This window comes from Aquimarina algicola (genome assembly GCF_006443095.1).
GTDB classification, from domain to species: domain Bacteria; phylum Bacteroidota; class Bacteroidia; order Flavobacteriales; family Flavobacteriaceae; genus Aquimarina; species Aquimarina algicola.
In genome coordinates, this window is the sequence record NZ_VFWZ01000001.1 from 749,727 (window position 1) to 803,872 (window position 54,146).

Here is a 54,146-nt window from a genome sequence, read left to right on the forward strand (position 1 = left end):
CTTGAAATGCAAAAATAACTTTTTTAGATTAATTTTTAAATCCTTGAGTATTAAGTTTTACATTTTTAATTTGAAAAGTATAAAAACAAACGGATTAAAAGTATAATATTACGCTATTCTTCTACAAAAAAGTCTTTCTTAAAACCTATTAGATACAATCTTTTTTTTGCTCTGGTAACGGCTGTATACAACCACCGTAAGTAGTCTTTATTAGGCCCTTCGGGAAGATAAGGTTGTTCTACAAAAACATGATCCCATTGCCCACCTTGAGATTTATGACAAGTGATTGCATAGGAGAATTTAACTTGTAAGCTATTAAAAAACTTATTATTCTTAACCCCTAGGAATTTTTTATATTTTGATGTTTCATGTTCGTAATCTTTTTGAACTTCTTGATATAACCTATTAGAATCTTCATAAGTTAAAGAAGGTGATTCTGAGGTAAGTGTATCTAATAAAAGTACAGTTTCGAAGGGTTTTTGGTCGGCATAATCAACCATATCAATTTTTACCTCTGCAAATTTAAACCCATACAGTTCTTTGATTGCATATATTTCCAAGACCCTGATAATATCACCATTAGCTATAAAACCTGCATCACTTTTGCTATCCAACCAAAAATAATTATTCTTAACTACCATTAGATAGTCTCCTGTAGATAATTCGTCTTCTTGAAATAGTATTCTTGATCTAATTTGTTGATTAAAAATGTTAGCTCTTTTATTGGATCTAAGTATAATCACTGATTCTTCGTGACCAGAACTAGAATATGCTTCATTAAGAGCATCTATAATCTCGTGACCATCAAAAAAACGAACCACATCAGGGTAATCCTGTATTTCGAACTGAAAAGATGAATAAAACCCATCATTGATAGTTTCTCTCAGGTTTGTTGCATTCATCAAAATACCACTATCTGCTGCTTGTCTGACAACTTCATCCAATTCTACCTGAATGACTTCTTTATTAAAACCTAATTCTAAGTTATTAATATCTAATGCGGGGCTCAATTCAAGCTTTACAGGAGGTAACTGTGCTGTATCTCCTATAAGTAGAAGCTTACAATTATGCCCAGAATACACAAACATCATCAGATCATCTAGTAAAGAACCATTTTCAAATGATTTGCTATCACTAGGCGTATCAGAAATCATAGATGCCTCATCTACAATAAAAACAGTATTCCTATTTTTATTTTGCTTAAGCTGAAAAGTCAATCCCCCACTATTATTTTTTTTGGGATAATAAATATACCTATGAATCGTCTGTGCTTGCCTTCCTGAATAATTACTTATTACTTTTGCTGCTCTACCAGTAGGAGCTAATAGAACAGGTTTTAATTTTAATTGCCAGAGATTTTTTACCAAAGCTCCTGTGAGAGTAGTTTTTCCGGTTCCTGCATAACCTTTTAAAAGAAAAACAACATCAGAAGATTTTGAAAATAAAAAATTTGAAAGTTTTTGTAAAGTAACATCCTGTTTTAACGTAGGACTAAAAGGAAAATCTTTTTTTAATAATTCATAAAATTCTTTTTCTTTCATCAAAATTTTGTACTTATAAGTGCCTACAGTTAAAATAACAAGCCAAAGATAAGGAGGATTTTTTGGCAATAAACTTTTACGATTAAAAAAAAATTGTAGATTTGCGTAATACACTAATGTTTAAAGCTAAATCATAAAATGAAAATTGTTATTCAATTAGTTCTTTGGGTTGTTATAGGATTTTTAGGATACCTTGTATTCAATTCTGTTAACGGTCCTGTACAATTCAATAAATTAAAAAAAGCAAGATATGCTAAAGCCGTAGAAAATTTAAGAGATATTCGTACAGCTCAATTAGCACACAGAACTATTACCGGTAAATTTCAAAAAGATCCAAGCAAGCTTATCACTTTTATAGATACTGCAAAATTTACTTTAACCCAAAGAAGAGATTCTAGTTTTATAAGATTTAATAAAATCCTTAAAATTGATGAGCCTAGAGATACAATAGTTATCGATACATTAGGCTATGCTTCTGTTAAAGACTCTTTATTCAAAAAAGGAAGTCATAAAACAATGATGAATGTTCCTATTGAAGGTGTTGATGCTAATTTTGAATTGGATGCCGGATATATTAACAAAAATGACTTAAGAATCCCTGTTTTTGAAGTAAAGGTATCTAAAGATGTTTTACTTCATGATCAAGATGAAGACTTAGTTGCACAAGAGAAAGAAGTTGTATCCGTAGATGGAGTTAATGGTGCTTTTCTTTCAGTTGGATCTATGACAGAGGTAATGACTTCTGGTAATTGGCCAAGAACTTATGGGGCAAACGACCAATAATAACATAGAAAACAATACTTTAAAAATATTGTCCATTCAGATCAGCCTGAATGGACTTTCTTTTTGTGTTAAAGAAAACAACCAAGTAATTGTCATAAAACAAGATAACTTTGGTATTTCTTTAAACCCAGAACAGGTTTTAAACAAAATAAAGTATACTTTTCAGCATGATGAAACATTAAAAGGAGATTTTTCGTCTATAGAAGTTATCTATCAAAATGATTTATACACTATAGTTCCAAAATCTTTATTCAACGAAAATAGTGTTAAAGAGTATCTTAAATACAATATTAAAATACTAGAAAATGATTTTGTAGCATACGATGAGATACATCAACATGACATTGTTTCTGTCTATATTCCATACGCAAATATCAATAATTTCTTTTTTGAAAACTTTGGTTCTTTTACCTACAAACATTCAAGTACGATTTTAATCAATAACCTCGCCACAAGAGAGAAGAACAACAATACACCTATCGTTTTTGCCAATATTAATCAAAAATACTTTGACTTAATTATTATTAAAAAAGGAAAATTGGTGCTTTTGAATACCTACAAATATGAAACAAAAGAAGATTTTTTATATTATGTAATGTTTGCTACTGAACAATTAAAATTAAACCCTGAAAAATTTACACTTAAATTTATAGGCGATCTTACTAAAGACAGTGATTTATATACTATAGCATATAAATATATACGCAATATTGAATTTGAAAAAGCATCAGATTCTGTGCACATATCACCTAATTTATCTAATTTTGAGCCTCATCAACATTTTGTTTTACTCAGTCATTTTTAAAATTTATAATGCGTATTATTTCAGGAAAATATAAAGGAAAAAGATTAATTGCCCCAAAAAAACTCCCTGTTAGACCAACAACCGACATGGCAAAAGAAGGGTTATTTAATATTTTAAGAAATAAATATATCTTTTCAAACATATCTGTTTTAGATCTTTTTGCTGGTACTGGTAATATTAGTTTTGAATTTGCATCAAGAGGAGTAGATAATTTAACTGCTGTAGACTCTCATTATGCCTGTTTAGGATACATAAAGAGTGTGGCCAAAGAGCTTGATTTTGAAATAGAAACTATAAAAAGTGACGTGTACTCTTATTTAGAAAAAGTTAAGAAAAAGTCTGATATTATTTTTGCAGACCCCCCTTATAATTTTGAGATTGAACAATTCAGTAAAATTGTAACTCTGGTCATCGATAATCAATTACTAAATAACGATGGTTTGCTGATTATAGAACATTCGAAGCATACCAATCTAGAACAAGTTCCTTTTTTCGACAATTCAAGAAAATATGGAGGATCAGTATTTAGCTTTTTCAAGTATTAGTATTATTATACTCTATTAAAACTATTGCTGCAAAACCGATGATTTTATAGAGTTTTCGTCTATCGTAGTCAAAGTACTTAACGCACGTATTTGGTGTGAAGCATTATCAATAATATCTTGATAAAAAGATAATACTTTTGCATCAAAACCAGGAGTATCCTCTGCTGTAATCTTAAAAATATCCATTTGATAAATAAAATTATTTAAGATATGATGACTTGAAGAAAGCATGGCTTTATAAATATTTAGCTTTGTTTTCTCTATACGTAATTTCGTATTTCTTCTAAAAGAATCAGTAACAAAAAACACAAAGAAAATAAGTAAAGGAATAATAATTTTATCAAATTTAAATTGTTCTAAATTTTCTAGAAACGCTACAAATTTTTCAAATAAATCTAAATTTAAAATTACAGAGCTCAAATAGACACTTATAGCTGTTATTAATCCGATTAGGGTGAGGTTGTATTGATTATTCATCAGTTCTAGGGGTAAAATGTGGTTGTTTTTGGTTATAGATTGAAAATAAATATAAACAAAAAAGATAAAACAATATAATTTACATGTAATTTAACAGTAAAAGACCTCGGAGCAAGCTCACGAGGCATTCGAAGGGAACCTACTTTTGATTTTGAAGCAAGCCTCGGAGTATTTAAATTTCGATTATCGAGTAAATAAACGATAATTATGGCACTTGATTTCCTGTAGAAGCTTCCCAAATCTTAAACCATTCTTCATCTGTCATTGTAACATCCAAAGAAGATACAGCTGATTGAATTCGATTAATCTTTGTAGATCCAATAATTGGTAATATCCCTGATGGGTGTTTAAGAACCCATGATATTAATATTTGATCTAGTGTTACATGGTATTTATCGGCAAGCTCTAAAGCCACTTTTGTTATCCTTTTAACTCGATCATCTTTATCTTTTGCAAAAAAGTCACCTCCCGCTAAGGTAGAATATGCCATCGGTTTAATTTTTTTTGTAATACATTGATCTAACGTACCATCCAAAAAAGGATGTAGATGTAATGGAGATATCTCAATTTGATTCGTGATCAATGGCACAAAACTATCCAACATCATAAATTGATCCTTTGTAAAATTAGACACTCCAAAATGCAAAACTTTATCACTGTCTTTTAACTTTGTAAAAGCCTCAGCTATTTCATAAGGGTTCATCAAAGGACTTGGTCTATGAATTAAAAAAAGATCTATAAACTCTGTACCTAAGTTTTTAAGCGATCTTTCTACAGAATTTATAATGTACTCTTTACTGGTATTGTATGATTTAATTTGATAATCAGGTCGATTAGGTGTAACTAATTTTATACCACACTTAGTTACTATTTGCAATTTGTCTCGTAACGAACTTTCTTTTTTTATAACATCCCCAAAAAGTGCTTCTGTTGTATAATGTCCATAAATATCAGCATAATCAAAGGTAGTAACCCCTATAGCTAAACAATCTTCGATTAATTGTTGTACTTGATTAACCTCTAGATTTGCTCCCCAAGTACCCCAATTCATACATCCGGCTACAATTCTTGAAAATATTGGTCCTTGATTAGATAGTTCAATTTTCATATTACCTTTTAAAAAATTATAAGATTCATTGTATTAATACTCAATAGCTTCATAAATCAATCTCTGTATATCTGATCGGATATTATTCGAGATTAATTTTCGATTTGCTGCATTAGGAAAGGTACGATTACTTAAAAACACATAAATAATTTCTTCTTCAGGATCAGCCCAAGTAAAAGTACCTGTAAAACCACTATGTCCAAAACTTTTTCTTGATAAACATCCACAAGTGGGACCTACTTTTCCCAATTGAGGCTTATCAAACCCTATTCCTCTTCTGACATTTTTATAACAATAGTGACATTTATTAAATTCATCTAGAGTTGCCTTCTCAAAATATTGTTTCCCGCCATAACTACCACCATTTAAGTACATTTGCATGATTTTGGTGATATCATTAGCATTTGCAAAAAGCCCTGCATGTCCTGCAATTCCTCCCATCATAGCAGCTCCCTGATCATGCACATAACCATGAATAATTTCTCCTCTAAAAATTTGATCATTCTCTGTGGGGACAATTCTTTTTTTCTTAAATCTACTTAAGGGTAAAAATGATGTATTATTTGCGCCTAAAGAACTATAAAAATGCTGTTGTGTAAGCCTATCTAAATTATCATCATAGTAATCCTCAATATATTTTTTCAAAAGATAATAAGGTAAATCGCTGTATTTATAGCTTAATCGTGTTCTCAAATCACTATCCCTTATTTTAAGCAATAAGGAATCTTTCATATCCTTTCTAAAATATAGATTATTAGTAACTTGAATATTAAAATCATCAGTTTTATAATTTCGATAATATTTCTTATCTGGTCTACGGGTTACAGTATCCAAAGTATGTACATAGAAAGGAATCCATGCTTTTAATTTTGCATAATGAGACAACATTGACCTAACCGTAATATGTTCTTTATTCGATCCCTTAAAAGAAGGAAGCATCTCACCTACTTTAGTGTTCAAAGAAACAATGCCTTTGTCTTTCATTTCAATGATCATAGGGAGCGTAGCTAATATCTTGGTGAGTGATGCTAAATCATAAATATCGGTTCCTTTTACTTTTTTAAATTTATTATAAGTATGATACCCATAATTTTTATTAAAAATTACTTTCCCTTTTCGTGCAACAATCAATTGTAAGCCAGGAGCCATTTTTTCTGTTAATGCAAAATCAACTATAGAATCTATTCTTTGTAACTTATAAGAATTCATACCAACGCTCTCCGGTAATCCATAAGATAATCTGTTCAAAGATCTAGTTTCTACATATGTTCCTTCTGGATAATCTTCCCCTAAGCTAACAGGCAATACACCTTTACTTTTTAATGCTCCAAAAAGTAACTGAGCTGATTTTTCTTGCGCTTCATTACTATTCTGATAAGATATTAATATACTTTCTAAATTAGTTGTGGTTATCATATCCAACATCGCATAAGGCTTTGCAAAAACACTCAACACCGTAGTATTTAACCTTGCTATCTCATACAACCAGACTAATTCTTTATCTTTAAACTTATAGTTCTCCCAAGGTGACCGATTTGATTTATGAAACCCAACAATTACATAATTATAGTTTTTCAACTTTTCAATCATATCACTCAATAAACCTGCTTTTACCCAATCTACCTTTGTATATTTATTTAATTCATTATAAAAAGTGTCTCCAGAACTGTCTCCAAGAGAGACATAAGCAATTTTTTTGAGGTTCAAGTTTTTTATTGGGAGTGTAGCTTTATTATTTTTAATTACGGTTAAGGAGCTCTCTACCAACTTATTATTAAGCACTTTACCTTTAACACTATTCAATTCCTGATACAAAAATGTGGTATCAATGGGTTTGTATCTATTGAGACCAACTTTATATTTTGAGTATAATATTTTTTTTACAGATTTTGATAATCTCTCTTCAGTTATGGCTCCAGAATAATATGCTGATACTATTTTTTGAGAAGCAAGAGGAACGTCTTGTGACATCAAAAGAATATCATTTCCTGCTAGAAAAGCTGCTAAATCTAAATCTCCTGGACTTTTATAATCAGAAACTCCTTTCATGTTAAGTCCATCTGATATGACTAAACCATTAAACCCTAATTCATTTTTAAGAATTCCTGTTACAATCTTTTCTGATATTGATGATGGGTAATCTTGTCGGTATTCTATACTTGGAATACTTAAATGTGCTGTCATAACACTTGTAAGTCCATCATTAATAAGAGTTTTAAAAGGGTGTAATTCTACACTATCAATCCTTTTTGAATCAAAATTTATTATAGGTAATGTGTTATGAGAATCCGTTTCAGTATCTCCATGACCGGGAAAATGTTTTGCACTTGTTAAGATACCTTCTTTTTGCATTCCTCTCATGAGCGATAATGCTTTTTTAGCTACCTTATTCTTATTTTCTCCAAAAGAACGGTTTCCAATAATAGGGTTTTGGGGATTCGTATTGATATCGACTACAGGAGCAAAATTAATATGAATCCCAAGTCTTTTGCAATTTCTAGCAATTTGTCTCCCGGTTTCTTCAATAAGAGTATCATTTTGTATTGCTCCCAAGGCCATATTGTATGGAAAAACCTGCGTTGAATCTAATCGCATGCCCAAACCCCATTCTGCATCCATACCAACCAGCAAAGGTATTTTAGACACTGATTGAAAACTATTAGTTAGTTTGGCCTGTTGCAGAGGACCACCTTTAGTAAATATAATACCACCAACAAAAAACTCTGTTACAAGCCTTTTGATTTCATCAACTTCTTTTTTTGAAGTAGAAACGGGTATATCTATCATGAAGAGTTGACCTACTTTTTCTTTTAAGGTCATTTTATTATAGACACTGTCTACCCAAAATCTCTGTGCTTCCTGATTTTGTACTAATAGAGGGTTTTCTGATTGCGCATAAACATTAAAGGTCGTACCAATTAATATGAAAAATACAAGGTTTCTTATTGTATACCACACAAAGATTTTAGTTTAAAAAACGATTGTGCCAACTTTCTTTGGCCGGCACTTCCCAATTTGTTCGATACTCTGCTATATTGGTCACCAAATTATTAAAAACAATAGTATTTGGTGACACTGACCTGTTTTTTGCCATTTTTCTGAAATCTGCCAAAGGCTTGTAAGCAACATATTCTCCTTGCTTAAAAGATACATTCATTTTATCAAGCAGATCAACATTGTATAGTTGTTCTAATTGTTGAATAAAATGTACAGAAGCATCTATAGAGCAACCTGTAGCAGCATTTTTTCCTTGATCTAATCCTATTGTGATAAATCTTTTATATTTTATATCATATCCGGCACGTAAATCAGCACCATGTGCTGTCCATTGTTTTAAAAACTCGTCTAATGCCGTTTTTATGTTTTCTAGTTCTTCTTCTGTAAAAGACCTGCTTGCCTGGTAAATCCAAACACGAGAGTCTTCCGGAAGGTTATCAAAATCTACTAACATCCACTGTTTTTTTTTACTAAATAACAAAAACTATCTTGATTTTACATAAAAAAAAGAGTTAATATGAAAACAACATATTAACTCTTTTCTAATTTATATATAACTAAGAAAAATCTACAAATCTTGTGCATTGGCTATAAGTTCTGCCACATCAAGAACTTGTATTGTTTCTTCTTTTTCTTTATTCTTAATTCCGTCAGTCATCATAGTATTACAAAATGGGCATCCTGCTGCAATAATATCAGGTTTTGTTTCTAAAGCATCTTCTGTTCTTTCTATGTTAACATCTTTATTTCCTGGTTCTGGCTCTTTAAACATTTGTGCTCCGCCAGCACCACAGCATAGACCATTACGCTTACAGCGTTTCATTTCGATGAGCTCTACTTCTAGTTTTCTAAGTAAATCTCTTGGTGCTTCATATACATTGTTTGCTCTACCCAGATAACATGGATCATGAAATGTAATTCGTTTCCCTTTAAATTTTCCTCCTTCAACTTTTAAACGTCCTTCTTCTAAAAGTGATTTTAAAAATTGTGTATGGTGCATTACTTCATATTCACCTCCTAAGGATGGATACTCATTCTTAAGCGTATTAAAACAATGAGGACAAGCAGTAACTACTTTTTTAATTTCATAGGCATTCATCACTTCAATATTAGTAACAGCTTGCATTTGAAACAAGAATTCATTACCTGCTCTCTTAGCAGGATCTCCTGTACAACTTTCTTCGGTTCCTAAGACAGCAAAATCTACATTAGCATTATGGAGAAGTTTTACAAAAGCTTTTGTTATCTTTTTTGCCCTATCATCAAAACTACCTGCACAACCTACCCAAAATAAAACTTCCGGCTTTTTTCCTTCGGCCATATATTCTGCCATTGTCGGTACTTTTACTGTTTCAGCCATAATAAATTCGTTTTTTATCTATTTTTTCTCTGTAATTAGAGTTAAATTATAATTAAATTAATCGTGTTTTCCATCATCAAAAACCTCTATAGTCACCACTCTCTCTACTAATTCTGTAAATTTTCCGGTATATCGAGTTGCTTTTACTAAGTGATTATCGATCCAATGATAGTTTCCTCCTCTGGGTTTGCCCATCAAAAGGCTGTGGTATTTAAAACCATGTTTTTTGAGCCATGCTTCTGTAACCTCCCTATGTTCTTCTGTTCTAGAAGTAAAAAAACAAATCATATGCCCATCGTCATACCATTTATTTAATGTTTCTAGAGCATCAGGAAAGGGTTGACAAGTAACCATTCGCTCTGGTTCTTCATTTGGCACATCTTCTGTTATTGTTCCATCGATATCAATAAGATAGTTCTTGATACCTTCTGGTAAGACAGGACTTACATGCTCTCCTGCTTCTACTTTGTCATGCAATAATTTTTCTACTTCTTCCTTCTTCATAATTTCTAATTTGACTAATTTATGGTTTTTTAATTGGTTAAAAATAATTACTAGGCTACTATGTTATGCTTCGTCGCTCCAGTTTAATCTATCCATTTGGTTAAATGGCCAAGGTGCTCCGTTGTTTTCTATATTTGACATCATATTGTTCAAATCTGAAGGAGCTGCACTTTGCTCCATTACCAAATATCTTCTCATTTCTAAAATGATAGATAATGGGTTAATATTAACCGGACAAGCTTCTACACAAGCATTACAAGTTGTACATGCCCATAATTCTTCAGTTGTAATATAGTCGTTCAATAATTGTTTACCATCGTCTACAAAGCTTCCATTTTTATCGATATTATCTCCTACTTCTTTAAGTCGATCTCTAGTATCCATCATAATTTTACGAGGAGATAATTTTTTTCCTGTTTGATTAGCAGGACATTCACTAGTACAGCGACCACATTCTGTACAGGTGTAGGCATTTAATAATTGTACCCAGTTCAAATCCATCACATCTGAAGCTCCAAATTTTGAAGGTTCTTCATTTTCATCTAGAGCATCATCTGCCGGTGCTGCAAAAGGATCTGCGTTAGGATCCATCATAAGCATCACTTCGTCTGTAACTGCTTTAAGGTTATTAACTTTTCCCTGAGCATTAAGATCTGCATAATAAGTATTAGGAAATGCTAAAAGGATATGTAAATGTTTTGAGAAATATAAATAATTTAAAAACGTCAATATCCCTATGATATGCAACCACCATGCACCTCTCTCGATGATAACTAAAGAAGTAATTGACATCCCATCAAACAATGGCGAAATAAATTGACTTATAGGATACGCACCTGCTCTTACATAATGGTCTGCTCCCAAATTTTGAAGTTGTAAATCTGTAGCATTCATGGTAAGAAAAAGTGTCATCAAAACTACTTCAAAATACAAAATGATATTTCCGTCATTTTTTGGCCAACCTTTAAGGGTCTTAAATCTTTTGATATTAATTACATTTCTTCGAATCCAGAATATGAATACACTTACCAACACCAAAAATGCCAAAATCTCAAAAGAACCTATCAAAAAGTCATAGACTCCACCTAATGGAGCAAATATGCGGTGAGTTCCAAAAATACCATCTATGATAATCTCCAGAACTTCTATATTGATAATAATGAATCCTATATAAACGATCACGTGTAAGATCCCGGCAATAGGTCTTCGCACCATTTTGGTTTGACCTAATGCAATCATTGCCATGTTCTTAAAGCGTGCATTTTTGTTATCTGATCTATCTACATCCTTACCAAGCTTGATATTACGGATTATTTTACGAACATTTTTGGCAAAATATCCAATACCAACCACTAAGGTTACTATAAATATAATATTAGGTAAAAATTTAATCATTTTTTATTGAATTGAGTCTGTTGGTTTTTCGTAAGGGGTGTTTTTCTTTCCAAAAACAGATATATGAACATATCGTTTTGGATTTAATCGTAAATCTTGTAATAAAAGCTCTAATTGCTTACTTGTCTTTTCTAAATTATCATACAGCTTTTCATCTTTAAGTAGTTTACCCGCCGTACCTTTTCCAGAATTTAAATCAGAAGATATTTTATCAAAATTTGCAAGTACTGTTTCTAATTCTTTTCCTAATCTCGCAACATTTATTTGCGCTAAAGAATCCGAAACTTTATTCAAATTTGTAGACATTTGATCCAGATTAGTAATTGTATTGTTCAACTTATCTTGATTACCTGACAGTAATGTATTAAGTGACCCTGACGCCTGTCTAAAGTTTCCTACTGATACTTTTAGGTCTTTAAAAATTGAATTTAGATTATTTTGATTATCAACAGATAGTATTCCATTTACAGAAGTTAACAAGGTGTCTGCATCTGTAATTGCAGATTCTAATTTTGCTTGTAGAGGAGCAAGTTTATCATTTACTAATTCAAGTAATCCTGCTTCTACTTTCCCTTTTAAAGTATCTCTGTTTTTAGCTTCTAACCCTTGCTCATATTTTGGAACAATAGCTATTGATTTTCCTCCTATTAATCCTCCGCCATATACTTTTGCTAAACTGTTTTTTGAAAAAGAAAAATCCCGATCTACAGTAAATTCAACAACTAAGTTACCGGTTCTATCAGCAAAGTCAATAGATACAACCTGACCAACGACCAGACCATTGATCGTAACAGGCGAAGAAGGAATTAATCCCTCTACATTGTCGTATACTGCATAAAAAGTGCGGTCATTTTCCAAAAGATTTTTACCTTTTAAAAAACTATAGCCAAAAATTAAAAGTGCTATAGCGCAAACTGCTAAAATCCCTGTCTTGACCTCTTTAGTAAATTTCAAAATATTTTAGATTTAGGACACAAATTTAGAATAAAAAATATACTTCTAACGATAATTCTTTAAGGAATTATCAGTATTTATTTAGATTAATTCGAAGATGTGTTAGCTTTTAAGGCTTCTGTTAAAGGAATTAATTGATTATTACGAAAAGCTACTATAAAACAAGAATCAAATCCTTTGTCTACTGCTATTCCTTTTAATTCTTGTATTTGATTATAATCTGATGTGTTACCATAATAATACTTATACAAATTATCTATTTTTATTTTTGACAACTCGTCTAAGCCATTAAAATTAAAAGGCTTAAGCTCAATATCCGTAGATCCGGCGGCTATTTGAATTTTAAAAACAACACCATCATCAGCTACCTTATCATCATTTGCCAAAGGAACGTCTGATGTAGAAGGTGTATTTGTTTCAGTAGTTTTTGATTCAGTAGTTTTCGGTTCAGAAAATGTATACAATGCATCAAGACTTTCTTTATAATCAATAATAGATGATGTTATTGATTTTGACATTTCTGCCTGTCCTTTTTTAGAATTAAGGTACTTGCCTTCGCTATTATTTGTTAAAAAACCTAATTCTATCAGCACACTAGGCATATAGGTCTGGTGAAGTACAATAAAACCAGCCTGTTTAACTCCTCTGCTTTTTCTATTCAAAGATTTCTTGAATTTGTTTTGTACAACACTTGCTAATGTAAGGCTTTGATCTAAATATTCTTCTTGCATTAATGTCAATCCAATTATAGATTCTGGAGAATTTGGGTCAAACCCATCATAATTGGCCTGATAGTTATCTTCTAATAAAATTACAGAGTTTTCATTTTTTGCTACACTAAAATTTTCAGCATTAGCATGTAACCCTAAAACAAATGTTTCTGTTCCAAAGGCTTGCGATCGATGTGAATTACAGTGAATCGAAACAAATAAATCAGCTCCTGCTTTATTCGCAATTTTTCCTCTTTCATATAATTCTATAAACTCATCCGTTTTTCGGGTATACACTACTTTGAATCTCCCATCTTTTTCTAGAGCCTCTCCTACAGACAATACAACTTTGAGTGCTATTTCTTTTTCCTTATATCCATTTCCTCTATTACCAGGATCATGCCCACCATGCCCTGCATCGAGGACTACGACAAATTTTTCTTTTTCCTGAGAAAAAATTGGTGTTTCAGAAACTAAAAACCCACAAATAAAAGTTATAAAAAAAATACTTTTTATACTGCTATTCCTCATGTATTCTCTTTTATTTTAAAGAAATAGTAATTGATTTTATTCATTTGATATTATCCTATTACTATTTATATTACAAATTATTTTATTATTAACTTTGAAACATTCCCTTTTTGTTTCAGTTTTTATAAAACGAGTTAAAGATTGTAATTTGTATAATAAACCAAAATCTTATATGTTTCATAGCTTAAAAAGGCATGCTTTTGACATATTTTTTTATTTTTTTGCGAATTACAATTCAAGGATAAAAAATATATGTAATTTTGGCACTTCAAAAATTAAGCCATAGTCTTACAAAAATAAGATTTAAACCATTGCAAACAACGGTACGTCATATACTTTATTCACTAAGTTTTTCACTGCTTTGCATCTGGCAAATAACTGCGCAGGAAACTAATAAGGGCAAAGAAGTCCAAATTCCTGCAGAAAAAGATACTGTAAAAAGTAAACAGGTTACGCCAGAAGAAATACTTAACGAAAAAGCCCAAGATACAACGAAACAGGATTCAATTGTTGAAGAACCTCAATTTTTGACTGATAAGGTTGTCTATAAATCAAAAGATTATATGCGATTAAGTCGTAAAGAGAACAAAATGTATCTTTATGATGAGGCAGAAATTGTTTATGGTGACATGCAAATTAATGCCGGGTTTATTATTGTTGATAATGCAAAAAGTGAAGTATATGCTTATGGTATTAAAGATTCGCTAGGAGAATACATACAGCCTCCTGTTTTTAAACAAGGACAAAATATTGTAGAGCCAGATTCTATTCGATTTAATTTTGATACCGAAAAAGCGTTAATATACAATTCTCGTACGGAGCAAAATGGTTTTAAAATTAAAAATGAAGTTTCTAAAAGAGAGAACGACTCTGTGATTTACATGAGAAATGTAAAGTTTACAACTTCAGAAAACATTGAAGACCCCGAATATTATTTCTATGCGCGTAGAATTAAATTTGTACCCAAAAAGAAGATTGTTACAGGTTTGGTCAATATGTATATTGCAGATGTTCCGACTCCTTTAGGACTTCCATTTGGATATTTTCCCTTATCAGAAGACAGAACATCAGGATTTATCATTCCTAATCCCGGTGAAGAAAATGTTCGTGGATATTTCTTACAGAATGGTGGATATTACTTTGCAATCAGTGATTATGCAGACTTAACCTTATTAGGGGATTACTATACTAATGGTAGTTATACTTTTGCTGTAGAGTCTGCTTATGCACTACGATACCGATTTAGAGGAAATCTTAGATTTAGGTATGAAAATAACTTACAGAGTGAACGGGGATTTCCTGATTTTGCTCAAACGACTACCTATAATATACAATGGACTCATAGTCAAGATGCAAAAGCAAACCCTAATTCTAGATTCTCGGCTTCTGTAAACTTTGGTAGTAGTGACTTTTTTCAACAATCTACCAACCAACTTAATACCGGTAATTTCTTGAATAACCAAATAAGTTCCTCTATATCTTATGCAAAAACTTTTCCGGGTGATCCACAAGTAAATGTTAATGTTGCTGCTACTCACGATTCTAATGTAAATACAGGGGTTGTCAATATGACACTTCCTAATGTTACTGCCAATGTATCAAGAGTTTTTCCTTTTGCTCCAAAAGTTGGAGTAAAAAAAGGGATTATCCACAATATTAATACACAATATAACTTCTCTGGGCGTAATAGCATTCAGACAACAGATGATGATTTATTTTCGGCTCAGATGTTTAGCGATGCAGATTTAGGCATGCAACATACAATTCCTATTAGTACTAACTTTAAACTTTTTAGGTATTTGAGTGCTTCTGCAGGAACTAATTTTCAAGAAAACTGGGTTTTTGAAACCATAGAACAAAGTTTTGATCCAGAAGCTAATGAAGGACAAGGAGCAGTTGTGAGAGACACAATAAAAGGGTTTGATTCTTTTAGAACTTATAATTTTTCTGCAAGCGTAGGAACAACCATATATGGTACATTCAATTTTAAGAAAGGTAAAAAAATAGAGGCTATTAGACATACTATGAGACCTTCTGTAAGTTATAGTATTAATCCTGCTTTTAGTCAGTTTTATGATACTTATGAAGCTGTAAATGATGAAGGCGAGACAGAAATCGTAGAATATTCAAGATTTGAAGGTGGTTTCTTTGGTGCACCCAGTAATGTATTTTCTAGTAGTATAGGATTTTCTTTGAGTAATAACCTGGAAATGAAAGTCAAAAGTAAAGACTCTACAGAAACAGAATCAAAAAAAATCACAATTCTTAATAACTTAAATTTTAGTACCTCTTACAATATTGCCGGTGATTCACTCAAACTAAGTCCAATATCTGTAACCGGTAATGTTCCGATTATTCAGAATAAATTAGATATCAACTTTAATGCTACGCTAGACCCCTATGCACTTGATAACAACAATAGAAAGATTGATGTTTGGAATATTGACAATGGAGGAAGTCTCTTTAGACTCACTCGTGCAAGTGCTAATTTTGGTTATTCTTTTACTAGCAAAGACTTTGAAAAAGGAGGTGTCAACGATGATCCTTTAGAAAATCAAAATTTTAGAAACGGTGGTAGGCCGGATGATTTATTTGGTGGTGTTACAGATTTTAGCGAAGGGAGATCGTATGATAACACCAAGGATAAAGAGGTTGACAAAGACACAAAAGATTACAATTTTAAAATTCCCTGGACGTTACGGCTATCTTATAATGTAAATTATAATAATAACGCTCGCCAAAATGAAATATCTTCTCACTCTTTAATGTTCTCCGGTGATGTCGAAATTGCACCAAGATGGTCTGTTGGTGCTTCTTCTGGTTATGATTTTAAAAACCCCGGCTTTACATTTACTAACTTAAGATTTCAAAGGGATTTAGAAAGTTGGGTAATGAATTTTAACTGGATTCCATTTGGAGACAGAACATCCTGGAATTTCTTTATCGGGATCAAATCTTCAGTTCTTAGTGATATTAAATGGGATAAGAGACGAGAACCTGATAGACAATTATAACGGATCATATCTCTAGAACATATAAAACATAAAACTTTACACAATGAAAAAAATAGTAACCACTACAAAAGCCCCTGCACCGATAGGACCTTATAATCAAGCTATTTTAAATGGAAATATGCTATATACATCTGGTCAAATTGCTATTAATCCAGAAAATGGAGAATTAGTTTTAGACGATATCAAAACTGAAGCAGAACAAGTAATGCAAAACTTAAAGGCTATCTTAGAAGAAGCTGAGATGTCTTTTGAAAATGTAATTAAAACCACTATCTTCTTAAGTGACATGAATAATTTTGCTTTGGTAAATGAAGTATATGGTAGCTATTTTAATGAAGATACAGCTCCGGCAAGAGAAACTGTTGCTGTTGCTGCTCTGCCAAAGTTTGTTAATGTAGAAATATCTGTGATTGCGGTAAAATAAATAGTAGATTCTTTTTAATCTATTGAATAATAATCTTTCTACTTATTTTGGTTGTATTCGTTTCTATAGTAATAATATAATTACCTTTTGGAATTGAATCCCCCTTAAACGATAGGTTGTATACTCCTTTTTCTACTTTTTTATTTTGTAAAGTAGTAATCATTTTTCCTGTCATATCATACAGACGAATCATTACCTTAGTAGCATTGTTTATTAAATAATGAATATTACCTTCGTCTTGCATTGGATTAGGATACACCCCTATTACAATTATATCTTCTTTTGAAGAAGTATTGTTTATTTCTTTTGTATCAGCAGAGAGGATTCCAGATGACCTATTGATTCCTTTTGCTTCACTTCTTGCTTTTATCATTCTACAATTGTTAGCATTTACATACCAACCTCTACTTCTAGTTTCTCCAACCTGTGGCTTAGAGAGCTCTTCGATATCATACCAATCTGCCTGCACTCTATCCTCTTTAACATCCAGAACAAAATATCCGTGATTATCAAGATCAACATCCTTTATATGTCGATTTAATAACTTGATATAAAACTCTCCTATACCCGAAGCAATACCTCCTGCTACATCGAGATTTTGAGATGTTACACTGGGCACTACAAATTCACACATCTCACAATCACCATTATATCTTACTTCTCCTGCAAAAGTACTATGTATATCTCCTGTAAGTACAACTACATTATCTATTGAATTTACTCGAATGTAATTCAATAGCTTATCTCTTTCAGTCTTATATCCATCCCATGCATCGTTAGAAGGCACACCATTCCAAGGCATAAGCATTACTTGATTACCAATCACTATCCATTTTGCTGTAGATGATGATAATTGATTTGTAAGCCAATCAAATTGTTCTAAACCAAGTATAGAATTATATGTAGCTTTATTTTCTTTGCTATTGTACATATCATTATATACTAGTCCTTTTTGTAAAAGAGTTTCTAATTTTGATTGTTGTAGATTGTTTTTGGACTTTAATGATTCTTTGTTCATCACCAAATCTGTAAAACTCTTGATTACTTCAGTAAATTCTTCTTGTGACAATCCTTGTGCCTTAGTTTTTGTAGTATTTGAAACCGTTAAAACCATAGGTAATATTGTTTCTAAAATTTGCTCTATATTTTCTCTTTTACTAAGATCTTTTTTAGCAATTACATCTTGAACATAATTTTTAAATTTTTCATTGGATGCTGCTGCACTTATTAAATTTTTTGATGAGTTAATTTGAGTATCTCTACCTTCAATTCTAGTATCAAGCATGATAAGATCCATAAGCTTACCATATGATATTGTGCGATACAGCCTGTATTGTTCTATAGTGTTTGCTCGAACAGGCATCCATTCAAAATAAGCTTTATACGCATTATTCTTTCTTACCTCCCAGTTTCCTTCTGTAGCAGTTGTATGATTTTCTGCTCCAAACTTGTTGGCATCATTTGCAAATTCATGATCGTCCCAAATAGCGATAAAGGGGTGTTTTTGGTGTATATTGCGTAGCATTGGATCTAATCTATAAAAAGAATATCGTACACGATAATCGTCTAATGTTATGATTTCATTTTCTGGCAGATGCCCTCTTCCTATATCATCACTATATCCATAACCCCCGGATTCATATTCATAAATATAGTCTCCCAAATGAACAACTGCATCAATATCATCTCTATTTGCTATTTGATTATATGCATTAAAATATCCATTTTGATAATTAGAACATGACACTACGGCAAGCCTAACATTATCAACCATATCATCTACAGCTGGAGTCGTTCGGGTTTTTCCTATTATTGATTTTTTTCCTTCTGCCTCAAATTGATAATAATATGTGGTAAAAGGATTCAAGCCTGTTGCATCTATTTTTACCGTATAATCTTTACTTTGATTTGTGATGACTTCTCCTTGATTCGCAATTTGAGACATATTTGCATCTGTTGCTATTTTCCAGCTTACTTTTATTGTAGGTTGATTAACAGTAACTCTAGTCCAGATAATTACTGCATTTTCCAGAGGATCACCAGAGGCTACCCCATGATAAAAAGGGGCTAAATTCCTATCAAAATAATTATCTATTTGACTTTTATTATTAGTCCTTTCAACTTTAGTCAAATGTGTTTGAATGTGTTGAGCAAAAGTAAAAGATGTTACCAATAACATCATTGCAATACTGCGTAAATGAAATTTCATGCGAATTGTATTTAAGTTAGTTAACAAAATCAAAATTATGTTAATAGAAATACAAAAACAGGACTCGGATTTCATTTAATGATATATTAAATCAAGTAACAATACCTTAACCAAAATATTCTAAAATGGTATTGTATTTTTAAAACTAAAACATATATTTTTCCTAGGGAATAAATATGATTTTAAACACGATTATAGAACTTTAAAAGTTAAAAAAGAGCTGAAAAATAATAGCTGGTCAAAAACAACTATTTTTACATCAGAAACATAGAATATTACCTTTTATATTTAACGATCATACATTGCAAAAATCAAACATGAAAATTTTTATTAGTACTTCTTACTTGCTTCTTTTCCTTACAATATACTCTTATGGTCAGAAAAAAGACACTAATGTATTAACAGAAGCTGAACTTTTGGAAGAAGTTGAATTTATAGAAAAGCTATCCTATGATCTCACTTCTGAAATATTTGAAAAAAAATCAGATGATTCGACAATAGATAAAGAATATAAATTACCTTGGAATAATTTACTTTATACTGAAGCACAACTTAAAACTGCTTTAGACACACTAGCAAAAAATGCAGTGATTAAAATCAAGGAAGGATTTTTTTCGAATCATGTTTTAGAATTTAAGTCTTCTTTTCCAGAATTTATTGACGAGGGTCTTATTGATATTTTTGAATTATCTGTTACAGCAAGCACAATTCAGGATGGTAAGGCTACTTTACAAATTAGTAAGGACGGAAGTAGCGGATTTGGATCTCTATCTACCTCTGGAACTAAAGATGGAAAATCATATTCGCATCTTTGGAGAACCATAAACAAATCTTTTGATATTAAAACTGAAATTAAGACCAATAATCAAAAGGGAACGGTTGTATTTGAAAGTGGTTTTATAAATGGTTATGATTATCTGAATATCACATCATCCGATATAGGCAAAGAAATAAAAATTGGTGAGTATACCTTTACTATTATAGATATTTTAGAGAATGCTATAGTCATAGATTTCAACACCAATATTGAAGGTATAGACTTTTCTGTGATCAATATAGATAAAGAAGGATATAGAATCACTTGGCCAGATATCTCATATAGTTCTCAAACACTTTCTAAAGATATCTATTTGATGTTTAAAGAAAAACCAAACTTATCATTTGAAGACTATAAAAAAGCTGTTCATCATAAGTTTTTAAAAATTGCCAAAAGCGATCAAAAAGTTAAAGAAACAGAGAATGTTTTTGGAAAAAAGTATCATATTTTCTCTTTCCCAGGCAAACTCACGAATCTATTTTTATATACGCCAAAATATATTTCAAAATCATTTGAGATAAAATATCCTGACAATGATAATCAGTCTGTCACTAATTAGTGACCTATTACGAATATGAGCTCGTTTAAACTTTTTCAATTTGCTAAAAATTGCTCTTTTTAGCCCTGTTTTTGTTTTTCTATCCTTCCGTAGCCCTGCTATGCAAATCAAAAAGTCTGCAACAAAACTAAACATTTCTAATTTTCGCTTAAATCCGAAAAGTTTAAATGAATTCTATTAAAACACTGGTGGTCAAGGTTATTTTACTGAAGAATCTTAACACATGTATTTCCATCAAAAATCAATACTCCTTCTTCATCTTTTCCCATTTGTTCGATCAAGACACCTTCTTTATTCCAAACAGAACTTTTGCCCACACCGTCAAAATCACCACAGTTACCAATGCAATTTGATAATAAAACAGGGATAGAAAATTCTTGGGCGATATTTGCATAATGATTTATTGCTTTATTCATATTATCCTCTGACTTTGCTACACTGGCTATATACATATTAGCGCCTTCTTTTACTGCATTTATCGTATGATGTAACTGTAAACTCTCGTAACAAATAGCCGGCGCAATAGTTTGATCTTTAATCTTGATAAATACTTGTTGTTTCCCTTCTCTAAAATAAGGGAATTCATCTTCATGCAAGATCTGTTTGGCATATACTTGTCTGTCATGATAAGGTTCAAAAATCAACATTCCTATCTTGATTCCTTCATTGTCCTTTATAGGTACTCCTATCGCTATAGTAACCTTGTGCGCATCACTTATATTTTGAAACTCATTAAATATAGTATCATTGATATCAAAATGGAGTGTATCTACCAATTCAGGTTGGTATCCCGTTATAGAAAGTTCTGGAAAGAAAATAGTATCAATATTGTATGATAAAGTATTGTATATTAATTCTAAATGTTTAGAAATATTTTTTTTTACATCACCTTTATATGATTTTACTTGTGCTACACAGATTTTCATATGAATATCCTCAATTTAATAAATGATTGAATTTTATTTTTTTGGGAATAAAGCCTATATACCTTTTAATAAAAGTTCTGCTGTTGCAGGGTTTGTGGCAAGAGGTACATTGTAGACATCACACAACCTCATCAACATAAAAATATCGGGTTCATGAGGGTGTTTTGCCAAAGGGTCTCTAAAAAAGATAACTATGTCTATCTTATTTTCTGCTACATCTGATGCTATTTGAGCATCTCCACCCAATGGTCCCGATAAATACGGAGAAACATCAAACCCTGCTCTTTTAGCTTTTTCTCCTGTTGTTCCGGTAGATACTAATTTGATATTTTTTGAGTGAAGTAATTCTTTATTTTCATTAAGAAATTGAACCATTTCTGGTTTTTTACCGTCATGAGCAATAATTGCAATAGTCATACAACGTATTTTGAGTTTATTACATTTTTTGTATTGTAAAGTCTTTCTTTTTTTAGGTAGAAAGAATATCAGAAATGCGTAACAATTCTTTATTAATCCCATGTTCTTCTTTGAGACCTTCTTCGAAGCTTGTAGCTTTAATTTCATTGTTCAATATCCCTACCATTACATTTTTTTCACCATCCAGTAATAATTCTACAGCTTTTACACAAAGTCTGCTCGCTAAGGTTCTATCAAAGCATGATGGAGAACCTCCTCTTTGCATATGGCCTAATACTGTAACCCTTACATCATAGTTAGGTAGGTTTTCTGTTACATAATCTGCTAATTCATATACATTTTTACCAATTTTATCTCCTTCACTAACCACTACTATACTTGATGACTTTCCTGAACGTTTGCTTCGGCGTAAAGATTCTAATAACCTGTCTAGTCCAAGATCTTCTTCCGGAATCAGAATCTCCTCTGCTCCTGCTCCTACTCCACTATTTAATGCTATAAATCCAGCGTCTCGCCCCATTACTTCTATAAAAAACAGTCGATTATGAGAACTTGCCGTGTCTCTAATTTTATCTATTGCACTAATTACAGTATTAAGAGCAGTATCGTACCCTATTGTAAAATTAGTACCTGCAATGTCATTATCAATAGTACCGGGAACACCAATAACAGGAATATTAAATTCTTCGCTAAACGTTTGCCCTCCTCTAAATGTTCCATCCCCGCCTATTAGTACCAAAGCATCTACTCCTATTTCTGAAAGCTTATCGGCTGCTTTTTTCCTACCTTCATACGTCATAAACTCTTTTGATCGCGCCGATTTTAAGATCGTACCTCCTGTACTAATAATATTACGCACGCTTCTGGCATTCAAAACACAATGATCTCCTTCTATCATACCTTGATATCCCCTATAAAATCCTACACATTTGATATTATAATATGCAGAGGCTCGTGCAACCGCACGAATTGCGGCATTCATTCCAGGAGCATCTCCTCCGGACGTTAAAACACCAATAGTTCTAATTTCTCTTGCCATTTTAGTTTTGATATTAGTTGGTTCTTAGACTATCCAAAATACGAATGTAAATCAAAATATTAATTCTCATCTGTAAAATTAATGAAATCCGGGGGGTCTATTTTTATAGTATCTTTTGGTTTGGCTATAGAGTCTTGTGCTTTAGCCTTTTTACCTTTGAATATTTTAGTCCATAATTCATTAAAATTATCAAAATCTACAGAATAGGATAATCCTGCTCCTTGTTCATATACTTGATTTCCTGCGCCTACAAACTGTATATCATTTTCTCTATTAAATACTTTTCCTCTTAAGGAGCCATCTTCATTAAACAAATATTCTATTTCTACATCTCCAACTACAGAAGATTCGTTCACTCCTCCTATAGGCACTCCTACTCTTCCATTTAATAAAATCCTATTATTGATTTGAGTAGAAAGCGTTAGTCCAAATCGGTCCGCATTCTCTTGGTCTAGTGTACGAGCTCCTTGTGTATAATTAAGGCCTACTTGAAATTTATCATCTTCATCAGAAAAAATACCATTAAAAATACTAGATGCGCGTTCTGCTACTAATCCACCAGTAATTGCATTAGCATCAAAAGTACCACTATAAAACTGCCCGGAAGATACTAAAGAAAGGGCTTGTAATTCTTTGTTGGCTCGATCACTCAATTTATAATCCAATTCACTCTTTACTACAGAGCTTAAATTCGGAAATTCTATATTAAAATTAACGTTTGGTTGCACAAGCTCTCCTTGTAGATCAACCACAACTTCTACAGGTATTTTGCGATTAATAGAAGCATTTTCTAATAAAATTGCCGGATTTGCCTCTGTACGATATACTGCACTAAGGTCTAAGAGTGCACGCGTTGGGCTACCATCCCAGTTTATTGTTCCTCCTTCTCTTACAGTAAATAATTTTTCTACAAAAGCTCCATATCTAAAATTATATGTTCCTTCATACGCTACAAAGTCACCCCACATATTGAATTTACCATTGGTATTGATTTCTATAAGAAGTGTACCTGCCCCTCTACCTTTTAGAGAGCTTCCTGTACTTTTATCTACTACAATTTCTACTTCTGCATCATCATTAACATCAAGTTCAAAATTGAGTTCTAGCCCTTTGATATCATCCAATACTATTTCTTTACCCTCAAGGCGTGCTCTCTTTTCTTCGGGGCTTAAAAAGTGAATATATGAGTTATCTCCGATAGATTCTGTTTCATTGAGAGGTATTTTGAAAACCGTTCCTTTTTCTGTTGTTGCATTTACATCAATTACTAATTCATCTGTTGGTCCATTTATAAAAGCTTCTCCCTTAATAAACCCTGTTCCATAATATAATGATTCTTCATCTTCCTCAGTATCTAGAACCAAAAGCCTATCGTTTGCATATAATTCTAGTGCTAATTCCCACTTAGAAAAACGTCTGTGCGCAATATATCCTGCGAGAACTCCTTTTGTATTATATTTGGTATCCCTTATATTGATATTATCAAAATTAAAACGTTTTTTATCTAGTAATACCTTGGCATTATTTTCTAAGTCGAGATCTACATTGAGATAAGGAATTTTTAAGCCTACGTCATTCAATTTTAATGTACCATCTATGTCAGGATTTTTGTAATTACCTGATACTTTTGCCTTACCAGATACATATCCTCTCATATCAGAAAGCACAATACCGCCTAAGGCACTAAACTCAGAAATATTAAACTTATTAAAATCAACATTCAAATCTATTAGAGGATTGGTTTTAGAAACATTGATATCTCCTAGTGCAGAAAATGTTTTTTCGTTATTCTCATTAATCAGCTTAGAATTGATATTATATTCTGTAAGATCTTCACTTCCTGCTACGTTTAGTTTTAACTCTCCCAGAAGTGTCTGATTAATATTAAGATCTCTAATTGTTATGGTTGATGTAGGAAAATAATTTCCACTCTCTTGTAGTAAAGAGAGTTCCCCGTCTACCCTACCTGCAAACCCTAGACTGTCAATACGTGGCGTAATTTTATTTAGGTCTACATTTTCGAATGTAGCTTTTAGGTTTTTATAATATTCTCCTTGAGCATTACCATCTACTTTAATTTTTTCATCTTCATAACTCAGGATGATAGATTTTATATCTATACTCTTATTTTCGTTATCAAAAATAATTTTATTGTTGCTCCTGCTCTTTTGTTTATTAGCATACCACGTATATCCTTTATAAGTAAAGTCTGATTTCTTTAATCCTACTACAGATTTGTTATTTTCATTAATGGTATGATAAAATTCTAAATTAAAATTGTCTGCATTATTTTTTCCTCCTTTGAATTCTGAATGCATAAATAAAGTATCATTTAGCTTCACATTAATCAAACTAAATTCTGAAGCATTATAATATCCGGAATCGATACTATCTATAGCTATATAGGTATTAAAAAGAGGGTTTTTGTTATCTACCTGTATGTTTACTTCTTCCATATAGTTACCAAATGCAGTAATAGAAGGTGATTTGAATGTAAGCTTAAACTCTGATTCGTTACTTTCTACCTTTCCTTTGATAAATGTATTTGGAGCGAATTGAATTTCAGGAAAAAATACGTCTACTATTTTATTATATATATTAAAATTAAAAATAATAAACTCGTCATCAGTAACTTCTTCCGGTTCAAAGTTTGTGTATAAACTACCAATAGAATTTCTAAATAGATCATATACATTTTCAAATCTGAAAACTCCTTTCACATTACCTTCAACAATATCTGGGCTATTAATTGTTATTGTTCTTACATTCTCTTCATCAAAATCAGATCTGATATCAAAGTCTTCAAAATAATAACTTGCATTTTGATTGGTATATAATGTTTTTTCAAAAGAGATAGATCCAGAAGCATCATTAATACCTTGTCCTTTCATTTTCATATAGACATCCCCGTTAAAAACTGAAATACTATCTCTAGTAAAAAGATTTAATTTATGAAGATCCATATGATCTACATACGCTACAAAGTCATAATTGCGAATTTCTTCAGATAAATCTGCAACCCCATTAAAACTAAACCTTGCATTTTGATCTCTAGAATTAAGGTTACCATCAAAGACACGATCCCTAAGGTTACCTCTGGCTTTCATATCAGTATAAACATACTCATTGAGCTCTAGTTTACTAATATCCCCTTCTATTTTGGTATCCAGACTTTCTAAAGTAAAACCACTACCATCTACATGAATATTAAAAGCCGAAATCCCAATTGTTTCAGATTCAATTAAACGACCTATATTAAAATTATTAGAAATAATATTTCCATTGTAACTAGCTTTTTTGAGATCACTCAAATTCTCTAACAAAACGAAGGCATTTATTTTTCCTAATTGTGAGAAAAGGTCCATATCAATATCTACGGCATCTGTAGTTACAATAGCATTTCCTTTTGCAGTTACACTACCAAATTGATATAATTGGCGTGGTAGAGATTTGCCTAATATCTTTGGCAAAAGGTTGACCAAATCATAATAATTAGTCGTCAAATTCTCAAAATCTCCTTCTAATGAAAATTCTGAAGGATTAGAGACCGCATTTTTAATATTAATATTTCCTTTTACCATGGATCGATCTAAACCTCTGATATTAGCATTAACAATATCAAAATTATTAAGATACCCTGATACCAAGGTGTTTTTAAGTCTCAGTTTTTGACCACTACCGAATTTACTATAAAAAGGGATTAAATCATTTGTAGATACAGTTGCTTTCGAAAAATTAGCCTTGATATGCACTTTGTTTTCAAAATCGACCAATCCTCCTCTTTCAAAAGAAAAAAGTACCTCTCCAAAAATTTCAGAATCTTTAGTTTGTATAATCAAATCTTGAAAATTCATTTCTGTAGGAGTGAGTAAAAAACAAGTTTGGAGGTCTGTTACATTAAGTCCTCTAAAATCATGAAATGAAAGTGAATTGATATTCAAAACAATATCTTCATCATCGACCACAAGATTTTCTGCTTCAAGATGTATCGAGTCGTACTCAACTACCTTTTGCGTATTTAGATTTTCATTTATAAATCTATACTTTCCGTTTTTTAAAAATATCTCTTTTGTCGTAAGAAGAAATGTATCTGTTGTAGTACTTTTTTGTTTACTATTAAATTTTCTGATAAAGGTCATAAGATTATCACTACCCTCATCTTTGTATATTTTCATAAAAAAATTAAGGTCTTCTATATATACCCTCCCCAATTTTGGGCGACCTTTTGAAATTTCTTTTATGTTGAGAATCGAAGTTCTTATCGTATTGACCTGTAAAAGTGTGTCATTATGATGGTCTTTCACTAAAACTTCTTGAAGGTTTATGTTTCCTGCATAAGTAAGTCCAATACGATTAATTTGAATGTTAACATCATATGTTTCATGAAGATACCCTGTTATTTTCTTTCCCAAATACGTTTGTACTGCGGGTATAGAAAACAAAATCACCAGAAATGCAAATAGTGACAAAAGAACAAGAAATGTTCTTAATAGTATTTTCCTAAGTTTTTTGATACGTTATAATGTTTTAACTTTGTCGACAATATTAACAATTTCTATGCCTTTTTCCTCATAATGAATGAACAAAAAACATATATTTTAGGTATTGAATCTTCTTGTGATGATACATCTGCGGCTGTATTATGCAACGACAAAGTATTATCAAATGTTGTGGCCTCTCAAAAAATACATGAACTTTATGGTGGAGTTGTTCCTGAATTGGCTTCTAGAGCGCATCAACAAAACATTGTACCTGTTGTAGATCAAGCTATTAGACAGGCGGGTATTACAAAAGAAGACCTTAATGCTATTGCATTTACTCAAGGCCCGGGATTGATGGGATCATTACTTGTAGGGACTTCTTTTGCAAAGTCTCTTTCATTAGCACTAGACATTCCATTAATTGATGTAAATCATATGCAAGCTCATATCTTAGCTCATTTTATAAGTGAAGAGGGATTCGATACACCTGAGTTTCCTTTTCTGGCGATGACTATAAGCGGAGGACATACTCAAATTGTAAAAGTAAACGACTATTTTGATATGCAGGTTATTGGCGAAACAATTGATGATGCCGTAGGAGAAGCTTTTGACAAAAGTGCTAAGTTATTTGGTTTACCCTATCCCGGTGGACCGCTTATTGACAAATACGCCAAACTTGGAAACCCAAAAGCATTTGAATTTCCTAAGCCAAAAGTTGGTGATCTTAACTTTAGTTTCAGTGGTCTTAAAACTTCTGTCTTATATTTCGTTCAAAAAAAGGTGAGAGAAAATCCAGATTTTGTAGAAGAAAACCTTAATGATATATGTGCCTCTCTTCAATATACGATTATTGGTATTTTAATCGATAAGTTAAAGAAAGCTTCTAAACAAACAGGAATAAAAAGTATTGCAATTGGCGGAGGGGTTTCTGCTAATTCAGGCATTAGAAAAGCTTTAAAAGACGGTGAGCAAAAGTTTGGCTGGAAGACATTTGTACCAAAATTTGAATATACAACAGATAATGCGGCGATGATTGGGATTGTAGGGTATCTAAAATATATCAAGCAAGAGTTTACAGATATGAGTGTTATTGCCAAAGCAAGAGCCAAATTTTAATATCAACTTTAGTTTCTTTTTAATCATACAATTAGGATGCAACTCTTTTTCAATAGCACATTAACCAAAACTAGTACTGAGATAAAGTTTTCTAGAGAAGAAAGTAAACATATTACGAAGGTCTTACGCAAAAAAGAAGGAGACGCCCTCTATATTACGAATGGAACTGGGTATCTATTTACTGCCAATATCATTCACGCAGAACTATCTCAATGTATTGCAGTAATCGAGTCTTGTGACCAAAAACCAGCAAAACCCTATCAATTACATCTTGTTGTTGCTCCTACCAAAATGAATGATCGATACGAATGGTTTCTTGAAAAAGCTACTGAAATTGGGATTGATCAAATTACTCCCATTATTTGTGATCGAAGTGAAAGAAAAGTTATTAAGCATGAGCGATTTGAACGGATTTTACAAAGTGCCACAAAACAATCCTTACAATGCTATTTACCAAAGCTGAATCCTGCAATATCTTTCTCTGATTTTATACATCAAACAGATCATTTTGGTCAACTTTTAATTGCTCATTGCGAAGAAGGCAAAAAAAAGACAATCAAAGATAGTGTAACACCAAAAACCAATACCACAATATTGATAGGTCCCGAAGGAGATTTTACACCACAGGAGATTACTCTGGCAATATCAAAAGGATATTTACCAATTACACTGGGAGATAATCGACTACGCACAGAAACTGCTGCAATATCTGCCGTACACAGTGTAGCTTTTGTGAACCTCTAATTAGTCCTTATTTTCTTTGTTTATTTAACCACCAGTCTAGTCGTTTTTCGACTTTATAATTACTGATCTTGGGTTTGGTTTCTGCTCTTTCTATCGTTAATGCTTTTATATCTGCAACAACAGACCAGATCGTACCAAATTTTTGTTTTTTCAAGTCTAAACATACACAACTATCCGATAGTATTTTTTTTGCATCTTGAATATCCATATGTTTAGTAGTCATCAAAACCTCTTTTAGTCTACTATATCGTTCTGTACTTTTACTCCATTCGACTTTTCCCTGATCATAGGATTTCATCTCCTTGGTTTCAAATTGATTCGTGATATGAATAAAGTTTTCATTGGGTTTTGGATATCGAACCATACTTTTTTCTACGGCAGATTCTACGACAGCCATATTTCCAAAACGATCTGCTATCAAAAAGTTATTGGCAGAAGATACTTTAGCACTTTTGATCATCATTATGGCTCCATCTATAGTGGCACACTCTTCTAAAACCTTCCTTACTATAAAATAAAAATTGATTCCGGGTCGAATTTGAGTACCATTTACAAATGACATGGCAATAAATATCCCTTTTTCGTTTACCCCATCTACTCTACCGATAAAAACATCTGATTGACTAATATACGCATATTTACCTTTAGGGGCGATTAAACTACTTTCTGTAAACTTTTTCAGAGAAAACAAGAAATCATAATTTCTACCAATGATTGTTGAATTTTTATTTTTAAAAGCAAAAACACTACAATATCCCCTAACATCCGGAATAACACTCAATAAAAAAGCACCTAATTGCTCCGGTTTCTCATGTATTCCCTTCGCAAAACCATTAATTTCTTCAATTACTTCAGGATAAAACTTTTTTAATTCTTCATAAGATTTAAGACCAAAATCTTTTTTTTCTTTACTAATATTGGGTAATATAAAACCATTTTTATGTAACAATGAACCATATTTAAGCCCCATTTCATAAAAATCTCCATATAATCTTGGATGATACATACACTATTTTTTTCTAGTACAAACATCTACGTTTATCAATACAAAAAAGTTGATCTATGATAATTAATGGCTTTTTAATATTTTTTTACGAATTCTCGAAAAACTCTCAGGTGTAATGCCCAAAAAAGAAGCTATATATTTTGATTGTGTTCGTTGCAAAACCTTTGGTTGAATTTCTAATAATTTGAGATACCGCTCTTCTGCAGAAAGAGTTTGCAAATCGATCAATTGCTGATTTTTGAGAATATACAACTGTTCTGCAGCTATCCTTCCTATTTTTTCGCTTACAATAGGACTTTCATATGCCTCTACTAATTTTGTAAATGGGATTGATATATACGTAATTGTTTCTAGAGACTGAATTTCTAAAGGACTTATCTTTCCTGTTAATAAAGAAGAATAATCACCAAAAAATGAGTTTTCGTAACACAAATCAACACATATCCTTTTATCTTTTTTGTAAACAAAATTACCTGTCGAACCTTCTATAATGTATCCTAAATTCATTTCTTTTTTGAAGGCATCTCTGAGAATGGTATTTTTAGGATATTGAAAATATGTTGAAACTTCTGAAAGCTTCCTGTAATCTACATCTATAATTCCAAAAGATTTTTTAAATACGGAACTTAGTATTTGTTCAATTTCAGTTTTACTCATGCTACAAAGCTAATTGAAACCATAAGAAAAACCATCATTAGTATTCCTATAAAGGATAAGAAGGAAAAAATCACAAAACACATCATACTGCACTTGATATAACATCTCACTTTTGAGTGTTTGAAGCAAAAAAGTAACAGGTTAGAAATACTAAGTAACAAGCACTGAACATGATTCTTCACACTCAAAGACTCAAAGCAAAACGCACAATACCAAATTACAGACTACTTTTCACTTTTACATTTTACATTTTACATTTAAAGTTTTAAATTGTTGACTACTGAAGTACAAGTAAGTACATATCTTTAGTTTGCTCGTATATACGTAACGCAAACACCCACAAAACGATACTGTTCTGTGGGTGTTGTTATAACTTCTATATTGATATTTATTTATCGTTTGGCGCTGTTTACAATCCTGTCGATAATTACATTAAGCTCTTCTATGGTAGTATCGATACCTGGTACTTGCTCGTTAATATAAAAAGCATTGACCAAAGTATAAAAGTTAACCATTTCCGGTTTAAGCACTCGTATCGCTTCTTTGTCTGTAATAGCTGTACTTTCTGCCTTCTCTGTATTACGTTTTGCAAAAACAATATCAAAATCCTGTTGATCCTGGTCAAGGTCTGTAACAAATCCTCTTAGCCCTGTAATCAAGATATCAGTTTGCGCTGTTTGAGTATCAAGTTCTTGAAGCAACGCTTTTACAGCTGTGCTTTGTTCTGCATATGGTAATTTATTGATTCCTCGGCCATGCTTGTTGAGTAACTGCTGTAATCGGGTGCTCGCTTCTTGATATTGTATGTTACGATGTCTTTTTGTACCGGCCTCTACATGTAATCTTATAGCATTGTAAGAGGTATCACGGTTCATATCTGCTGTAAATACCTGATCCGTTAGGTTTTCTTTGGTAGAGGTACCTACCGCTTGTCGTGCCAATGTAATGGCTGCCTCTGCTTTTTGAATGCTCTTATCAAATACCGTTTCTGCTTCGTGATTTTTTTGAATAACGCCTATTGATTGTTCTGCCAGGCTAATCAAATTCTCTGGGTTTAAATACGAAAAATGTACTTCTTTGATCATTATAAAATAGTTTTAAAAATAATTAGGGCGCAAATATATCAAAGCATTTCAAAAACGTTAATTAAAAGTTAACAAATATTATATTTAGTTAATAAATTTAACATTATTACTCCTGCCGGCAGCGGGAAGAAAAAAAATCATCAGAATTGCTCCTGCTGACAGCGGGAAGAAAAAAAATCGTCAAAATTGCTCCTGCCGACGGCAGGAAGGAAAAAAATCATCAGAATTGCTCCTGCAGATTACAGCAAGAAAAAAAACCATCAAAATTGCTCCTGCTGACAGCGGGAAGAAAAAAAATCGTCAAAATTGCTCCTGCCGACGGCAGGAAGGAAAAAAATCATCAGAATTGCTCCTGCAGAACTGTAAAGAATTATATCTTAAAATTGTAGAACAAAAACTATAATCCCCCTGAAAACAGTGATTGTTTTGTCTCCATAGAAATTTAATTTTGAAGAAAAAACATTTAACTAGAAATAGTATCAGATATCGGGTGCAAACTATACTATAGATCATCACCATATAGGTATTGTACCAGAATAACCTTTAACCAATACTACAATGAATAATATAACAAGAATAGTATTAGCATCTCTATTATGTTTTGTGAGTTTTACATTTGGTTTTCAGAAACCCCAAAAAAAACCACTTGTACGCGGAGAAGATCCGGTAGCGCATACGGTTTTTGATAATGTTCACTCTTATAGGGCTTCAATAAACAGTAATTTAGAAACCGTTACCAATGCATATCAATCATATATAAATCAAATAGATACGATCAGTGGTCTCCCAAAGGTCAAAAAAAGAATACGTTTATCAGCTTTACTTTCTGCATATGATGATATTCCAAATGTTAAAGAAGTTTTTACTAAAGAACCAAATGTTTATGTACCTGTAAAAGAGGCTAGTATCCAGTATATACAATGTTTAACCGAACTAAAGATTTTATATTCTTCAACCCTACGCTACTATTTCCGTGAAAGCTATAAAAATGATGACTATAAAGAAGCAAAGAAAATGAATCCCCAACTTATGAGTGCTTTTTATGGTTTTTTTCAAGCTCAATACGATCTTAAAAAAGAAATTATTGCTATTGGTAAGGAAAAAGGGTATTACTTAAAAGACCATAAAGTAACTAAAATGTCATCAATCCCTTCAGTTGCCTATCAAATAAAATTAGAAGGGTGTGATAAGGGAAAAGAAATGGCTGAACACTCTTTTAAGCAAAAAGAATATAAAATAATCAGTTATGGTTTACCTAGTTTTGACGCCGATGATTCTTATGAAACATATAAAACAAAAATGAAACAAAAGTACGGTATCAGATTCGTAGAAATTGGTTGTATAGTCTCAGGTTACCACTTGTGCTATAATGAAAGAATGAGGGAACTACTTAATCAAAAATTCAAAAAAGATATTTTTGACACTGATAAATAGGTGAATTCTATTAGACTACAACAAGAAATTAAAAAATAAAAGCAAAACCTAACCCGTTAAAGGTAATCATTCAACGAATTGCAGGTTGTTAGATGCTATAACTCAACTTTACAGAAACTATTTTACAATTTGATTGCTGTTGCTCCTGTAGTTTTCAAGTTTTCATTTTGTGTATAAGCAATAATAGAAAGTTGGTCTCGTTTTGTTATCCAATCTGGTACAATTATAGATATTTCTCCACTATTTTCTTGTTTGATCACACGGCTTGCTACAATATTGGTATTTTTTAATGTACGATTGCTATTTTCTCCTCTTTTTACAGGAGTATTACGAGCAGCAACTGTAAGCGCCAAAGTGATTTTATAAAAATCCTTACCTTCTACATGATAAGACAATTGTAATCTCTCTTTTTCTTTTTTTATATTATCTAAAGTGATATTAGTCGTGGTTTCGGCAGTTTTATACTTCTTCAATGCATTGTTTACCTTATAGCTATTTGACCCTGTAAAATGCTCACTACCGTTAACAACTAATTGAGGCGTATATATCGTTTCACTTCTAAAATGAGATGCGTATTCTCTTTGATAATTAGTAAACTCTTCTTTACTAAAAGGGTCTTTCCAGCCTAATCTATTCCAATAATCTACATGATAAGACAATACATACACATTTTGATCTTGATATTCGGCTTTTACTTTATCCAATAATTGATCTGCCGGAGGGCAACTACTACATCCTTGTGAAGTAAATAATTCAAAAACTATAGGTTGATTACTTTTCTGAGCTTTTATATGTGTGGAAAATATAACTAGGAATAAGATAAAAAGTTTCGTTATCGTCTGCATAATTTTAGTACTTTTAAACACTTTTATTAGACGATAATGATAGATAAACTTACATTTTACAGTTTTGTTTTTATACTTTCTGTATCGTTATATGGTCAGGATATTGCCGTTTTACAATATAAAGGAGGAGGCGATTGGTATAGTAATCCTACTGCGTTACCAAATTTGATAACATTTTGTAATCAAAATATTAATACAGCTATCGCTCCCAAACCCAAAACTGTAAAACCAGAAAGTATTGATATATTTCAATATCCTTACATACATATGACAGGACATGGAAATGTGTTTTTTACAGAAGAGGATGCAGAAAACTTACGTAATTATTTGATGAGTGGAGGTTTTTTACATATAGATGATAATTATGGAATGGAACCTTATGTAAGAAAAGAACTTGTAAAAGTTTTTCCGGATAAAGAACTTGTAGAACTCCCGGTTAATCATCCAATATTTTCTGCTCAATATAAATTCCCAAAAGGATTACCAAAAATTCATGAACATGATGGAAAACGCCCTGAAGCATTAGGGATCGTTCATGAAAATCGACTTGTTTTATTATTTACTTTTGAGAGTGATCTTGGTGACGGTTGGGAAAGTCCTGAGGTACATAATGATCCCGAAGAAGTTCGTACAAAAGCCTTAAAAATGGGTGCGAATATTGTTAAATATGCTTTTGAAAATTAATGCCTATACAATTAGACCACAATAAAACATCGTTTATCAAAAAACAGTTTCCGATAACCCTTATTTGTGATCGTGTTAATTCTCCCGCCAATATGGGAAGTTTATTTAGAATTGCTGATAGTTTTGGGGTAGAACAAATTTATTTTTGTGGTGAAGAGATTACTGTAATGAGTAAACGAATGGAACGAACAGCCCGATCTACTCACAAGATTATTCCTTATCACGAAGAAGATGATATTATACTCGTAATTGATACCCTAAAAGAAAAAGGATATACAATTCTAGCATTAGAAATTACAGAAAATAGTGTAGCTATTGATACATATCAACCCAATGTCGGTGATAAAATTGCTCTGGTAATCGGTGAGGAAAATCTAGGCGTTTCTGATCAGGTTTTAGAAAAAGCAGCAAACGCATTGCATATCAACATGTTTGGCAATAATAGTAGTATGAATGTTGCTACAGCAACTGCAATTGCCCTATATGAATTAACAAAAAGCTTATGAAGTCTATAATTAGGTTCAAAAAAGTTTTTTGTATTTTACCAAAATAACTTTTTACATTTCATATTAATCCATCATTATGAGTTTCAAGTATATTTGCGCAACATTTTTATGTATTTGTTTTCTTTCAATTCCTTTAACCACTTTTGCACAGGATAAAAATACAGAAGAGGAGGTAAAACAAACTTTGCTTACCATTTTTGAGCTAAGTAAAGAAAATAAGTATGAACAATTAGCTCCTTATCTTGTTTATAGAGGTAATGATGAACAACGCAAATGGAAAGACATCTGCAATCTCAATCATCCTGATGAAGTGGAGCAGCTTAAGCTTTTGAGCAAAGAAATAAATCGTCTTCACCAAATTAGTGAGCCTAAGTTTGTAGAATTTATTCAACAAGAAGAATCAGAAGGAAAATGGTATGTCTGGAAATTAGAATTTAAAAACGATACCAAAACAAGACCAGCATATTTTGCCTTTTTAAAAATCAATGGTCAATATGCTATTGGAGATATCGATTAAGAATTAGAAATAAATAGCTTATGAGTTCTAAAACAATAGCATATGGAATTTTGAGGGCGACTGCTATTATTATAGGAGTATTGGGCTTACTATGGTTTCTCTATAAAATACAATCTGTATTGGTATATATTGCTTTTGCAGCAGTTATCTCACTAATGGGCAGACCATTGGTATTGTTTTTAAAAAGAAAACTCAAATTTAATAATACGCTTGCAGTAGTTATTACCTTAATTATTTTTATCGGATTGCTTTCTACAGTATTTATGTTATTCATTCCTATCATTACTGAGCAGGGACAACTTATCAGTGAAATCGATATCAATACCATAAAGGCAGACCTAACCCGACTTAATCAGGAAATAAATGAATACTTTAACCTAGAACGGCTCAATATAGAAGAACTGATTCAAAAAACCGATCTTATTCAGTTTCTGGATCTAAAAGTTATCCCTAATCTTATTAATTCTTTTATTAGTGGCTTTGGATCCATTTTGATGGGAGTATTTTCTATCCTGTTTATATCTTTTTTTCTACTAAAAGACAGTTTATTACTTGAAAACAGTTTACTTGTCTTTGCTAAAAAAGAAGATGAAAATAAGTTTATGAGAGCTTTTACCAAAATTAAAGATCTCTTATCTCGTTATTTTGCTGGTCTTTTACTACAAATTACTATTCTTTTTGTTTTATACTCTATTATTTTATTAATATTTGGAGTCCACAATGCAATAGCTGTTGCGCTAATTGCCGCTATTTTTAACTTAATCCCGTATATCGGTCCTCTTTTTGGAGGAATATTTGTTATTATTCTAACAACAACAAGTAATTTAGGCCTTGATTTTCAGAGTGTAATTTTACCAAAAGTTACATACGTTTTGATTGGATATCTCATCGTACAATTAATTGATAATTTTCTTAATCAGCCTTTAATTTTTGGGAATAGTGTACGTTCTCATCCTCTAGAAATATTTTTGGCGATCCTTATTTTTGGATTACTTTTTGGGATTAGCGGACTTATAGTTGCAGTACCTTCTTATACTGCAATCAAAGTAATTGCAAAAGAATTTTTATCAGAGTATAAGATCGTAAAAAAATTGACCAAAGATCTGTAAATATAAAGCTTACCATTGAATCAAAATATATTACATACTAATATACAGAAGTATATTATTGACCAATCGAACTCATCCGAAGAGATTAGTAATATCGTTTTAAAAGGTAGTCCTTTTGATAATATTTCTATTCAAGAATTGGCACAACAAATTCAATCTAGAAGAAAAATCAGAGACAAACTGCCTACCTGGTACGCAAAAGAAAATATTTATTATCCACCATTATTAAATTTAGAACAAACCTCTTCAGAACTTACGGCTTTATATAAAAGTAATATCGTTTCAGGTAAAAGCTTAATTGATCTTACCGGTGGATTCGGGATTGATGATTATTTTTTTGCAAAAAAAATGGAAAATGTTATTCATTGCGAAATAAATAAAGAATTAAGCGATATTGCACAACATAATTTTACTGCTCTTCAACAAAACAATATCAAGACATATGCTGATAACGGTCTGGAAGTTCTTAATGATTTTGATTATATAGATTGGATTTATGTTGATCCCTCAAGAAGGCATGAGAGTAAAGGAAAAGTTTTCTTTCTAGAAGATTCTATTCCTAATATACCAGAAAACTTAGATTTCTTATTCTCAAAAAGTGATCAAATTTTGATTAAAACTTCTCCTCTACTGGATATTCGTTCAGGGATACGGTCATTGCAATATGTAAAAGAAATTCATGTACTAGCGATTAAAAATGAAGTAAAAGAACTGTTATGGATTCTTAACAAAAGAGAGCATCAAAACGTCAAAATTATCACTATCAACATACAAAAATCAAAACAACAACAGTTTGCTTTTTGGTTAGAAGACGAGACAAAACAACAAGTAAAATTATCACCGCCTCAACAATTTTTATATGAACCAAATGCTGCTATATTAAAAAGTGGTGGTTTTTTGAGTATCGCAAAAATATTAAACCTTAATAAACTTCATCTACACTCTCATTTATATACATCAGATACTATAATTGATTTTCCTGGTAGATGTTTTGAAATAAAAGCTATATATCCTTACCAAAAAAAAGCATTGACAAAAATAGGTATTGATAAAGCAAATATCACAACACGTAATTTTCCTGAGAGTGTTGCTACATTAAGAAAAAAATTAAAGATAAAAGATGGTGGAGATACCTTTCTATTTTTTACAACAGACAATAAAAACAATAAAGTAATGCTACTTTGTAATAAGATCAATTGATTATACGTTTAATTTATTTTGAAAACACATCAGAATACTCCATATACCCTCTGATATAAGATTCTAAGTCTTTTTGGGTAACCTTATCAATATTTTTTTCTATAAACTCTTTATCTTCTGCTATGTTCTTATAATATCCAGCAATTTTTGGAGCATTGGATTGTATGCTCAATCTAATCATTCTTAATTCTATATCATCAATATCTTTTCGAATAGCATCATCTACCATTTTTTTTCCTTTGTTAAAGTATGATACTTTACTGATTGGATTCCAACAATAAGAGGCTTTTAAAGCTAATGCAGCACCATGATAACCTTTATAAATGTTCTTTTTATTCTGTAAGGCTTTTTTAGTTTTTGAATAAAACTCTTCAGCATTTTCTTTGGATTGATCACATATCTTAAAAGATGCTCTAATATCTTTTATCAATACATCATCGTTATCATAATGTGTAATGGTCAAAAAAAGAAACATAATTATCGATAGAAACTTCATCTTGTTTTAAATTAAGATCATGATAATTTTACTAACACTTATCTTGCCAAAGATATTTTCACCAATAAATTATTCTTTTTTCCATCATAGGCTTCTAAAATCATATCCTTATTAGGTAATTTTGCTACTTTGGTAATTTCCATAACGTCTAATCTGGCATTTCTGATATCACTTCCTGTTAAGATAGCCTCTTTAGTTGTTTCTCCTGTAGCATCATTAATGACATAAGACGTTAAATAGATAAATTCTTTATTCCCATCAAAATATTTAGTTGGAGTCTCGCCAAAAGAACGTTTCAAGTTTGTAAAATCATCTATGTAAAATAAATAGTGTTTACCATTATCCATAAAGTTGAGGTAAGACATACTACGTTTTCCTATAGTTCCCATTTGATGTTTTGGTAACCTATGCATCCAAGACATTGTATTATCAGATAATTTAAAAACAAAAATATCTCTATAATAGTACTTATATGTCGTTCTTGAGCCCGAAGAACTCGATGTTGTAAAGGATTCTACATAGCGTTGCTCTCCAAACAAAGTCATACTACCATCTGCATTGAGCTTTACGTCATTAACTTTTAAATTCTCAAGATCTTTTTTATCTTTTTCCTTTTGTGTTCCTTCATTTATCCGCTCTTCTCTTTGCAAAGCAAGCATTTGTAGCGTCTCTGCGGGAATATCACTGTTATTAATTTTTCCTACTACTCCATTACTTTGTAAGCTTGCAGAGAATATCCCAGAAACTTCTGTTTTATCGGTATTTTTTGCATAAAAACCACAAATTGAAATCTCATCATTACTACTAACATTAATAATAGCATCTGTAATAGACTTCCCGGAAATCTCTATTTTACTTTTAGTAATTTCGGTACTGTTTTCTGTAATTTTAAATACTTCTGTTCTATATGTTGATTCTAATTTATCTTTATCACCAGATGCATCATTGAATATAGAAGCTGTCATATAAAAATTACCTTTGTTATCAATCATAAAATCTTCATTCAAAATTTTATTTGTGGGATAAGGTAGGGTTACTTTCTTCTTCCAAATCAGATTCAAACCATTACTAAATACTGCGATCCCAATCTTATCGGATTTATTATCTCCTGTCTCTATTCGATAAAGTACTAATACTTTTTTACCATCTTCAGATCTTTTGAATGCAAATTTGTTGATTCTCCCTCCTGCATCAAAACCGTGTGTACTAACAAAACCAAAATTTCTATCGATATTTTCTTTATCATTTATTAATTGAATTGGTCTTTCTGCTGCAATTCCTGTTATTGATATTTTTTGACCGTAAGCTTTATCATTTATTGTATAAAAAGCAACTGCCTTATCATTAAGGTTCATAATTGTTTGAAAATCCCCTTTGTCTTCTATAATTTGTCTTTTCTTTATATCCTCTTTAAGGTCATCGAGATTAAAACGCTGTACTGTTATAGATTTTCTTCCTTTTTTTATAGAAGCTAATCTATTACCAGAAGCTATATTGTACGTATTATTACTTTTGATTCTTTTATATTTCTCCCCTACATCGAAGGTAAAATCTTCTAATAAAATCGGTTTTTGAGCAAAACTACATGCAGAAATAAAAAGGATAAAGAAAAATGTGTTTTTCATATGTTGTTTATATGAATTCATAACATAAGGTATAGGTTAACATTATTACAAATATATAAAAGAAGTCATTATTACCTTGTGGCTAGAGAATTTCAAAATTATTTTTAGTTTATAATACAAGAAAAAAACTGATTTTCAAGTTTTTAAAAAAAAGGTACTATTAAATTAAAAATAATGCACAAAAAATGTTGCATGATAGGTTCATAAAAGCTACATTTGCATCCGCATTTGAAAGATTAATGCGATGTTCTTTTTAAGTTTTAAAGGAGAGGTGCCAGAGTGGTAATGGAGCAGATTGCTAATCTGTCAGCGCGTAAGTGCTGCCCGGGTTCGAATCCCGGTCTCTCCGCAATATTTTTCGGGGTGTAGCGTAGCCCGGTTATCGCGCCGCGTTTGGGACGCGGAGGTCGCAGGTTCGAATCCTGCCACCCCGACAAAAAAGCTATTTGTTTTCTAATGATAACAAATGGCTTTTTTTATGTCACATATTATATTTGAGAGTCTTCAATCTGTTATATTCATAAGTACTTAATCGTATTAAAAATAACTATGTAGTAATAATCAATACGAGGATATACTTCCATTCAAAAAAGGCATGTCTGGTCAAATCAAAAGCTACAAATAAAATTATGTGATATTAAATATATAAAGAAGATGACTTATCTATATATATTACAAACAAGAAGTATGCTGAATATTTAAATACAGGTAATTAATGATCTTTTTTTAACGTATTTTACTATTCTGATGTATTCTTTTTTATTAGCCTCTAAAAAATTATATCTTCTATTTAAAAACTAAAGGATCAGGTTTATTTTCTCTGGTTCTGAAAGCGATAAAATCTTTTTTGCTTGTAAAATTAAAATAGATATTATGTCTGAGCAAATAGTTAAAATCTTTTCCGGGGGTTTCTCCAAAAGAATGACCTGGCCAGAATAAGGTGTTCTCTTTCAAATACTTTTTTAAAAAGTTAATTGAATCATATAGTTTACTTGCATTTTGCTTATTACAAATCCCTACACCTTCAATAAAAACGGTATCACCAGAAAATAAGTTCTCACCTAATAAATAACAAGTACTACCCAATGTATGTCCTGGAGTAAGAATTGGCATTATATTAAAACCATCTATAACCATTTTTTTTAAATGAAAGACTTTTCTAAGATTTGGAATCTTAATATCATAAGACTCAATTTCAACATTTGAAATGTACACAGGAATATCATTACATAGTGAAAATTTTGTTGCCAAATCAGTATGATCCTTATGCGAATGAGTTAATAAAACTGCCTTTATCTTGATTCTTTCACGTTGTATGAAACCATTTATAAGATCGTAATCCCATGCCGGATCAATTAAAATTCCTGTTCGGTTGTTATAAATTAAATAACATTGATTTTTAAAAAACGAATTCTCAACTTTGAACATTTTTACTACAGCACCCAATTCATTCATAAATTACAACCATTTATTAATAATTAGCTTAATAAAGATTTTTGACAATCTTTTACTTCTTCAAGATGTTTTTTAATGTTTCCTAATAATTTTATAATTAAAATGCTTGAAGTTTTTGAGGGAATAACTATAGAATACATATATCCATCTATACATCTTGATATAGATTTATATTGTAAAAAGTTTTTAAAATGGCATATATAACACTTATCTTTTTCAACTATTGAGCAAATATCTAATAATCGAAAATCAATAGTTAATCCGGTTTTCAGAATTTTCGAAAGACTCTCTTTGGATGTCCAAATAAGAGTATCTCCCATATGTTTTTCTAATGAACAAGAAACTATTTGTTTATGTTCATCTTCAGATATATACTTTGCTATTGCATCTGAATTTTCTTTATTAATTCTTTCAATATCAACACCAATAGGATGTTCTTCTTGAAACGCACAGGCAAATCCATATTCATCACTATGACTTATACTAATTTGAATATTATCTTTCAATATATTTTTGACAACAGGAAAATGAAAAACTCCTGACTTTATAAGAATTGATTTTAAACTCTGAAAATTTTCAATCACTTCTGAAATAGCATACTTTGCAACAACTCTTCCTTGTAGATAACTTATTTTTCTTTTTTCATATTCAAGGTTCGAATAATAGTCTATCTCATCGTCATGAAGTACATGTTTATAGTCAGAAATGTTAGGCTGGGCATTTTTCATAATACAAAACCCAACTTGAAAACTTCCTTCCTTCCTATGTAATACAATGCTTTCTTTATAAATCATAAACAAATATTTGAACCTCAATATGCTTCTAATTATTCATTATAGAATATTGATATAATAAATAAGAATCTAGGATTTAATTCTTATTCATAAGTATTGTTGCATCCAAAAAATATATCAACCAAAAAACTTCAAATATTATTTTTAATAAACATATGAATTATTAGCTTTTAGTATTTCCTGTAATTCGATCAGCTTTTCATTTTCTTTTTTAAACGGACTCATTATAGAAAACGTTTTTGAATAATTATGTGTGTTTTTTAAGTTATAATTTACAAAAGTTGAGCCTGTTCCTGATGGACCAATATCTATATATAAAAAATCTCCTTTACCTTGTATATAGTCTACAGATTTTGAAAAGTTTATGTGTTTGGATACTACTTGAGCAAAATAGTCATCAGAAATAACAACTACCTCTGTACATTTCAATCCAGAAATAAATTTTTGATTTGGTTGTTGCTTTATACTCCCAAAAACAGATAAATACTTTTTAAAATCAAGCAAACTTTTGTCAATAAGTGGACTATGAAATGGTACTTTGACAGGAAGGCGGATAAAACTAATATTTTGTTTTTTGAGAAAGTTTTGAAAATTTTCTAAATCATCATTCAATCCAGAAATTGTATAGTGCCCATCAAAATTATTCGAAGCCAAATATAAGTTGTATGCTAAGAAAGAATTCTTATCGAGTAACTGTTCTTGATCAATAACTGCAATCATTCCTCCTTTGCCTATTATCCCACTTTTTTCAATACATTTTGCTTGAATTATTGAAGCTTCAATAGCACTTTTTGCATTCCAGATTTCTGCGACAACACCAGCTGCAAATTCTCCCAAACTATTACCAAGAATATAGTCTGGAAGTATTCCTAAACTTTTTAGCACTTCATACATCGCTATTTCTACTGCTACTATTGCCGGATGGGTTATAAGCAAATCATCAAACTTAGTATCATTGGCTGCATATAACTCTTCAATCAAAGATCTTTTTAGATGTTTTTGAATTATCGTTTCACTTTCTTCTATACTCGATTTAAATATATTATTATGCTTATATAGCTCATATCCCATTCCTCTATACTGACTTCCCTGACCTACAGAAACGAATACTTTTTTTATATCCTTCATACATCAAATTTTAGACATTAATAACGAATAATGGTTGATCAAACTCAACTGGTGTCTTATCTTCTACTAAGATTTCTTTAATATTTCCTGATATGTTAGAGTTTACATGATTCACTAACTGTAATGCCTCAATAGAACACAAAAAATCACCTTTTTCAATATAATCACCAATTTTTAGCATTTTTGTATTCCTAATCGGTGATTTTAAACTAAGGGTCCCTATATGGGGTGATTTTATAATAACTTTCTTCAAATCAGATTTTTCTGTTGTTTTGGTATTTAATTCTACTTCTTTGATCAATTCAGAATTTTTATTATCAAAATCTAACATCTCAATCGTACGAACTTGAGTCTTGACATCTGGATTTTTTGATTTTATTTCTATTTTTAGATCATCAGTACCTAATTTCACTTCGTTTGTCCCTGATTTGGCAACAGAGTTGATAAAACTTTTAATTTCTTTTAAATTCATAATTAATACGGTTTATTCTATATTCCAAAAATCTTCCAGAGCCTTTGCTTTTTTGAGTTCTAATCATAATCGAATAAGAGTGATTCGACTAAATATAATTTTTCAATATAAAATGAATATTACCTACTTCTATGATTTAGCGTAAGTTGAAAACTAATTAGAATCTTTTTTTTAAAAAGCAGTTTTGTCTTAAAAGAAGAAAAATTGTATAAGAATTTGAATTAAAATTTCATCTATTTCTTACACAATTTTCTACCTAAAAAACACTTCGAATAAGATTTTTTCGATCGTACCTATTCTATTTAGCACACTTTTTATGATCATCATATTTGTGCCAAATTTTACTAGGTAACATAAGACTTCATAATAAATCTATACTAGACTTAAACTCCCAAATTAAATTGAAGATCATTACATTTTTGAGAAAACAGATCTGTTAATTCTCCAATATTTGAAGCTGAATGAAATTCGAATCTATCTGCCTCGATTCCTAAATCCTCAATGGTTTTTTCTATTAATTCAGCTCTATCAATAGAGTTAGCACCGAGTAAACAGAGTTTTGAGTCATAATTAACATCTTCTACTTTTATTTCTGAAAGGATTTCTTTCAAATTATCCAATATTAAACTAAAAATTATTTTCGAATCCATATTTTGTTTTTTTAAGGTTAAAAGATTCTAATTTATCTACATCCAAAATAAAAGTCTTTTGTATTACTTTTAAATCATTTGATTTTCGATAATTGGAGTGCAGTTATTTTTGATTTCATTTACCATTTTTGAAAGAATTTCACTGCCGATTTCTTCAAAATCATGAATCCCCTGTCCCATCAGATAACGTATGCTGCCTGTCCAGTTAACAGAACTATTAATTTGCTCACTCAATAATACTTTAACTTGATCGTCTTTATAAGGAACTCCTGTAACATTAGAAATGACTGGTGATTTTAATGGAGAGAATTCGAAGTCTTCTAAAAACAATGAAAAATCTGCGGCTGCATTTTTCATGTATCTAGAGTGAAAAGGTGAAGTAACAAATAATGGAACAATAAGAATATTTTGGTTTTCAAAATCTTTTAATAGAATATTAATGGCTTCTTTTGGTCCTGAGACAACTGTTTGAGTAGGAGTATTAAAATTGGCAATATCTATGCTATCATAACCTCCTTCAGACAACTTATTTTTAAGTTCTTCAATATCTAACCCAAGAACAGCTGCCATAGCTCCCTTTACGGCATTACCCATTAATTCGCCTCTTTTCTGAACCAATTTAAGTCCTGTCTCAAAATCAAAAGCTCCTGCTGCAAGTAATGCATTGTACTCTCCTAAACTGTGGCCAATAAACCAATTATTGGTAGTTTTTATATCCTTCTGCATAAAAGCAAGTGCATTAACTACGTATAATGCCGGTTGTGTGAATTGTGTTTTTCCTAATTCTCTCCTTGGATCTTCTAAACACAAAGTCTCTAAATCATATCCTAAAATATCAGAAGCTTGTGTTATTTCTTTTTTAAAAGAACCAAACAAATCTTTACCCATTCCTTTATGTTGTGATCCCTGACCAGGAAACATTATTGCTTTCATATTGTTTATTTAAAAAATTATGTAATTATTATGTTCTCAATTCCAATCAAAGTTTTGCTTTAGAAGCAAATTGATTTATATCTATTTTTTGAAACTTTTATAGTACTTAATCGTTTGCCATTGCAACTTCCATTATATCTTCTTGCTTTTCATTTTGAAGAGCGCATCCAAACTTTTCTGCTGCTTCGATTACCAATTTTGCAGTTTGTTCTAATTGTTCTTTAGTATGTTCTGAAGTGATAAAGTGTCGAAGTCTCCCTGCTCCTTTAGGAGCCGCAGGATATACTAAAACAGGAATATATACCCCTTTTTCTTTTAGGTAATTCGAAGCATCGATAGTTTTTTGTTCATCTCCTATAATAACAGGAACAATCCAAGTTTGTGTATTTGCTAGTTTTACTTTATCCTTATAAAGAGATTTAATGTATTCAGCATTTTCTAACAATCTTTTTCTTCTGGTATCCCCATCTTCTCCAGATGCTAATTTTAAAGATGCCAATACCCCTCCTGTTATAGTTGCTGGTAATGAACCAGAGAACATACGATTTCTTGCTGAATAATCGATATAATTTGAGATTGCTTTGTTTGCCAGTAGAAAACCTCCTGTTCCTGAAAAAGTTTTACTTAAAGTTCCGACAAACAAATCCACCTGATTCAAAACTCCTTGATCATCACTAGCACCTCGACCATTTTTACCCGTTAATAATACTGAGTGTGCTTCGTCTACAAAGACCTTTGCTCCGTATTTTTTTGAAACTCTAACAACTCCTTTTATGTCTCCAAAATCGCCATCTGCACTAAAACACCCTTCTGTACAGACAAGAATACGGTTTGTACCTGTATCGATACTCTTCAAAATATCTTCTAAATCCTCTAGATTATTATGCATAAAAAAGTGCACATGTGCTTTAGAAAAAATAGCTCCATCAACTGAACTAGCGTGGCTATAAGCATCCAAAACTACATGATCTCCTTCTCTCATATAACCAGAAATAGTACCAAAACAAGCATTATATCCAGAACTAAAAAGAGTTACAGCAGAATCTTCTTTTCCAAAAAAATCAACCAATTCTTGTTGTAATTCTTGATGCAATCTTAATATAGCTCCTCCAACAGGAGAAGAATTTGTTCCTAAGCCATATTGATCTAAAGAATTTTTAGCTGCATCTATAACTTTAGCATCGCCAGAGTAACCCAGATAATCATAATTAGAAAAATTTATTAATGATTTTCCTTCATCAGTCATAAAAATTGGTCTTATCTTAGAAGTTTGGTATAATTTTTTTGACTTATCTTCTTGTATTAATTTTTGAAATTCTTTAATTTCTTCATCGTCTCTGCTACTTATTGATCCAAAGTAATTATTAGATTTTTTCTTCTCTTTGGTGTTTAATACTTCATTTTTGACTGCTGGATTATTAAGATTTGTATCGGCATCCATTTTAGTTTCAACTTCAATTGCCTGAATAGAGCTAAGAGTTTCTGAGATCAAACCAGAAATCTCACGGATAGTTGAAAGCCCTATTATTTCTTCTACCTCTATTTGTATTTCAAATTGATCATTAATTCTACGCAACAAGCTCATTTGTCCCATAGAATCAAGACCATACTTGTTTAATTCGTAATCTATTTTTATCTCATTTGTTGGAATTTTCAACAATTCACTAAGAATTACAGTTACTTTATCAATAATTTGATTTTCAGAGTATTTAACATCAACTGTATTGCTTTTTTGATGTTCTGTATTTTTTATTTTACTCAATTCTTTTAAAAGAATTGACTTAAGGATTTCCCTTTTGTTTTGTGCTAAATTTTTTTCAGCCATTTTTACTTAATTTTTAAGAGTTACGGATAGTTGAGATTAATTCTTGCAATGCATCTTCTGATATCAGATCCAAAACTGAATCTATAGCATCTTGAGAATCCATTTCTAGTAGACTATCTACCATTTTTTCTATATCATCGAGTTCTTTTTCTTGATCTTTTTCTGACGATAAAACCGCTATTAATTCTTCTAAATTTTCATCAGGAATTTTTTCTATAAAATCGTCTATAGAGTCTAAAGAATTGTTTGCTAGTAATTCTTTGATTGAATCTTCTAGAGTTTCTTCTTCTAGTTTTTGATACACAATACTTTTTTCTAGCTTTTCGATATTTTGACCGTAGAGTACAAGATTACATTCAATACTATTTTCTAGTACTTTTTCGAAAATAGCTACTCCTTCTTTAGAAGGAAGAGGTTTTAATCCAAACTCAGTAAACATATATTTAATAACCTGTTCACTAGGATGCATCCCGCCATCAATCCATAATGGCCAATTAATACTATAAGTATTACCACTTCTTTTACCTTTGTCTTTCATCTGATTTCTATATTTAGAAAAATTATCTAAATAAGCATTTCCAGATGCATAATCAGATTGACCAACATTTCCTAATGCACCTGCTACAGAGGAAAATAACATAAAGAAATCCAGAGGTATATTTTTTGTCGCTATATCAAGGTTTTTTGTTCCATCGATCTTTACCGCGAGTACCTGTTTTGTATCTACAATTGTTTTATGAACAATTCTACGATCATCTTGTATTCCTGCACTATGGATAACTCCATCCAATTTTCCATGAGTTTTGATGATATTCTTAATAACTTTTGAAATAGAATTGCTATTTGTAACATCACATGGGTAATATTCTGAATTAGGAATAGTTTTCAAGCGAAGTTCTTTTTCTTGTGACAGCTCACTTCTTCCGGTTAGTATAAGTTTAGTGTTTTTTGTTTGACTAATATGGTCTGCAAAGACAAAACCTAACCCTCCTGCTCCTCCGGTTATCAAGTAAACTCCTCCTTCTTTTATCTTTACATCAGAAGGGTTTACGTTTGTAATTGGCTTAAAATGCTTTTCTTCTCTAATATCATCTTTATAACGAACATCTGTAAATCCTTCTTGATGTTCTTTCTTGAGTCTATCGATTAATGTGTCAATCGTTTTAATCGATAGACTATCAACGCCAATCATTCTTGTTGTAATCTTTTGGCTTTCCATTTGAGCTGTTTTTAGTAGCCCTGATACAAAACCATACTTTATGTAATCGTTATTTTTATAAAGAATAGTAATATCTTTAAAAGCATTATCTTTAATTATTTGCTTTACTTTTTGAAATATTTCAATAAAATAATTGACTTCAATATTTTGTTCTAAAGACTGAACTTCAACTCCTAATTTTTTCTGTAGACTTTTGGATAATTCCTTTGAACCTCCTGCCAACAAGATCAGTTTTGAAGCTTGATCAACCCTATGATCTTTTTCTTGTGGGTTACACTTTTGCCAGTACTGTGTATAATAATATGTCTTGGTAATGTTTTGAGTTAATTGAGGTTCTTTATGAATAATTGGCTTGTTTTTTACAGGCAATATCATAAAACCTATAAAACTTAATAGAACTTCTCCTGTATTAGATATCAAATCGATATCATAGCTAGAAGTACTCGTATTTTTATTATTCCTATTTTTTTTACGAGCACGACACCAGCTGGCCTCTAAAACGTTTCCATAAATATTAACCTCTTTAACACTAAAAGGTACGGCAAGTGTTGAATCATTTTTAGTGCCCATTTCTAATAAGATACAAGTTTGCAAAGCACTATCCATAATACCTGGTTGCAATATGTAGTTGCTATCACTTGGGAGTTCTATTTTTGATAAGGCAATTGAATCATTATACCAGAGCTTTTCTATTCCCTGAAAACTTGCTCCATAATTAAGTCCAATTCCTCTAAAGATCTCATAACATTCAGTACCTCCTTTTCGATTAGTCAATTCGCTTTTAATCTGTTCTATATTTACAGATTTGGGAGTAATTAATGCTTTTTTACTCAAAACACCTTGTCCGCAATTAATCTTATCTTTTTCTACATTTTTTGAAATTTTATAAGCTATTTCATCATCTCCTTCTTGAGATAAACTAATTTCTATCGATTGTGGTTTTCCATTTACTGATATAGGATTTGCCCAAATAATATCTTTTATCTGAGTTATATCTGTTTCTATACTTAAGCTTGCTGCCTCTCTAGCTAATTCTAAATAAGCAACTCCTGGTAACATTTTTTCATCTCCAACCTTATGATCTGTAAGGAATGGTTCTAAACCACTATATGTACTAGTGAAAAGTTGTTCATTAAACTTGGAATTATTAAAATGTAATAATGGGTGTAAATGATTGTTTGAATACGAGACAGCACTCTCATTTTTATCTAATTTAGGAATCCAATATCTAACCTTTTTAAATGGATAGGTAGGCAAACTGACTTTTTTTGGTTTATATTCCTGATCATAAAGAGAATGCCAGTCGATTGTAATGTCTCTAATCCATAATTGAGCTAATGATTTTGGTTGCTTTTCTTGCAATACTGTTTTTACATATAAATCAAGTGCTTTTCCTTCTAATAAAAGATCTGATGTATCGTCTTCGATATTACCAGTAAACAAATCAGAAAGTTTTCCGGAACTATATGATACCAAATGCTCTCTTAACTGTGCAATATTATCTGCAGTAAAGGCTAATCGTTCTTCCATTGGTTCTCGACCTATCTGCAAAGTATAGGCAAGATCGTATATATTTATTTCTGGATATTGATCTAAATGATATAGTAGATTCTGTACTTGTTGTTCTAAACGATCCTTGTCTTTTGCAGACAGTACAATGATTGCAGGATCATTACTTTGATATACCGGCTTTTTACCAGCAATATATTCTTCGATGATTAAATGGGCATTGCTCCCTCCTGCTCCAAATGCACTAATACCTGCTAGTCGTGGACTATCCTTTGCAGTAACCCAATCCTCTAACTCTTGCTGAACTTTAAAAGGGGTCTTTGTAAAATCTATATTCGGGTTCAATGTTTGTGAGTGTAAACTAGGAACCAACTGTTGGTGCTTTAATTGTAATAAGACTTTGGTCAATCCTGAGATACCAGCTGCAGACTCTGCATGTCCAATATTGCTCTTGATACTCCCTATTGCACAATATTGTCCTTCTTTACTACCACTAAAGGCTTTACTTAACCCTGCAATTTCAATTGGGTCTCCCAAACTTGTACCTGTACCATGAGCTTCTATATAACTAAAATCATTCGGGGAAACTCCTGCTCGGGCAATAGCCTCTTGAATAACACTTGCCTGTGCTGTTGGATTTGGTACTGTATATCCATTGGCTTTACCACCGTGATTCAAACTACTCCCTTTGATCACTCCATAAATCTGATCGCCATCTGCCTCTGCCTGACTTAGTGGTTTTAGTAATACAGCTCCAACTCCTTCGGAAGGAACATAACCATTACCTCCTTCTCCAAAACTCTCACATCTACCCTTATCTGAAACGAACAGGTTTTTGCTAAGCATTTTGTATTTATTAGGGTGAACACTTACATTTACTCCTCCAGCTATAGCCATACTACATTGCCCCTTGTGGATTGCATCGATAGCTAAGTGAATCGAAACCAGTGAACTGGAACACATCGTATCAACTCCCATACTTGGACCATGAAGATTTAAACAAAAGGATACCCGATTGGCAATACTACTGGGACTGCTCCAAGTAGTTACAGGATTTCCTTTTAAAGCTTCTTCTATCGCTAAGAACTGGTATTCTCCATACATCACTCCGGCATATACCCCAACATGACCGCCTAAACCAGCGCTATCTGAACGACCAACCTTCGCAAGCTGATCCAGTGTATATCCAGCATCTTCTATCGTTTCCCATGCCGTTTGTAAAAACAAGCGCTCCTGAGGATCCATATATTCTGCTAGACTAGGAGAAATATTAAAAAACAAAGGATCAAACTTGTCTACATCATCTATAAATCCTCCCCACTTACTCGCAATCTTACCTACTTTGCCCTTTTCTTGATCATACAACTCTGCTGCATTCCAACGGGATAAAGGAACCTCAGTAATAGCATCTTTGCCCAACTTCAAATTATCCCAAAATTCATCTAAGGTCTTAGCTCCGGGATATCTACCACTTAACCCTATTATAGCTATTGGTTCTGTATCAATCGACTCTTTTTTGTAGTGTGGAATACTACTGTTAGTCTTTATAAATCGATTTGTAGATTGTAAAGAAACAGTCTTATCTAAAGTAGGTTTTGGAATGATGGCTTCTTTTTCAGAAAAATGTTCATTTTTGTTAACCAACTCATTAACTTTTGTGCTATGATGACTTATAAAGTAATCTGATAAATCTTCTAATGTGAAATATTCAAAAAATAAAGTTGGCGGTAACTCTCCAAAAAAACTATTCAATTGATTAGTCATTTTTACTATCGATATAGAATCAATGCCATAAGCCTCAAAAGAAGTTGTTGTGTCAATTTTATGTAATGGTACTTTTAATTCTGAATTTAATACTTCTTTTAAATAAGTAATCGTTGCCTCTTTATATTTAGAATTTTCAGAATCAGTATTTGATTTAATTTTTTGAGCATCTTCAATTCCTTGTTGAGATTCATTATCATGAATTTCTAAAGCTTCTCTTTCATCGACATTATGATCACGCTTTTCTAGAATACCATCTATAGGGAGAGAGACTAAATCTTTAAAGCTTACCAAAACTTTGCCTTTTGAGTTCATAATGTCCACATCAGAATGGACAATCCCGTTTTTCTGAGAAGATTTACGACCAAAAACCCATACCGTATTAGGAGTTTTTTCATAAACATTCAATTCTTTAAGGCTATAAGGTAATACGAGCGAAGTTTCTTTCTCATGCTGATAATCCATAAAAAAACAGGAGTGAAGAGCACTATCCATAAGTCCAGGAGAAAGTAACATCTCATCAGGATTTTCTAAAGTAATTTGTGATAATACTGAAGTATCATTATACCATACCTTTTTTATTCCTTGAAAATTAGTCCCGTAAGTTATTCCTAATTCAGCAAAATGTTTATAACATTCTTCACTATCCATAGAGGAAACAAACATCTTTTTTATGTCTTCTAAATCATGATAAATAGGATTCAATTTTATGTTTGTACTCATTGTACCTTGACAATGTAAAATATCTTGCTTAGCGTTACTAGATATCTCAAAACCAATTTGATCCTTTATTGGAAAAATATTTATGTTTATTTTTTTAGCTTCATTAGTAATGCGCAAAGGAGAAGCCCAAGTAATATTATTGAGTTGTATCACTTCATTTCTCGTACTTAAAGCCCCTGCTTCTCTAGCCATTTCCAAATAAGCTACACCAGGTAATATTTTATCACTTTTTACAACATGATCAGACAAGAAATATTCCTGACCTGTAAATAAGCTTTGATATTTTTGAGCTGTTAAATCTGACTCATTACTATGAACTAACGGATGTAATTGACTAATTCTATTTCCTAATACAGAGAAAGTCTCTGATATAGGTACCCAATAGCGTTCTTTAGCAAATGGATATGTTGGTAAACTGATTTTTTTAGGCGTATTGTCTTTTTGATAAAGTAATCTCCAATCAATATCAAGTCCTTGTATCCATGATTGAGCCAGATTACTTATTTCTTTACTTTCTAACGCTGATTCTATGTAAGCAGCACCAGCATTACCCGTAAGTTTGAAAGTATTTTTATCTTGAGAAATATTACCGCTTAACCATTTACCGGAATCTCCTTTTTTGTAATCTAATAATGCCGCTAATAGGCTATCTAAATCTATAACTGTTATAGCCAATCGTTCTTCCATCGGTTCTCGACCTACTTGTAAGGTATAGGCAAGATCGTAGATGTTAATGTCCTTATGATCTTCTACATAAGCATATAAGTTCTCGACCTGTTCTTTGAGACGATCCTTGTCTTTTGCAGACAAGACAATGATTGCAGGATCATTACTTTGATAAACTGGCTTTTCACCAGGAATGTATTCTTCGATGATTAAATGGGCATTGCTCCCTCCTGCTCCAAATGCACTAATCCCTGCTAATCGTGGACTATCCTTTTCAGTAACCCAATCCTCTAACTCTTGCTGGACTTTAAAAGGGGTCTTTGTAAAATCTATATTCGGGTTCAATGTTTGTGAGTGTAAACTAGGAACCAACTGTTGGTGCTTTAAT

General features: G+C 31.5%; 43 protein-coding genes and 2 tRNA genes. 16 read left to right on the plus strand and 29 right to left on the minus strand.

The features are described from left to right. Window positions 1-113 precede the first annotated feature (113 nt). Window positions 114-1,541, minus strand: a complete 1,428-nt coding sequence (locus FHK87_RS03375; RefSeq protein WP_140589760.1) for an ATP-dependent DNA helicase — start codon at window positions 1,539-1,541, stop codon at window positions 114-116. Between the two features lie 138 nt (window positions 1,542-1,679). Between FHK87_RS03375 and FHK87_RS03380 the strand changes: the two genes are divergently transcribed. Genes FHK87_RS03380 through FHK87_RS03390 form a run of 3 tightly spaced genes read left to right on the plus strand, consistent with a single transcriptional unit; the run spans window position 1,680 to window position 3,674 of the window. After that, the gene (locus FHK87_RS03380; RefSeq protein WP_140589762.1) at window positions 1,680-2,324 is read left to right on the plus strand and encodes a hypothetical protein; all 645 of its coding nucleotides are present in this window, start codon (window positions 1,680-1,682) and stop codon (window positions 2,322-2,324) included. Further along, window positions 2,305-3,129, plus strand: a complete 825-nt coding sequence (locus FHK87_RS03385) for a DUF3822 family protein (protein ID WP_140589764.1) — start codon at window positions 2,305-2,307, stop codon at window positions 3,127-3,129. Before FHK87_RS03380 ends, FHK87_RS03385 begins: the two co-directional genes overlap by 20 nt. 8 nt (window positions 3,130-3,137) lie before the next feature. Next, window positions 3,138-3,674 carry an RsmD family RNA methyltransferase gene (locus tag FHK87_RS03390; protein ID WP_140589766.1) on the plus strand — a complete coding sequence of 179 codons (537 nt, stop codon included), beginning with the start codon at window positions 3,138-3,140 and terminating at the stop codon, window positions 3,672-3,674. Between the two features lie 21 nt (window positions 3,675-3,695). On the opposite strand, the gene FHK87_RS03395 is transcribed toward FHK87_RS03390, so the two are convergent. The 9 genes from FHK87_RS03395 to FHK87_RS03435 all read right to left on the minus strand — a co-directional run bounded on the left by FHK87_RS03395 (window position 3,696) and on the right by FHK87_RS03435 (window position 13,710). Next, window positions 3,696-4,151: a hypothetical protein gene (locus tag FHK87_RS03395; RefSeq protein ID WP_140589768.1), complete on the minus strand. Its 456-nt coding sequence runs from the start codon at window positions 4,149-4,151 to the stop codon at window positions 3,696-3,698. 205 nt (window positions 4,152-4,356) lie between these two features. Continuing rightward, window positions 4,357-5,259: an aldo/keto reductase gene (locus FHK87_RS03400; RefSeq protein ID WP_140589771.1), complete on the minus strand. Its 903-nt coding sequence runs from the start codon at window positions 5,257-5,259 to the stop codon at window positions 4,357-4,359. Between the two features lie 33 nt (window positions 5,260-5,292). Further along, complete coding sequence (locus FHK87_RS03405) at window positions 5,293-8,217, minus strand: glycoside hydrolase family 3 N-terminal domain-containing protein (protein WP_226294042.1); 2,925 nt, start codon at window positions 8,215-8,217, stop codon at window positions 5,293-5,295. 7 nt (window positions 8,218-8,224) lie between these two features. Beyond that, window positions 8,225-8,710, minus strand: a complete 486-nt coding sequence (locus tag FHK87_RS03410) for an ABC transporter ATPase (protein WP_140589773.1) — start codon at window positions 8,708-8,710, stop codon at window positions 8,225-8,227. Window positions 8,711-8,824: 114 nt separating this feature from the next. Continuing rightward, window positions 8,825-9,616, minus strand: coding sequence for a (Fe-S)-binding protein (locus FHK87_RS03415; protein ID WP_140589775.1), 792 nt, complete (start codon window positions 9,614-9,616; stop codon window positions 8,825-8,827). 57 nt (window positions 9,617-9,673) lie between these two features. Next, entirely contained in the window at window positions 9,674-10,120 is a 447-nt protein-coding gene (locus FHK87_RS03420; RefSeq protein ID WP_140589777.1) for an LNS2 domain-containing protein, read from the minus strand. A 63-nt stretch (window positions 10,121-10,183) separates the two neighbouring features. Further along, on the minus strand, window positions 10,184-11,512 hold the full coding sequence (locus FHK87_RS03425; RefSeq protein ID WP_140589886.1) for a (Fe-S)-binding protein: 1,329 nt from the start codon (window positions 11,510-11,512) through the stop codon (window positions 10,184-10,186). A 6-nt stretch (window positions 11,513-11,518) separates the two neighbouring features. Then, window positions 11,519-12,469 (minus strand): MlaD family protein, encoded by a 951-nt coding sequence (locus FHK87_RS03430; protein ID WP_140589779.1) that lies wholly within the window; start codon window positions 12,467-12,469, stop codon window positions 11,519-11,521. An 86-nt stretch (window positions 12,470-12,555) separates the two neighbouring features. Then, window positions 12,556-13,710: an N-acetylmuramoyl-L-alanine amidase family protein gene (locus FHK87_RS03435; protein ID WP_140589782.1), complete on the minus strand. Its 1,155-nt coding sequence runs from the start codon at window positions 13,708-13,710 to the stop codon at window positions 12,556-12,558. Between the two features lie 260 nt (window positions 13,711-13,970). On the opposite strand from FHK87_RS03435, the gene FHK87_RS03440 reads away from it, so the two are divergent. Beyond that, complete coding sequence (locus tag FHK87_RS03440) at window positions 13,971-16,724, plus strand: putative LPS assembly protein LptD (RefSeq protein WP_140589784.1); 2,754 nt, start codon at window positions 13,971-13,973, stop codon at window positions 16,722-16,724. Between the two features lie 43 nt (window positions 16,725-16,767). Further along, the gene (locus FHK87_RS03445; RefSeq protein WP_140589786.1) at window positions 16,768-17,148 is read left to right on the plus strand and encodes a RidA family protein; all 381 of its coding nucleotides are present in this window, start codon (window positions 16,768-16,770) and stop codon (window positions 17,146-17,148) included. Window positions 17,149-17,167: 19 nt separating this feature from the next. Here FHK87_RS03445 and FHK87_RS03450 read toward each other — a convergent pair whose 3' ends face one another. Further along, a complete protein-coding gene (locus FHK87_RS03450; protein WP_226294044.1) occupies window positions 17,168-19,357 on the minus strand; it encodes an alkaline phosphatase D family protein in 2,190 nt (729 codons plus the stop codon). Window positions 19,358-19,674: 317 nt separating this feature from the next. On the opposite strand from FHK87_RS03450, the gene FHK87_RS03455 reads away from it, so the two are divergent. Next, window positions 19,675-20,733, plus strand: a complete 1,059-nt coding sequence (locus FHK87_RS03455) for a hypothetical protein (RefSeq protein ID WP_140589790.1) — start codon at window positions 19,675-19,677, stop codon at window positions 20,731-20,733. Window positions 20,734-20,936: 203 nt separating this feature from the next. Here FHK87_RS03455 and FHK87_RS03460 read toward each other — a convergent pair whose 3' ends face one another. The 4 genes from FHK87_RS03460 to FHK87_RS03475 are packed head-to-tail and all read right to left on the minus strand — an operon-like array spanning window position 20,937 to window position 27,584. Continuing rightward, window positions 20,937-21,659 (minus strand): carbon-nitrogen hydrolase family protein, encoded by a 723-nt coding sequence (locus FHK87_RS03460; RefSeq protein ID WP_140589792.1) that lies wholly within the window; start codon window positions 21,657-21,659, stop codon window positions 20,937-20,939. 54 nt (window positions 21,660-21,713) lie between these two features. Further along, complete coding sequence (locus tag FHK87_RS03465; RefSeq protein WP_140589794.1) at window positions 21,714-22,076, minus strand: methylglyoxal synthase; 363 nt, start codon at window positions 22,074-22,076, stop codon at window positions 21,714-21,716. A gap of 52 nt (window positions 22,077-22,128) precedes the next feature. Beyond that, the gene (gene pfkA / locus FHK87_RS03470) at window positions 22,129-23,115 is read right to left on the minus strand and encodes a 6-phosphofructokinase (RefSeq protein ID WP_140589796.1); all 987 of its coding nucleotides are present in this window, start codon (window positions 23,113-23,115) and stop codon (window positions 22,129-22,131) included. A gap of 59 nt (window positions 23,116-23,174) precedes the next feature. After that, the gene (locus FHK87_RS03475) at window positions 23,175-27,584 is read right to left on the minus strand and encodes a translocation/assembly module TamB domain-containing protein (RefSeq protein WP_226294046.1); all 4,410 of its coding nucleotides are present in this window, start codon (window positions 27,582-27,584) and stop codon (window positions 23,175-23,177) included. A 105-nt stretch (window positions 27,585-27,689) separates the two neighbouring features. Here FHK87_RS03475 and tsaD point away from each other — a divergent pair, with 105 nt between their 5' ends. Beyond that, window positions 27,690-28,712, plus strand: coding sequence for a tRNA (adenosine(37)-N6)-threonylcarbamoyltransferase complex transferase subunit TsaD (gene tsaD / locus FHK87_RS03480; protein WP_140589800.1), 1,023 nt, complete (start codon window positions 27,690-27,692; stop codon window positions 28,710-28,712). Between the two features lie 36 nt (window positions 28,713-28,748). After that, window positions 28,749-29,456, plus strand: a complete 708-nt coding sequence (locus tag FHK87_RS03485) for a 16S rRNA (uracil(1498)-N(3))-methyltransferase (protein WP_140589802.1) — start codon at window positions 28,749-28,751, stop codon at window positions 29,454-29,456. A gap of 7 nt (window positions 29,457-29,463) precedes the next feature. Here FHK87_RS03485 and FHK87_RS03490 read toward each other — a convergent pair whose 3' ends face one another. The 3 genes from FHK87_RS03490 to FHK87_RS03500 all read right to left on the minus strand — a co-directional run bounded on the left by FHK87_RS03490 (window position 29,464) and on the right by FHK87_RS03500 (window position 32,204). Beyond that, complete coding sequence (locus FHK87_RS03490; RefSeq protein WP_140589804.1) at window positions 29,464-30,462, minus strand: C45 family autoproteolytic acyltransferase/hydolase; 999 nt, start codon at window positions 30,460-30,462, stop codon at window positions 29,464-29,466. 63 nt (window positions 30,463-30,525) lie between these two features. Beyond that, window positions 30,526-31,119: a Crp/Fnr family transcriptional regulator gene (locus tag FHK87_RS03495; protein WP_140589806.1), complete on the minus strand. Its 594-nt coding sequence runs from the start codon at window positions 31,117-31,119 to the stop codon at window positions 30,526-30,528. 392 nt (window positions 31,120-31,511) lie between these two features. Then, the gene (locus tag FHK87_RS03500) at window positions 31,512-32,204 is read right to left on the minus strand and encodes a DUF6261 family protein (protein ID WP_140589808.1); all 693 of its coding nucleotides are present in this window, start codon (window positions 32,202-32,204) and stop codon (window positions 31,512-31,514) included. Between the two features lie 558 nt (window positions 32,205-32,762). Between FHK87_RS03500 and FHK87_RS03505 the strand changes: the two genes are divergently transcribed. Further along, complete coding sequence (locus FHK87_RS03505) at window positions 32,763-33,638, plus strand: DUF3829 domain-containing protein (protein ID WP_140589810.1); 876 nt, start codon at window positions 32,763-32,765, stop codon at window positions 33,636-33,638. A 122-nt stretch (window positions 33,639-33,760) separates the two neighbouring features. On the opposite strand, the gene FHK87_RS03510 is transcribed toward FHK87_RS03505, so the two are convergent. Further along, window positions 33,761-34,483, minus strand: coding sequence for a DUF1223 domain-containing protein (locus FHK87_RS03510; protein WP_140589812.1), 723 nt, complete (start codon window positions 34,481-34,483; stop codon window positions 33,761-33,763). A 36-nt stretch (window positions 34,484-34,519) separates the two neighbouring features. Between FHK87_RS03510 and FHK87_RS03515 the strand changes: the two genes are divergently transcribed. The 5 genes from FHK87_RS03515 to FHK87_RS03535 all read left to right on the plus strand — a co-directional run bounded on the left by FHK87_RS03515 (window position 34,520) and on the right by FHK87_RS03535 (window position 38,499). Continuing rightward, a complete protein-coding gene (locus FHK87_RS03515) occupies window positions 34,520-35,167 on the plus strand; it encodes a DUF4159 domain-containing protein (RefSeq protein WP_140589814.1) in 648 nt (215 codons plus the stop codon). Further along, window positions 35,167-35,673, plus strand: coding sequence for a TrmH family RNA methyltransferase (locus tag FHK87_RS03520; RefSeq protein ID WP_140589817.1), 507 nt, complete (start codon window positions 35,167-35,169; stop codon window positions 35,671-35,673). The genes FHK87_RS03515 and FHK87_RS03520 overlap by 1 nt, the downstream gene beginning before the upstream one ends. Window positions 35,674-35,749: 76 nt before the next feature. Next, on the plus strand, window positions 35,750-36,190 hold the full coding sequence (locus FHK87_RS03525; RefSeq protein ID WP_140589820.1) for a hypothetical protein: 441 nt from the start codon (window positions 35,750-35,752) through the stop codon (window positions 36,188-36,190). 20 nt (window positions 36,191-36,210) lie between these two features. After that, window positions 36,211-37,299, plus strand: a complete 1,089-nt coding sequence (locus tag FHK87_RS03530) for an AI-2E family transporter (protein ID WP_140589822.1) — start codon at window positions 36,211-36,213, stop codon at window positions 37,297-37,299. A gap of 15 nt (window positions 37,300-37,314) precedes the next feature. Continuing rightward, entirely contained in the window at window positions 37,315-38,499 is a 1,185-nt protein-coding gene (locus FHK87_RS03535; RefSeq protein WP_140589824.1) for a THUMP-like domain-containing protein, read from the plus strand. 13 nt (window positions 38,500-38,512) lie between these two features. Here FHK87_RS03535 and FHK87_RS03540 read toward each other — a convergent pair whose 3' ends face one another. Beyond that, window positions 38,513-38,995, minus strand: a complete 483-nt coding sequence (locus FHK87_RS03540) for a hypothetical protein (protein WP_140589827.1) — start codon at window positions 38,993-38,995, stop codon at window positions 38,513-38,515. Between the two features lie 38 nt (window positions 38,996-39,033). Then, window positions 39,034-40,641 (minus strand): hypothetical protein, encoded by a 1,608-nt coding sequence (locus tag FHK87_RS03545; RefSeq protein WP_140589829.1) that lies wholly within the window; start codon window positions 40,639-40,641, stop codon window positions 39,034-39,036. Between the two features lie 244 nt (window positions 40,642-40,885). Between FHK87_RS03545 and FHK87_RS03550 the strand changes: the two genes are divergently transcribed. Both FHK87_RS03550 and FHK87_RS03555 read left to right on the plus strand, forming a co-directional pair. After that, window positions 40,886-40,969, plus strand: a tRNA-Ser gene (locus FHK87_RS03550). Between the two features lie 10 nt (window positions 40,970-40,979). After that, window positions 40,980-41,054 (plus strand) — tRNA-Pro (locus FHK87_RS03555). Window positions 41,055-41,406: 352 nt separating this feature from the next. On the opposite strand, the gene FHK87_RS03560 is transcribed toward FHK87_RS03555, so the two are convergent. The 8 genes from FHK87_RS03560 to FHK87_RS03595 form a co-directional block, all read right to left on the minus strand. Continuing rightward, window positions 41,407-42,075 carry an MBL fold metallo-hydrolase gene (locus tag FHK87_RS03560; RefSeq protein WP_140589831.1) on the minus strand — a complete coding sequence of 223 codons (669 nt, stop codon included), beginning with the start codon at window positions 42,073-42,075 and terminating at the stop codon, window positions 41,407-41,409. 23 nt (window positions 42,076-42,098) lie between these two features. Next, the gene (locus FHK87_RS03565; RefSeq protein ID WP_140589834.1) at window positions 42,099-42,869 is read right to left on the minus strand and encodes a 4'-phosphopantetheinyl transferase family protein; all 771 of its coding nucleotides are present in this window, start codon (window positions 42,867-42,869) and stop codon (window positions 42,099-42,101) included. Window positions 42,870-43,013: 144 nt separating this feature from the next. Continuing rightward, window positions 43,014-43,997 carry an acyltransferase domain-containing protein gene (locus FHK87_RS03570; RefSeq protein WP_140589836.1) on the minus strand — a complete coding sequence of 328 codons (984 nt, stop codon included), beginning with the start codon at window positions 43,995-43,997 and terminating at the stop codon, window positions 43,014-43,016. A gap of 10 nt (window positions 43,998-44,007) precedes the next feature. After that, window positions 44,008-44,469, minus strand: a complete 462-nt coding sequence (locus FHK87_RS03575) for an acetyl-CoA carboxylase biotin carboxyl carrier protein (RefSeq protein ID WP_140589839.1) — start codon at window positions 44,467-44,469, stop codon at window positions 44,008-44,010. Between the two features lie 383 nt (window positions 44,470-44,852). Continuing rightward, window positions 44,853-45,119, minus strand: a complete 267-nt coding sequence (locus FHK87_RS03580; RefSeq protein ID WP_140589841.1) for a phosphopantetheine-binding protein — start codon at window positions 45,117-45,119, stop codon at window positions 44,853-44,855. A gap of 69 nt (window positions 45,120-45,188) precedes the next feature. Continuing rightward, complete coding sequence (gene fabD, locus FHK87_RS03585) at window positions 45,189-46,052, minus strand: ACP S-malonyltransferase (protein WP_140589842.1); 864 nt, start codon at window positions 46,050-46,052, stop codon at window positions 45,189-45,191. Window positions 46,053-46,158: 106 nt separating this feature from the next. Next, window positions 46,159-47,877 carry an aminotransferase class I/II-fold pyridoxal phosphate-dependent enzyme gene (locus tag FHK87_RS03590; RefSeq protein WP_140589845.1) on the minus strand — a complete coding sequence of 573 codons (1,719 nt, stop codon included), beginning with the start codon at window positions 47,875-47,877 and terminating at the stop codon, window positions 46,159-46,161. Between the two features lie 13 nt (window positions 47,878-47,890). Continuing rightward, entirely contained in the window at window positions 47,891-54,103 is a 6,213-nt protein-coding gene (locus tag FHK87_RS03595) for an SDR family NAD(P)-dependent oxidoreductase (RefSeq protein ID WP_226294048.1), read from the minus strand. Between the last annotated feature and the right edge of the window lie 43 nt (window positions 54,104-54,146).

What these genes read in the sequence shown, in the direction of transcription:
- FHK87_RS03515 (WP_140589814.1), top strand. Translation starts at nt 34,520, where the DNA reads ATGATAGATAAACTTACATTTTACAGTTTTGTTTTTATACTTTCTGTA.
- FHK87_RS03545 (WP_140589829.1), bottom strand. Translation starts at nt 40,641, where the DNA reads ATGAATTCATATAAACAACATATGAAAAACACATTTTTCTTTATCCTT.
- FHK87_RS03400 (WP_140589771.1), bottom strand. Translation starts at nt 5,259, where the DNA reads ATGAAAATTGAACTATCTAATCAAGGACCAATATTTTCAAGAATTGTA.
- FHK87_RS03390 (WP_140589766.1), top strand. Translation starts at nt 3,138, where the DNA reads ATGCGTATTATTTCAGGAAAATATAAAGGAAAAAGATTAATTGCCCCA.
- FHK87_RS03500 (WP_140589808.1), bottom strand. Translation starts at nt 32,204, where the DNA reads ATGATCAAAGAAGTACATTTTTCGTATTTAAACCCAGAGAATTTGATT.
- pfkA (WP_140589796.1), bottom strand. Translation starts at nt 23,115, where the DNA reads ATGGCAAGAGAAATTAGAACTATTGGTGTTTTAACGTCCGGAGGAGAT.
- FHK87_RS03395 (WP_140589768.1), bottom strand. Translation starts at nt 4,151, where the DNA reads ATGAATAATCAATACAACCTCACCCTAATCGGATTAATAACAGCTATA.
- FHK87_RS03420 (WP_140589777.1), bottom strand. Translation starts at nt 10,120, where the DNA reads ATGAAGAAGGAAGAAGTAGAAAAATTATTGCATGACAAAGTAGAAGCA.
- FHK87_RS03560 (WP_140589831.1), bottom strand. Translation starts at nt 42,075, where the DNA reads ATGAATGAATTGGGTGCTGTAGTAAAAATGTTCAAAGTTGAGAATTCG.
- FHK87_RS03415 (WP_140589775.1), bottom strand. Translation starts at nt 9,616, where the DNA reads ATGGCTGAAACAGTAAAAGTACCGACAATGGCAGAATATATGGCCGAA.
- FHK87_RS03490 (WP_140589804.1), bottom strand. Translation starts at nt 30,462, where the DNA reads ATGTATCATCCAAGATTATATGGAGATTTTTATGAAATGGGGCTTAAA.
- FHK87_RS03450 (WP_226294044.1), bottom strand. Translation starts at nt 19,357, where the DNA reads ATGAAATTTCATTTACGCAGTATTGCAATGATGTTATTGGTAACATCT.
- FHK87_RS03570 (WP_140589836.1), bottom strand. Translation starts at nt 43,997, where the DNA reads ATGAAGGATATAAAAAAAGTATTCGTTTCTGTAGGTCAGGGAAGTCAG.
- FHK87_RS03565 (WP_140589834.1), bottom strand. Translation starts at nt 42,869, where the DNA reads ATGATTTATAAAGAAAGCATTGTATTACATAGGAAGGAAGGAAGTTTT.
- FHK87_RS03445 (WP_140589786.1), top strand. Translation starts at nt 16,768, where the DNA reads ATGAAAAAAATAGTAACCACTACAAAAGCCCCTGCACCGATAGGACCT.
- FHK87_RS03590 (WP_140589845.1), bottom strand. Translation starts at nt 47,877, where the DNA reads ATGGCTGAAAAAAATTTAGCACAAAACAAAAGGGAAATCCTTAAGTCA.
- FHK87_RS03380 (WP_140589762.1), top strand. Translation starts at nt 1,680, where the DNA reads ATGAAAATTGTTATTCAATTAGTTCTTTGGGTTGTTATAGGATTTTTA.
- FHK87_RS03495 (WP_140589806.1), bottom strand. Translation starts at nt 31,119, where the DNA reads ATGAGTAAAACTGAAATTGAACAAATACTAAGTTCCGTATTTAAAAAA.
- FHK87_RS03575 (WP_140589839.1), bottom strand. Translation starts at nt 44,469, where the DNA reads ATGAATTTAAAAGAAATTAAAAGTTTTATCAACTCTGTTGCCAAATCA.
- FHK87_RS03460 (WP_140589792.1), bottom strand. Translation starts at nt 21,659, where the DNA reads ATGAAAATCTGTGTAGCACAAGTAAAATCATATAAAGGTGATGTAAAA.
- FHK87_RS03510 (WP_140589812.1), bottom strand. Translation starts at nt 34,483, where the DNA reads ATGCAGACGATAACGAAACTTTTTATCTTATTCCTAGTTATATTTTCC.
- FHK87_RS03465 (WP_140589794.1), bottom strand. Translation starts at nt 22,076, where the DNA reads ATGACTATTGCAATTATTGCTCATGACGGTAAAAAACCAGAAATGGTT.
- FHK87_RS03580 (WP_140589841.1), bottom strand. Translation starts at nt 45,119, where the DNA reads ATGGATTCGAAAATAATTTTTAGTTTAATATTGGATAATTTGAAAGAA.
- FHK87_RS03455 (WP_140589790.1), top strand. Translation starts at nt 19,675, where the DNA reads ATGAAAATTTTTATTAGTACTTCTTACTTGCTTCTTTTCCTTACAATA.
- FHK87_RS03435 (WP_140589782.1), bottom strand. Translation starts at nt 13,710, where the DNA reads ATGAGGAATAGCAGTATAAAAAGTATTTTTTTTATAACTTTTATTTGT.
- FHK87_RS03530 (WP_140589822.1), top strand. Translation starts at nt 36,211, where the DNA reads ATGAGTTCTAAAACAATAGCATATGGAATTTTGAGGGCGACTGCTATT.
- fabD (WP_140589842.1), bottom strand. Translation starts at nt 46,052, where the DNA reads ATGAAAGCAATAATGTTTCCTGGTCAGGGATCACAACATAAAGGAATG.
- tsaD (WP_140589800.1), top strand. Translation starts at nt 27,690, where the DNA reads ATGAATGAACAAAAAACATATATTTTAGGTATTGAATCTTCTTGTGAT.
- FHK87_RS03375 (WP_140589760.1), bottom strand. Translation starts at nt 1,541, where the DNA reads ATGAAAGAAAAAGAATTTTATGAATTATTAAAAAAAGATTTTCCTTTT.
- FHK87_RS03385 (WP_140589764.1), top strand. Translation starts at nt 2,305, where the DNA reads ATGGGGCAAACGACCAATAATAACATAGAAAACAATACTTTAAAAATA.
- FHK87_RS03485 (WP_140589802.1), top strand. Translation starts at nt 28,749, where the DNA reads ATGCAACTCTTTTTCAATAGCACATTAACCAAAACTAGTACTGAGATA.
- FHK87_RS03520 (WP_140589817.1), top strand. Translation starts at nt 35,167, where the DNA reads ATGCCTATACAATTAGACCACAATAAAACATCGTTTATCAAAAAACAG.
- FHK87_RS03540 (WP_140589827.1), bottom strand. Translation starts at nt 38,995, where the DNA reads ATGAAGTTTCTATCGATAATTATGTTTCTTTTTTTGACCATTACACAT.
- FHK87_RS03525 (WP_140589820.1), top strand. Translation starts at nt 35,750, where the DNA reads ATGAGTTTCAAGTATATTTGCGCAACATTTTTATGTATTTGTTTTCTT.
- FHK87_RS03410 (WP_140589773.1), bottom strand. Translation starts at nt 8,710, where the DNA reads ATGTTAGTAGATTTTGATAACCTTCCGGAAGACTCTCGTGTTTGGATT.
- FHK87_RS03505 (WP_140589810.1), top strand. Translation starts at nt 32,763, where the DNA reads ATGAATAATATAACAAGAATAGTATTAGCATCTCTATTATGTTTTGTG.